We start from the raw sequence: 57,671 nt of genomic DNA, 5'->3' as shown, positions 1-57,671 counted from the left end.
AATCAGTACATCTACACCATTAATGGTTTCGTCGCCGTTAAAGAATGTTTCACTGGCAGCCAGCATACGATTAAGCTGCGGCACAAACCTGAGGGTATATTCTGTAACGTCTGTACTTTTTTTCTGATAGAACTCTACATCAATGAGATAGTCTGACGTTTCATAGCTTCCGCCCAGAATTAAATGTTTGGAGCGGGTAACCGGAAGTGTTGAAGAATTAGACAACACCCAGAAATTCCGGTTACCCTGTGAAATATCCTCGCGGTTAATCTGCTTCACAAACTGGTAATAAATACCGGCTGCTCCTTTAAGTTTTAGTTTTTGGGTTACGTTAAAATTAGCTGAGAGTCTGGGCTCAAAATAGTTTTTTTGCGTTACATCAAAATAGGTCATTCTAATACCCGGATTGATATGCAAGCGCGAACCAAAAATCTTTATCTGGTCTTGCACATAAACGGTGTAAGTACTGCCTGTATCGTTTCTGTCTAGCACCTTAATGGTGTCATTCTGGCTGTATGTATATTTAATGTTATTGCGGGTAGCCTGCCATCCAAAATCCAATTGGTTATTAGGAAGAAGTTTCCATTCAAAATCCATTTTGGCTGTTATGTCAGACAAATTGTTGTCTTCTATCTGGCCTATACGTACATCGCGGTCTACGCTGTCTCTGGTTATGGTCATCAGGCGGCTGTTATCGCGGTTACTGTAATAATTAGAATAACTTATTAAAGCATTGCTGTAAAACTTGTCACCCCATTGCCGCGACCATTTCAGGCTTCCACCCAGATTACCCCAGTTTGAAACATCATTGGTGGCTGTATTAAAGCCGCGGCCGCCGCCAAAGCCGCCACCCGGCCTGCCAAAACCTGTCAGGCTTGAACTGCTTGAGTTATCCATATTATCGGTTCCGTTATAAAGGCTCAGCGACACAATATCGTTTTTGGTTGGGCGGTAAGTAAGTTTAGAGTTTAAATCATAAAAATACGAACTGGCTACCTGTTGCTGACCAAAAGAACCGAAGGGGTTTCTGCCGCTTCCGCCAGGCAAACCGGTAGCTGGTTGATTCTGATTGCTGTTTTCTGAGGTAAAACGTTCAAAAAGCTTTTTATATAATGGGCCTTTCCACGACCGGCGGCCAGCAACCAAAAATGTAAACTTTTCTCCAAGCGGGGTTTCAATATAGGCGTTTGTACTCAACAGGCTTACGTCGACTCCGGCATTAAATTCCTTTTTGTTTCCTTCTTTCCCTGTAATTTCGGCCACTGCTGAGATGCGCCCACCGAAACGGGCATCGAAGCCACCTTTGTAAAGTTGAATGTCTTTTATGGCATTGTAGTTAAAAGCTGAGAAAAATCCAAAAAGATGGTCGACATGATATACAGTAAAGCCATCGTATAAAACCAGAGTCTGGTCGGGGGTGCCACCTCGTACATACAGGCCTGATGAAGACTCGTTTGAAGCACTTACACCTGGCATTAGCTGAAATGCCCTGAAAGGGTCTCTTTCGCCCACATTGGGTAGCCGGGCAATGTTACGGGGTGTCATTTTTATCATCCCTACAATTTCATTTGCTTTTAGTACCTCCGTTTTTTTCTCCATTACAGTAACCTCTTCAAGGGTGCCAATGGCAGGTTCAATTTCAATTTTTAAGTCCTCCAGATTCAATTTTGGGTTCAGATGAAATAATCTGGTAACAAAACCTACATAGCTTACCTCAAGCGTTACTGTGTCTGACGGCACCTTTAGCAATGTAAAGTGCCCGTCGACATTTGTCTGGCTGCCAGCCTTAGCGCCTTTAATAGCCACTGTGGCAAATGGCAGGTTTTCTCCACTGGTAGCATCAACAATTCTACCCGTGAGCGTAAAATCAGCCCTGGTGGGTTGCCCGTCAAATTTTCTGTCTACAATGGTTTCTATCTTTTTATTCTTACCTGCTATGTGTATAACTTCGTTTTCGTCCAGAAAAAACTTAAGCGGCACCTTCTTAAAAACTGCTTTGAGGCCATCAAGAAAGGTTTCGTTGGTAAACCAGTAGGTAATTGTGTAAGGTTTCAGTTCTTCTTTGTCATAGTCTATTTTTAACTGATACTTTTTTTCCATAACGGCAAGCACATTTACAAGCGGTATGTTATTGAAAAACTCGTCTTTTATAAGAGGGTTACCGGGCGTTGGTTTCATTGCCTTTTGGGCGTAGCCTTCCCCCATCAGGCCAATCAGAATAAAAAGAAAAAGAATGCGGAAATGTTTATTTGTCATACAGGCATAGGATTTGTTCACAGTCAATGACGAGCCTGCTGCTGGCGGGGATGCCGGCCTGTTTGCAAGTGTAGAGAATTAACAGTTATGTGTAGATGTATGAAATAAAGCAGAAAACAGCGTCTAAATTTCTTTATATTTTGACTTAAAAACTTCCAGAAATGTACGGCCGATAGGTATTTCCTGCCGGTTAATTAACACCTGGGTTTTCTGAAATGAAGTAATTTTATCTAATGCCACAATGAACGACTGATGCACACGGCAAAAGCGGTTGTCGGCCAGCTTACTTTCTATGGTTTTCAGATTCAAACGCGTTAAATATGGCTTAGGTGTATCTCTGACATATATTTTGACGTAATCCTTCAGACCTTCAATATAAAGCACGTCGTCATAAAAGAGTTTAATCTGTTTGTATTCTGAATGTATAAAGAAAAACTGTCGGTTTTCCGGCGGTAAAGAATCGGCACCTTTTGCTCTCAGCATAAAAAGTTCGAAAGCCCTGTTGGCTGCTTTCAGAAAACGCTCAAAAGGTATGGGCTTCAACAGATAATCTGTAATATTAAGGTCGTATCCTTCCAGTGCATATTGCTCATAGGCAGTAGTAAATATTACCAGGGGGGGCACGGCCAGTTTTCTTAAAAACTGTGTTCCTGTAAGCGTAGGCATCTGAATATCCAGAAAAATAAGGTCAATTGTATTTTCGTCCAGATATGCTGCTGCATCAAGCGCGTTGCTAAATACGGCCTTTAAATCGAGAAATGGAATCTTTCTGATGTCATCAGCTATAATTTCCAGTGCAAAAGGCTCATCATCAATGGCTATGCACCTGATTTTGTCGCGCGATGGGTAGGTACTCATGCCAGTAAATTAATGGTTAGTTCAACACTGAAAAAGCCTCCTATATTTCTGATGTTCAATTCATGTCGGTCAGGATAATGCAGCATCAGCCGCTTTTCAACATTCTGAATCCCGATTCCCGAATCCTCCGCCCTTTCCGGGAAGTTATTGGTAAATATTGGATTTTTCACGAAAAACCTCAGGCTATTGCTATCCGTTGAAAGATTAATTTCTATCCGGCTTTCATGCTGGCTGTGCAGCCCATACTTAAAGGCGTTCTCAACAAACGGAATAAAGAGTAACGGCTCAATGCTCCAGCGGCTGATATCGCCACTAAAATTAAAACTGACAGAATTTTGCTCAGAGAGCCGCATTTTTTGCAATTCAATGTAATTCTTCAGATGCTCGATTTCTTGCTCCAGAGGTACTTTATCTTGCTTGGCCTGATATATCATGTATCTAAGCAATTGAGAAAGTTTAACAACGGCATCTTCAGTTGAATCTGATTTCTGCCTGGCCAGCCATCGGATATTATTAAGTGTGTTGAACAAAAAATGCGGACTTATCTGCAACTTTAACACAGCCAGTTCGGCCGCTGTTTTTTCAAGTGCAATTTGCTGTTTTTCTTCTTTCTGAATACCCCTTTCTTTAATCAGCGCCAGCAATGAGCTGGCCAGAATAACCAACGAAAAAGAAGCCACGGTTCTGAACAACAAAGGAAAAGGTATAAAAGATGGAAACGGTGGCGGAAAATCTCTTCTGAACCTGGTAAAGTCTTTTGGATACATTCTGGCTAAATCAGGTCTTCTGAAAGTATCAAATGTAAATTTATTCAGGAGCAGCATCAGAATAAATATAGTGGCCAGCACAAAAACAAATGCCAGTATGTTTTTACGGATAATCAGATTGGGTGTTAAAAAGTGCAGATTCACATAGAATACGGCTATCAGCATACAATCGCTAACCAGCTGCGATAAAGCAAAAGACCTGAAATATGGTTGTTTCCAGAAACCGAAGTTACCGCTGGGCGCAGTTAGAAAAGGCATAATAATGAAGATAATCCAACCTATAATATGCAGCCAGACGGAGTAGCGTTTAAGAAAATTCATTGATTTTAATTGTGGGTATTGAAATTCAAACCAAAAACTACTCACAAAAGATTTAATTTAATGAGAACAGGGTTGACTTTGTATAAATTCTACCTGATTGTGTAGATAATTTAACCAGCAACTGATTGAACATACACTTAAAAATATTATCTTTTGGTAGAGAAACTTAATTAATACAGGTGGATGGTGGCTCCTAAACAACAGTATAAGACTAAAAGTTTATTTCTTTTATGATAGCTACAAGTGCAAAAAATTTAACAATATTTTAATACAGTCTACACATTTGCTTCACTTTTATACACAATGTCTCCAATTCTATGCACGCTGCGTCTATGACACTGAAAGACAAAGATTATTGAACCACCAATATGAAGAAGCAAACAACACGGTTGCTCATGGGCTTTTTGCTCTGGGCAACTGTTTCCTGCAAAACATCAGCCGATGACATTGATCCAAGTAAGGCCGGACTGCTTGACTGGACAGCCGAAACGCATGGTAACAAAGTAAGCCCAAACTATGAGGTAGTGTTTCCGGAAGACAAAATTAACTCTATTGAAATTACATTAACTGCCGAGAACTGGGCAGCCATACGCACAGACATGGTTGCTAAGGCAGGAAAAGACTTTGGTACAGGCGGCACCGGCCAACCAGGCGGAGGCCAGATGCCCGGCGGAGGCAATGCACCGCCAGGTGGTAATGGCGGAGGCGGGCTTGATATAATACCCGGTGACCCCATTTACGTTCCGGTTGCGCTGAAACATAACGGAAAAGAATGGTATAAGGTTGGGTTCAGGCTTAAAGGCAATAGCAGTTTGTCGCAGGCGTGGTCACAGGGTATATACAAATTACCGTTCAAATTGCAATTTGACGAGTTTGAGGACGACTACCCCGAAATAAAGAACCAGCGTTTTTATGGTTTCAAAGAGCTTTCAATGGCACCCGGGCATAACGACAGCTCATTAATGCGCGATAAATTGGTCTCAGACCTATTCAGGTCCGCTGGTATTCCGGCAGCCCGATCATCCTTTTGCAAGGTTTATATCAACTTTGGCGAAGGTCTGAAATATTGCGGAGTATATACCATGATTGAGGTAGTTGATGACACTATGGTTGCCAACCAGTTTGGCGAAGAAAATGGGAATATATATAAGCCGGAGTCTACATTTCAATCATTTACTGAGGGCAGTTTTGAAAAGAAAAATAACGAGGAAGCAGCCGATTATACAGACGTAAAAAATGTAATAAGCGCATTGAACAGCACTAATCGCACCACAAGCCCCGCCCAATGGAGGACTAATCTTGAAAAAAGTTTTAATGTAGACCATTTTCTTAAGTATCTGGCTATAAATAATACAATTGTGAACTGGGACGCCTACGGTGCAATGGCCCACAATTATTACCTGTATACACCTGGCAGTACAGGAAAAGTAACCTGGATTCCGTGGGACTTTAACTTATCTATGACCACCAGCGCCGGCAATCAGCAAGGTGGCGGCGCAAATGGTAGAGCGGTATCATTAGAAATGACAGAGGTAGCCAATAACTGGCCGCTTATCCGCTATCTGGCCGATGACCCCGTGTACCTGGCTAAATACAAAAGTTATGTAAAAGAATTTGCTTCTACCTACTTTACCAGCACGCAAATGAACACCATTATAGACAAGCATTATAACCTTATTGCACCTTATGTAATTGGCGCTGAGCCCGAGCAGACAAAATATACTTTTCTGGCAAATGCCTCGGCGTTTACTGCTGCCGTCAGCCAGTTAAAACAGCATGTAGCCAGCAGAACGGAGGCAGTTAATGCTTACATTAAATAACCCGGCCGCCAGGGTGTGTATGCCCGCAAGGGCATACCACCTTCTGAATAGCAATTTAAAGAACTTAAAACCATTCTGACTTCAATGCTACCCATACACAAACGCGAATCTATAAGCCGGGACTTCATCTTACAGAAAGTAGAACGCCTGACCAGTACCTTTGAGCCGATAACGCTTGTGGAAATGGATAACGTAAAACTGATGGACCGCGTAGATGTAAAGTACATAATACCCTTACAGGCTTTACCGAACATTTTAGCAGATGCTCAAAGTCATTACCGGATTCTGGAAGTGGAAAACAAGAGATTGTGCCATTATGAAACACTATATTATGATACGCCTGATTTGCAGTTGTATAATACGCATCTTAAAAACAGGGCAAACAGATACAAAATCAGGTCGCGAAATTATGTGGATTCAAACCTGAAATTTTTTGAAATAAAATTGCGTAACAACAAAGGCAGAACCATAAAGACACGTATCAGGCAAGAAACCATTGGTGCTGAAATTGACCAAACATCGGCAAACTTTCTTAAACATTCAACCCCGCTGATGGCCACAGCATTTAAGGGTATGGTGTGGGTTGATTATACCCGAATAACGCTGGTAAGCAGAAAATCGCAGGAGCGATTAACAATTGACCTGGATCTCAGTTTCCGGGCCGGTGACAGGCATAAAGCATTTGATAAAATTGCCATTGCCGAGGTAAAACAAAACAAGGCCACGGGTTCAGCGTTTATAGACATTATGAAAAAATATCAAATAAGGCAGGGATCTATCAGTAAGTACTGCCTGGCCGTTATCAGCACTTTTGACAACATACCGTGCAATCAATTTAAACCTCATCTTTTAAGAATCCATAAATTAAATAACCAATATGACATTGCTTCAGGAATTAATCAATACGCTCAGGCTTGAATGGCCGGATAATGCCACACTCACACTATTGGCAAGGCTGTGCATAAATTTGTTTGTTGTTTTTATTCTCATAAAATTCATTTATTTACCCAATTACAAAAAAACAGACCTGCTTCTTACTTTTTTTGCTTTTAATCTTATTATCTTTCTCATTACTTATCTGCTCAACAAAGTAGAGATGTCTATGGGCGCAGCATTTGGTTTATTTGCAGTTTTTTCTATGCTAAGATACCGAACAGAGGGTATTTCGGCCAAAGACATGACCTACCTGTTTCTGGTAATATCCATTGGCCTTATAGCTGCTATCAGCCAGAACAACTCGCCTTTGCTGCTTATTTTTGCCGCTCTTATATTATTGGTAACCTTTCTGCTTGAAAACGGGTGGCTGATAAAAAAAGAGTACTCTAAACAGGTAAGCTATGAGAATATCCGGTTGGTTACACCCGACCATAAGCATGAACTGCTTGAAGACTTAAAAAACCGTACAGGATTGGATGTCCACCGGGTTGAGATTATTGAATTTGACTTTCTAAAAGATTCAGCCAGTATAACCATTTATTATTATTGATTGCCAATATGAAAACCACCTTATGAAAAAAATAATCTTTTTGGCAGCTTTAATGTTGCCCGTTTTAGGTCTGGCTCAGGACAAAACCACCAACCTATGGACAGGACTAAGCCTGAGTAAGTCAATAACAAAAAGGATATCGCTTGAGGCTGATGCCCAATGGCGGCTAACCAATAACCTTAGAACAGCCGGCGCATACATTGGCGAACTGGGCATTACTTATAAGTTTAATAAGCACCTGGAGGTAAGCGGATATTACAGATTTATAAACCGGCGAAAATATGATAAAGGAGACCAGGAGTGGGTTTACAAGCCTTACCATAGGTTTTATGCCAACCTGAACTATGACCGAAAGATTGGTTTTCTGAAATTTGACTACCGATTAAGATACCAAAATCAGTTTAAAGACGATAATGGCAACTTTGAAAACGACAAAAGCTATCTAAGAAATAAGCTGGAAGTTGCCTACCCCAATAAAACAAAATTTACTCCGGCTATATCGGCCGATTTATTTTACCGCATGGGTGAGAAATTTGATGAACTGCGTTACAAGGCAGAAGTTAATTACAAAATAAACAAAAAGAATGCGCTCGGTGCCGGTGGATTTATTTCGCACGAATTCGATAAAGCTACTACTAACAACCTAACTCTTTTACTGACATACAAAGTAAAGTTCTGATTAATAATATACTGTAAAAAATGGCTATTCAGGTTTGCTTGAATAGCCATTTTAGTTAAAACAGAGATTTTAATACAATATTTTACTTCCTGGCTCGCTATTATTTAAAGAAGTGCCCGTTTTATATACAATTAGTGCGTAAATATACCGGTTGTTTAAGCAATATATGCGTACTGGCTGGGCCTAAATACCTGGATGATAACTTTCGTTTAGTGCAAAAATCTAATGCTGAAAACCGCAGTTCAGCCATTACGTTTAATCAATTTTCAACAAAAAGTTTGTGAGTGTCAGTTGAAAAGTTTAAATTCGCAAATTATTGATTATCAGCAACTTATCAATAATACCAAAAAACATTTTAAAAACCAAAGAAATGGATTTTCGTACTGAAATAGAAGTTAACCCGTCCAGCTTCCGTATCGGCACAGACTCCAGAATAATGACTGTTGGCTCATGCTTTTCTGATGTCATTGGAAGTCAGCTCTCGGAAAATAAAATTCAATGCCTGTGCAATCCTTACGGCACTGTTTTCAACCCTTTGTCTATCTTTAAATTAATCAGCAATAGCCTTCAAAGCAAACCAATTTTTAAGCATTTAATGGTTGAAAACGCCGGTATCTGGCAGCATTATGATTACCATTCCAGATTTTTTGGTTCATCAAGAGAAGAACTAGAAGAGCTTTTATATGAAACAAACAGCAAATCGCAACAATTTCTAAAAAAGGCTAATCTGCTTATTATTACTTTTGGTACAGCCATTGTACATCAGTTAAAAGAAAACGGCGCAATAGTTGCCAATTGCCACAAAGCACCTGCCGCAAACTTTAAAAAAGAAATGCTGAATATGAAAGATATTATTCTGCGTTTCAGGGCCATGTACGAAACCCTGAAAATGTATAATAATAAAATTAAAATTCTGCTTACGGTAAGTCCGGTCAGGCACACCCGTGAAACACTTCAGCTAAATTCGGTAAGCAAAAGTATTCTTAGAACCGCCTGCTATGATATTGAAGAAGAGTTTAATGATGTTCATTATTTTCCGAGTTATGAAATCATGATGGATGACCTGCGCGACTACAGGTTTTATAAAGCAGATATGATTCACCCGAATGAACAGGCTGAAAAATATATATTCGAGAAGTTTTCTGAGACTTATTTTACAGATGACCTCAACAATTTTTTGCAGGAATGGCATAAGTTGAAAATGTCTCTTAATCACAGGCCGATTCAGACTGACACTCCGGCGCACCAGAAGTTTCTGGCTGATTTATTAAAAAAAATAGATGGCTTTAGTGATAAATTTGATGTATCAAGTGAAAGAGAAAAAGTTTTGTCTCAACTAGTAGCTGCCTGATAAGTAATCTCTGTTTGAAACATCCACACTATTAATGTTCTGCACGAATCATTCTGCTTTTGAATGCTGATTACCCCGGTTATAATTCCTGCTCTATCTACAGGTTTGAAAGTATTTGTCCGGGCGGTTGAAAAAGAAAGTAAGCAGCAATTAAAGAATTATCATTATAATTAAGAAGCGTTGCCCGACTGTTTGTAATATCTTTTCTGACAGTTGATTTGCAGCGCTTTTTTTGTGAACTTTGCAGCGTTGAAATTGAGAATTTCAACCTTAAAAGCGGTTTTACCTGCTTTTAAAATGGCTCAATAAATGGCCAAGCAGTAAACTAAAAAGTAGTTATACTTGTTGCATTTACAAGTACGACAAGAGTATTTACGAACTATATACCATTGCATGGGAGAATTTACTATCACTAAAGAAAAAATACTTCAAGCCCTGAGTACAGTTGAGGAGCCGGATTTAAAGAAAGACCTGGTAACCCTTAACATGATACGAGATATAACCGTAGGTGTTAATCAGGTAACTTTTACAGTTGTTTTAACTACACCTGCCTGCCCGCTTAAAGAGTTAATCAAAAAAAACTGTACAGATGCCATTCATAGTCATTTTGGCAATGGCATAGAAGTAAATATTAACATGACGGCGGATGTTACCTCAATCAGGAACAATGCCCCACTACTTGATGGTGTAAAAAACATAATAGCCATATCGTCGGGTAAAGGCGGTGTGGGTAAATCAACGGTTACGGTTAATCTGGCAATGGCGCTGAAAAAATCCGGAGCCAGGGTTGGTATTATTGATGCTGATATTTCAGGGCCATCTATTCCGCTGATGTTTGGCGCTGAAAACATGCAGCCGTTGATTTCGCAGAAAAACGGCAAAAATATGATTTCGCCCATTATGCAGTACGGCATAAAGATGATATCTATCGGTTTTCTGACACCCCCAGATAGTGCCGTTGTGTGGCGTGGACCAATGGCCAGCCAGGCTTTGCGTCAGTTTTTTGGTGATGTAGACTGGGGTGAACTGGATTATATTCTTATTGACCTGCCGCCTGGAACAGGTGATATTCACTTAACACTGGTGCAAACAGTGCCTTTAACCGGAGCTGTGGTGGTTACTACACCGCAAAAAGTAGCACTGGCCGATGTAAACAAGGGTATATCCATGTTTCGTCAGCCTCAGATAAATGTTCCGATTCTGGGTATTGTAGAGAATATGGCCTATTTTACACCCTCCGAGCTACCAGACAATAAATATTATCTATTTGGAAAAGATGGTGGAAAAACCATAGCCGAGAAATATAATGTACCCTTACTTGGCCAGATTCCGATAGTGCAGAGTATCAGAGAAGGCGGCGATGAAGGAAGACCAATTATGATGGATGACGAACCCATTACCAATGAAGCGTTCAAATCTGCTGCTGAGGCACTTGCTCAACAGGTTGCTATCAGAAATGCCTCAGGGCAAAAAACAGCAAGAGTAGAAATCAGATAAAAAGCAAAGGGCCTTTAGTGAATACAGAAGGCCCTTTATTTTTTACTCTTCTTCTTTTTTTTCAATTGACTGGTCGTTTTCATCTACAATTACAAAAACGGTTTCGTCTGTTTTTTTCATCAGGTATTTTTCGCGGGCAAATTTCTCCATTGCATCAGCGTTACCCATTACTTCTTTTTCTTCTTCCTTCACTTTTTTTAGGGCTTCTACATAATATTCCTTTTGATTTTCAAGTTCGTGGTATTTTTGCCAGAGCCTGAATTGAGATATCAGATTACTGCCATCAAAAAAAGCAACCCATATAAGTAATCCCGTTGCGGTAAGTACATAAAAACGGTATTTATGAAGAAAAGCCGGCACATAAATTTTCATTGGCTATATAAAATTTTATAAGAAAGCAGCCCGAAGCTGAGCCATTTCAATCAATCAGGAATATTAATTGCACGTTTATCTATCAAAAATAGAAATAATGACATAAAAAACAAAAAGGCACTGCAACAATTTTATGCGCAGCGCCTTTTAAAGATTTAATATTCTTTATCAGAATTTCAAGCCCGGGAAGTAAGCCAACTCGCCCAATTCTTCTTCAATACGAAGCAACTGGTTGTATTTAGCCATACGGTCTGAACGTGAAGCCGAACCGGTTTTTATCTGGCCTGTGTTCAATGCAACTGCAAGGTCTGCAATAGTTGCATCTTCAGTTTCGCCAGAGCGGTGCGACATGATGCTCTTATACTTGTTTCTATGCGCCAGGTTAACGGCATTGATAGTTTCTGTCAAAGAGCCAATCTGATTCACTTTCACAAGAATAGCATTGGCAATACCTTTGTCTATACCTTCCTGCAAGCGGTTTACGTTAGTAACAAAAAGGTCGTCTCCTACCAACTGGCATTTACCGCCGATAAGTCTGGTTTGTTCTGCCCAACCAGCCCAGTCGTCTTCGGCCATACCATCTTCAATGGAAACAATCGGGTATTTGTCAACCCATGTTTGCCAGTAAGCAGCCATTTCATCAGAATTAAGCTGTTTGCCATCAGATTTTTTGAAAGTATAAAGACCGGTTTCTGCATTGTAGAACTCAGATGCGGCTGCGTCCATAGCAATGAAAACATCTTCACCCGGTTTGAAGCCGGCTTTTTCAATGGATTGCAATACGATTTCGATAGCCTCTTCATTCGATTTGATGTTTGGTGCAAAACCACCTTCATCGCCCACGTTTGTAGAGTATCCTTTCGATTTCAATACTTTTTTAAGATTATGGAAAATTTCGGTTCCCATTCTCAACGCTTGCGAGAACGAGTCAGCCTTGGCTGGCATAACCATAAACTCCTGAAAATCAATCGAGTTATCGGCATGTGAACCACCGTTCAGGATGTTCATCATTGGCACTGGCAATGTATTAGCATTAACACCACCCAGGTAGCGGAACAAAGACAAGCCTGCTTCATAAGCAGCTGCTTTTGCAACCGCCAAAGAAACACCAAGAATAGCGTTAGCTCCCAGATTTCCTTTGTTTGGTGTGCCGTCAAGCTCAATCATGATTTTGTCAATCAAACCCTGCTCAAAAACATTGGCGCCCAAAATTTCAGGTGCTATTGTATTATTTACGTTGGCAACAGCCTTTAAAACACCTTTACCCACGTAAGTTTTAGGATCATCATCTCTTAGTTCAACTGCTTCATGTACACCTGTAGAGGCGCCTGAAGGTACAGCGGCACGGCCCAAATAACCGTTATCGGTTAGGATATCTACTTCTACGGTAGGGTTTCCTCTTGAATCAAGAATTTGTCTGGCGTGTACTCTAACAATTTGGCTCATAATTCAAAAATAAAAATTTAGAGTTATTGGTAATAAAATAAAGTCTTTAGTAGATTGTTTTGAAACATTCTGTGCAAAAATACGGATAATCTTACACAATATTCATGGTTTGTTCTTTTATCTTTTCCAGTTCGTCTTTCATTTGCACTACCAGCCGTTGAATAACCGAGTCGTTAGCTTTTGAACCAATGGTGTTTACCTCACGGCCAATCTCCTGTGCAATAAAATTAAGACGCTTACCGTTCGAAGCCGTTTTCAGCTCTTTAATAAAGTATTCAAGGTGATTTTTCAAACGTACTTTTTCTTCTGAAATATCAAACTTTTCAACGTAATAAATCAACTCCTGCTCAAACCTGTTTTTGTCAAAATTTTCATTTTGAGACCACTCCGAAACAGCTTTTTCTATCCGTTCTCTAACCAATGGTATGCGTTTGGGAGCCTGCTCTTCAATCTGTACAAGTAATGCTCCTATGTTATCAATATACTCCCTGAATTTCAGTTCAGTATTTTTACCTTCCTGAATCCTAAAATCCTTGCATTTACCGATGGCCAGTGTAATAACACTTTTAATAAGATCCCACTCCTGTGCAGCATCAGACTCACTCAGTGCATCTGTGTTAAAAGCATTAGGCATCATGGTGGCCATTCTCAGAAGTTCAGTAGGGCTTGGCTCAAAACCAAGTTCGAGCGAAGTTTCGCGAAGGTCTTTAAAGTAGGCTTTCACCAGAGCCCTGTTAACTGCTGTTGAAACGGTTGATTCATCTTTCTGGGTAATAGCCATCATAAACTCAACCTTACCACGTTCCAGTTCCTGGGTAAGAGTATTTCTGATTTCTACCTCACGTTCTGAATAACCTCTGGGAATCCGGCAATAGATATCAAAAAATTTTGAGTTGAGAGATTTAATTTCGACAGTTACAGATATTTTGGTGTTTTCGAGAGTGGCAGCACCAAAACCAGTCATTGATTGTAGCATACAAAAAGTATTACGGGTATAGTGTTGCAAAGAAATACAAAAAACGCGATTAATTGATGGTTTGAAAACAAAATTCTTATAAAATACTAATAGGTATAGCAATAAGACAGCCTTATAGGTCTTTTTTTATAATAATCAGTGTTTGCCCTATCCAATCAGAATCATTATTTAATTCAATATCGGGCTTTATACCAATATTTTCGTAAGGCAGTAATCCTTTACCCACTCCTCTCATATCAGTAAGGTATGCCGCAAATTGCTTACCGGGTAGTATTTCCCAGCGTCCGTAATTTGAGCCATAGGTAATCATACCTTTAGTTGTCTGCCCTAAAATTCTTACATTTTTCAATGATTTTAATTGCAATGTAAATATCTCGCCCTGACTAACCGTTGCATTATTTACCAAAACATAAACTTTATTAGCAGCTGCATATTTTTTTAACAATCTCCTAAATTTACTTGATACTTTAGCAGCACCGCCCTCGTTGTTTCGTAAGTCTAGAATCAATGATGGTGTATTTAACTTATGCTGAATGCTATCACAAAAAGCATTTGATTTTTTCACTTTTGCCTGATTTGCCGAGAAATTTCTGATGAGTAAGTATTGCACCGAATCACTTAAACTCTTTAACTGAAACATGGGTGATTCTTTGGGTAATGCGTAATAATTAATGAATGGCTGTACCTTGCGATAAACTGTTTCGGAGAATGATTGATAAAAATGAGAGTTAATCAGACTATGATTTGCGTATCTCTCATTGTTATACAGCATAAAATTTTTATAAACAGGATGCGCATAAACAGCTTTAAAATAATTGGTTTTATACTCATATAAATGCATTGCTATCTGCCCTGTTTTCCAATGATTTACCTCTTTTTTAGTCTCAATAACAATCCCAATGTATTCTGTTTGAGAAACCCTTAACACCCCTACCGAATAGTAATTATCATAATAGTAAATACCCTCTACTGAATCATCTGTTTTTTTTAATAATGCAGTTTTAAGCGAGTCAATATTTACGGAGTATTGAGGAAATTTTTCGAATTTCTGCCAATTCGAATGGCTTTGAAATGCGGCAGAATCATTATTATTTTTAATTTCAGGTAATTGAACCAACCCTAAATGACTATCCTGTATGGGAATCATTAATTTAGCTAGATTATTGAAATACTTATAAGGTGATAAATTTAATGTATCATCCATTAAGTTTTCATACATTGTATTGTACTCCTCTAGCCTGACACCCCTGATCTGGTCTTTATAAGATGGCGTTTTCTTTAATAATAATCGTAGCTTCGATATGTCCGTCTGGTATTGACTTATCGTCTGGGTATATCCCAAGTTTAGTGTGCCGCAGGTTAAATATATAATGAACAAAAATTGTTTCATGAATTTAGGAATATACAAGATGATGAACTGGGTTTGCAACTATATTTAAAGGCTAAACTCTTAAAAGCCCATTAAGCTAATATTAAGAGTCTAGCCTTATTGTTTTCAGTTATTTAAGAGGAGCATCTATTATATTGGTTACTTTCACACCTTTCTCGCGGAATATCTTTGTCATAATGGCTGCGTGGTTGGCACCAACCACAATCATTACCTTTTTGAAACCATTTACTTTGGCTCGTTCAATGGTGTTGTTGCACATATCGTTGTTTCTATGCCACCACCAGTGGAATTTCCAGGCATATAAGTCTGCAGGAAAAATAGACAATTGGCGGTATTCATCTGAATACAGATTTATCCTGAAAAGCCATTCTGTCATTTGCGGACCGTTTAATCCTTCCGTTATATGGTTCATACTAAATGTCTTAATAGCATCATTTCTAAGATAATCCATTCTGTTTCTTATGTATTTATCAATCTCTATGGCTTTTTTTCCTTCGTTAGACAAAGAATCTTTTTTCAATAGCTTTAAACGTGCATAAAAAACCGAATCTGCTTTGCCCCAGGCTTCGCTCCACTCATTATCCCAACGTTGCGAGTCCATCGGATAAATCTTTTTCAGGCCAAACTCTACCATCATCGGATGCGCCACGTAATCATACTCATCATCAATATAGGGGTTGATGGCTTCATGCAGAGAATCAACCGCTGCACTAAAGTACTTCAGACGGGCATAATTAAACACAGCGGTATCTTTGGGGTTTTTCTGCAAATGCTTTGCCACATTCCACATCTGAAAATATCCGTTACCGGCATCATGGTTTAAATAGTAAGCCACTGCCAGATCAATACGGTTTTTCATGTTATCAGGGTTTTTCTCTAACACATTTTCATACTTTATTAACAAGCCGGTTAAATCCTTATCGTCAATATTATTCTTTTGTTTTAGCCTGTCAATTCTGCTCAGCACATTTTTCTTGTTCCAGTAATCTTTAATAGCTTTTTCATCTTCGGGCGACAGCCATTCTCCAAACACTGCGTCGGGCTTAAATACCCTGATTTTTGTATGGATACCTGTCAGATTTTGTTTTGGCTGTGGGTTATATTGATGAGAAGCCCCAATCATTAATACCTCCAGATTCTGTGTCGGTGTCTGGGCAAATACAACTGTTTGTAAAAAAGAAAGGATAAAAATAACAAATAGCTTTTTCATAAATTATTTTCGGTTTTGATTATGATTCAAAAGTAGAGAGAGCATTACAGACTAACCGCCTATAATCGTCTTCAACGGTTTTTTCACCGTCCAACACGCTCCCAGCCCGACAAGACCACTTTCAATCAATAATCCTGTTCGACGGTGTTTTAAGAGCGTTTGTCGGTAAATGTTTGAGATATTAAACTTACCCGCTACCTTCAAGCCAAATTTTAATGAGCAAAACATGAGCAGACGTCAGCGGATAATATTTCATGTACTTTTCTGGCTTTTTTTCTATTTTAATGGAGATATTCTAAGCCTGATTGGTAAAAAAAACTACCAGTTTGCCTGGGAGCGATTCCAGAACTTATTTGTCTGGACCTCGATTATTTTTACCATTCTGTTTACTTATCTGTTACTTTATGTGCTGAACAGGTATTTTTCTACCAAGCAATACCTGAAGCTGAGCATTGGTCTGGTGGCAGTCAGCGCTGCATACATTTTTACACGCTACATGGTTGAAGAGGTATTAATCTGGCATTGGCTGGGGACACATAATTATTCTGAGGAGTCAAGGCGTTTGCTTTTTTATATTACTGATAATATGTATAATGTAATCGGGTATCTGTTCAATGCTGTTTTTCTAAAAATGATTGAAGATTTTTTTGTAAATGAAAAAGAGAAAAACACACTTCTTGGCGAAAAACTAAATGCTGAAAACGCTTTCCTGAAGAATCAGCTAAACCCGCACTTTTTGTTCAATACGCTCAATAATATTTACTCCCTCACGCTCAACCAGTCTCCAAAGGCTCCGGAGGCGGTTATGAAATTATCTGAGCTGATGCGTTATATGCTATATGAGTCTAATCAGAATAAAGTGAGCCTTGAAACCGAACTGGCATACCTGAAAAATTTTATTGAATTGCAAAAACTCAGATATTCTGGCCAAACTTTTGTTGATTTCAGGGTTAGCGGCAATGTACAAACACAATTGATTGCTCCGCTTATGCTGATTCCGTTTGTTGAAAACGCCTTTAAGCACGGTAATGTGCAAGACCCCGCACACCCGTTGCTGATTCATTTATCGGTCAATCAGAATCAACTGAGCTTTACAGTGCAAAACCAGCAAGCCAATCAGAATAAAGACCCGTACGGCGGTGTTGGATTAGAGAACATCAAAAAAAGACTGATGCTGATTTACCCCGGTAATCATAATCTTGATATACAAATCAATTCAAATAGCTATTTATCTGAACTAAATCTGATACTTTAACATGGAAAAGATTCGCTGCCTGGTGGTTGATGACGAGCCTCTGGCGTTAGATATTCTAGCCAATTACATTAACCAGACGCCTTCGCTTACTCTGGTGGGCACCTCTACCGATGCGCTGGAGGCACTAAGCCTTATACAGCAGGGAAAAATTGATTTGGTTTTTCTGGATATTCAGATGCCGGCACTCACCGGCTTACAATTTTTACGGGTAGTAAATGGCAAATGCAAGGCTATTCTTACCACTGCTTATTCAGAATACGCTATGGAAGGTTATGAACTGGATGTGATAGATTATTTATTAAAACCAATATCGTTCGAAAGATTTCTGAAAGCAGTTCAGAAAGCAGTGAACAGGTTACAGGTAAATGGCACTTCTGCTGGTGCAAATACTGAAGTTAATAGTGTGTCTGAGGTACAATTGTTACAACATGAGCCTCAACCCAATTTTCTTTTTGTAAAAACAGAATACAAAATAATCAAGCTCGATTTGGCCGATATCCTATACATAGAGGGTTTAAAAGACTATGTTTCCATTTACACCGGCGAAGAAAGGATTCTGACACTTCAAACCATGAAAAAAATGGAAGAACTGTTGCCGTCTGGCAGGTTTGCGAGAGTACATAAATCGTACATTGTATCGCTGGAAAAAATCAGCTCTATAGAACGGCAACGAATTTTTGTCGGCCGCGCCACTATACCAATCGGAGAAAGCTATTATAAAGACTTTATAAAACAAATAGGCACCGGATAATACTAGGGTGACTCTGCCAGTGCTTCTTCAATTTGGTCTGTAAGTGTTTTTCCGTTATTATCGCTCGGATACGCCACTTTAGTGAATGCAAAGTTACCTTTTTTGTCTATCAGAAAATAAGCAGGAACGCCAGAAATGCCATAATCCTTTAAGATAGAATTGTTTTCGGCTGTTCTCACATTTATTCCACCTATTTTATACATAGTAAGCGCTTCTTTCCAGGCATATTCCCCATCCAGCGAAATCTGGATAAAAACAACATCTTTGTTTTCAAAATGGGTTCTTATTCTGCTGGAAAACTGCATATCACGCACACAAGGCCCACACCAGCTTGTCCAGAAATCAAGCAATACCACTTTACCTTTAAAGTCTTGCAGATTAATGACTTTACCAGAACTATCAGCCAGCGAAAAAAGTTTGGCAGGTGCCCCCTTTACAAGCGTTTGTTGCAAAAAAACCAATTGATTAATGGTATTTTTGAATCCGGTGTGGTTGGTAAACTTCAAATATTCAATAGCGTTTTGTTTTATTTGTGCAGTAAGACCATTGGCATTGATACTATTTTTTAGTTTCGACCCCAGAAGACGCTCAGCCATTTCCTTTGAAATAAGTTTATTAACCCGCATCGTTTTAATGTACTGGTATTCCTGATTTTCTGAAAGCATTTTCTTTCTTCTTTGTCCTTCTCTGGCAATAAACAAATCAGCAAGATTTAAAAATGCATTACCGTATTCAAGCGATGCAGCCTGTGCCATTGGCGGAATAACATCGGTCTGCATATTTTTCCGAATGTTTTCACTGGTCCAAAGAGGCATTTTTAATTCAGACAATGCCTCAATTTTATAGTTCTGAATTGCCCCGATAATATCTGCTTTACGGGTATCACGAAATGCCGCTGAAACATTGCCATATTTGCTCAGAAACCCCAGTTGAATTTCCTGCTCTTGCTGTAGTTTTTTAAAATAAACACCGGCGGGTTGTTTTTTCCATTTTTCAGCTTGTTGCTGCCAATCGCGTGTTTCCTCAAATTTCTTCCTGAAATCTACATAATATTGAAATTTTTCAGCCCCGTTGCCTGAAACCTGCAAGGTTTGCCAGAAATCTGCGGCATCAAAGTTTAGTTTTATGTTGTCGTCAAGTTCTGCAATCCAGAAATGAAAGCTCTGGTTACCATAAAAGAAATCTATATAAGCAATGTCTTTTAAAGCAGTGGTAAAACTAAATTGGTTGTTGTCGTTTAAAACCAGGTCATATTCTTCTTCGTCGCTTACCCAATCGCGATACAAAACAAGCGTGGCTTTACGCTCAACAGGATTTTGAACTTCAGCAGTTAATCTGAAATTTGCCTGAGCCCAGGCCCACGGTGAGACAAGAAGTAAAAAGCATAGAATCCGTATCATTGGTATTAAGGATTAAATTCTGACCTGAAGTAGTGTTTCCGGAAAACTAAAACGGCGGTAGTGGTATTTACTAAAGCCATTAAAAATAGCGGAACCCTGAACATAATCAACACTAAATATAGAACGCCTGCAAAAAATACGCGTTGCATGAAGGCATCATAGCTGATTCCGTTTATGTATTGCACATGATGATTGAGGCAAACGATAGACCATAAAAAAATAATGAGAATCAAAGAAAACCCATAATTCACCTCATTGGGTAGATTACGCAACACTACCACAAACTCAGGGATTAACAAAATAAAATAGGAGAGGCCGAACTGAAACAACCGTTGCCAGTTGCTTAAGGGCAGGTTTCTGGTTATATTCATAAATCTGTTTTCAAATTCAAGATATTGCTGGCAAATAACTGTATGCCCGGCGGCCGCAAAAAGGCCTCCCAAAGCCAGCAATCGCTCGTCATAATCATCTGTCGGATACAAATTACAGACACCCATCAGAACCAGACAAGCAAATAGCTTGGTAAGTAGTAATAATACCGGCTGTTTTGCAAAAAGATATCTGATAAAAAACAGATATGGCGGGGTTGTGTAGCCGGCAAAAAAACTCCAGACTGCCCTATTCCGTACTTGTGCGGCATTGGGCCTTTGTATGCGATACTCATAGATAACTGCCCCTGCAACCACCAAAAAAACATTAAAAAGTATAATATAAACTACTGCCTGCCAGTTTTGTTCTTCTATTCCGAATTTTAGCATAGCCAGTGCATACAAAAATGTTAACTGAATAAGGCTTAACTGCAAACCACAAAATGCAACAAATCTTTGAATGGCCGGGTATAAGCGGGCATGGTATAGAAATTCGTTTTGGCGAGACTCAAGCAACCTGAGTGTAAATAATGTTACTTTCAGGGCATGCAAAGCCCAAACGGCAAATGCCAATGCCAGTAAAGATGGGTGTCGGAGGGTATTTTTTATAATCGTGATATGTTCTGTGGCTCTTAAAAAACCAAAAGCAAACATAAGCACTGCAAATACAAAAACTGCATTTTGCCTGTAATACTCCTTTACGATGGTCTGGTTAAAAATTCTGAAAAGGCTTTTCATAACAGGCTAACAGCCTGGTTTTGTACCAGGTAAACATTTTTAATAGGAAGTTTCTCGAAACGAAAGTCCTGATGAGAGGACAATAAAAAACTAACTCCTTTGTTTTCATAAGTGTCTTTCACCAGCTCATATATAATTTCAACGCTTCTGTCGTCTATGGTAATGAGGGGTTCGTCAAGCATAATTAACCGGGGACTACCGAGAAAGGCCGATACCAATGAAATTTTCTTTAGCATACCACTTGAATAGGTGCTAACGGGGGTTTTCCAATACTGGTTTACACCCAGGCTCTCAGCCAGTGTGTTCAGATTCCCCGGTTTATCTTGCTTGGCGTCGGCCATAAATTGCAGGAGGTCATGTCCTGACAGATAATCGGGGTACATGGGCTCGGCTTCACTAAGATTTACAATCATCCGGTAGGCAACCGTATCCCTTTTGCAACTTAAATTCCTGAAGCTGATTTCCCCGTCAAAAGGCACCATACCTGCAATTGATCTGAACAGTGTTGACTTGCCCGAACCATTAATACCCTTTACCCAATGTACACCCTCCGGGATATCCAGATGCTGTATTTCTAAAATTTTATGATTGTTATAGCTTTTTAGGAAATTTCTGATTGTTAGCATGATTTTCTATTACTCAATTTTTACACGAAAGAAATAAATTTTTATGAATTATTCCTGATTAAATATTTATTTACTGAGAGGCACTACAAACCATCTTTTTTTTGGCTGAATTGCCCTCTTGTATTATTCTTAGCTACGTTTTCATCATTTCAACATCTATAAAATTCGGGGCAAAAATTAGTCTACTTTTTTTGTAGGATTTTTTAAACTTTCTCTTGCAATTTTCCTCAATTCGTTGTACTATTCAAATATTGGGATATATTATTAAAACAATTTTTAAAATTTTTTAAATTACTAATTGACTTGTATTCAATAAGTTACGTAAATTTGCATCAACAAAGGTTTTCCACGGAGACAATAACAGGTATAACTTTTTTGAGTTTATTCTTTTAATTAATTACTCCAACAGAAAACAAAAACAAAGAAAATTATGAAAGCACTAGTTGTAGCAATCGCAATCATCGCGTCATCAGCAAGCATCAGCTTAGCACAAAGCACTTCAAATGGTAAAGTAAGTGCAACAGAGAAAGTAGCAAACCTTAGCGTTCAAAACCTGGGTGGTCTGCGTTTCAAATTGTCATTCGAGAATCCGACTAAACAAAAAGCGCAGATAATTTTAGTAGACAACAACCGTACAGTATATTTCAATGAATACGCCTCAGGTGATGCACAATATTCAAAAGCATTTAACCTTAATAACCTGGTAGACGGAGAATATACTTTTATCGTTGAAACTCCAACTGAGAAAGTTTCGAAGAATTTTGTAATCCGCACAGAAATTAATCGTGGCGCAATTTTAGCAAGTAATCGTTAATCTCTGTGAAATGCTGTCTAATACACAGAAACTAGCAGTCCCCACAAAAACCTTTGTCATAAGCAGCGTCATTTCAAAATTGAGATGATGCTGTTTTTTTTGCTTCTTTCATAAGGTTTTCCACCTGAAACACTACCAATAATAGCTCTCCTGCCGGCTGTAAGTACCCCCTTTTACATTTAAAAGATTAAGAAATATAATTATTTATTTGGAATTAGTCTAAATAAAGATTTAACTTTGTGCATTATTTTTATTCAGTCTAAATAAAAATTAAAATGCGATATTGTTACCTAACACTGTTTCTGATACTAATTCTTAATAAAACACTTGCGCAACAAACCAACGGAAAAATTACTGGCCGGGTTACCGGTAATGGTGCGGCGCTGGCAGGGGCGTCAGTGCTAATAAAAAACATGGGCATTGGCACACTAACACAAGCCGACGGAAGTTTCAGCATAATAGCTCCGGAGGGTAATCAGGTTTTACTGATACAGTTTATTGGCTATGAAACTGCCGAGCAGCGGGTGAAGGTACAGCCCAAAGCCACATTAAATACCGGAGACCTTCATCTGGTTGAAAAAACCAACATACTTCAGGATGTGGTTATTACGGGTCAATTCGGGCCGCAATCCGTAAGAAATTCTGTTTATCAGGTCAGAACAATTACTAATGAACAAATAAGATTAAGAGGAGCAACCAATATACAGACCGTTTTAAATACAGAACTGGGAATGCGTTTTTCAAACGACCTAACCCTGGGTACAACAGATGTACAGCTGATGGGGATGTCGGGCCAGAATGTAAAAGTATTGTTGGATGGCGTTCCGTTAGTTGACAGAGGCTCTACCCGCGAAAGCATCGGGCAAATAGATATTAACACTATTGACCGCATAGAAATAGTAGAAGGACCCATGTCTGTCAGTTACGGCACCGATGCACTGGCGGGTGTAATAAATATTATTACCAAAAAAGCAGAAACAGATGCTACCTGGACACTATCGGCTCGTGTACAGGAAGAATCAGCCGGCAAAGAGTATGAGGCTTTTCAGGGTAAAGGTACGCATAATGAGTTTCTGGGTGTGGCCTGGCAGAGAAAAGGCCTGCAAATAAACGGCAATTTTACCCGCAACTTTTTTGGAGGCTGGCAGGGTTTATCTACTACACGCAGCAAAGAATGGATGCCCAAAGAACAGTATCTTACTACTGCCGGCATTGCCTACCGCACACAAAAGTTTAATGGCTGGTATCGTTTCAACGGTACTAACGAAACCCTAAAAAGTTTGGGTAATACCTACACAAACAATCAGACAGGTAACCTTTCAGCCACCGACCAGTATTATATCACCAATCGCTGGTTTCATCAGGCGCAGGGTGAGTATCAGGTAAACGAAAAAAACAGCTTCACGGCTGCCTTATCTTACACTGATTACAGCCGTAAAACCGAAACTACCGATATTGACCTGATACGCAACCGCCGCACGTTGTCATTAACACAAGGCGGACAGGATAAAGCTGTTTTCCAGACCGCTTTTGCGAGGCTAACAGGCCAGCACAAGTTGTTACCAACGGTTTCGTTACAGCATGGGCTTGAAATCAACCTAAACTCAAGTTCAGGCGCGCGCATTCAGGGTACACCCGCCATTAGCGAGTATGCTTATTTTGCTTCGGCTGAATTAAAACTAAATCCGCACATAAACATACGCCCGGGGCTACGCTTCATTAAAAATTCGGTTTATGATGCGCCTCCGCTTATACCCTCGGTTAACACCAAATTTACACTGGCCAAAGGCCTTGACCTACGTATGGCCTATGCCAGGGGATTTCGCTCGCCCGCCCTGCGCGAATTATACTTTACTTTTTTTGACAGTAACCACTCTATCAAAGGGAATACGAATCTGAAAGCCGAATACAGCAATAGTTTCAATGCTTTTTTGTCTTATCAGGCCATTGAAAAACCAAAACTCAGGTTAAACTCAACAATCGGTGGTTTCTACAATGTATTTAATAACCTTATTTCGATTGGAATTGACCCGAATGACCCGCAGGTATCTACTTATATAAATGTAGACAAGTATAAAACCACAGGAACCACCTGGAACAACACCTTCTACTGGGAGAATTTCCAGGCTACCTTGGGATATTCATACATCGGGCGTTTTAACCGCTTCTCCACCTCCGAAAACCTGCCAGCGTTTGTGTGGTCAAGTGAAGTAAATTCAAACCTCAGGTACACATTCCCGAAAATCAATGCCAGTGTGAGCCTGTTCTACAAGTTTACGGGTAAGCAGCCGGCTTATCAGACTGTAAATACCGAAAACGGCCCGCAGGCCCGGTTGGCAGAAACTTCTGGTTTTCATACCTCTGACCTGACGTTTAATAAAATTGTGTTTAAGAATTTCTCGTTACTGGCCGGAGCTAAAAACCTATTCAACGTTACCCGGATTAATAACTCTGCCGTTGAAACCGGCGGTGCACATAGCGCAGGCGGTGGCGCAGTGCCTATGTCTTACGGGCGTTCTTATTTTGTGGGCTTAACAGCACAACTTACTCAGCACTAATAGTTTTTTATACATACAACAGTTTAACCAAAATAAAAATGAATCGAATTTTTAACAAATTTCTGATTGCATGCAGTATTGTAGTGATAAGCGCATGTGAAGAAAAAGTAGAATTACCAGATAACCTGGCCGGCTTTACAACTACACAACAAGGAATTGAAGGTGACGAAACCACCGTTCAGATAGCTTTAAGCCGTGCCACAGATGTATCAGTACCTATAACCATTCAGCTTACACCAGCACTGGTTACATACGATAAAGAATTTGTTACCGAACCTGCCGCCGTAAACAATGTGCTTACTTTAACAGTGCCAAGCGGGCAGTCTGGCGTATCGTTTAAGGTTAAGAAAAAGTCAAACGTTTTCCTGAACGGCGATGAAACTCTTGCACTAAAAATAACAGCTATTGGCAGCCCGGTTTTAACTAACCAAAACACCGAAATGAAATTGAGCTTTGCGGCTATTACGTCTGCCGGAAGCACATTAACGCTGGAAGGCAAAACGTCTGAATCCAACTATACCAACACGGTTTATGCCGATTTAAGCGCTAATGCCACTACTGCGGTGAATCGTAAGAGCTGGAATCTGGGCTTCTATCAGGGTGGGCAATACCGTGTAATTCTTAATCCGGGGTATCAATCTTCAGCAACTGCAACGGCTAAAACCGACATTACAGCCGTAACGCTGGCAGATGCCGATTTAGTGCCAGACCTCAACTTCACTGCCGGCGCCGAGGGTTCTGCTGCATTGGCCGATTCATGGGATGGAGACCTTACCAAAACTGTATTTGCGGAAGTATCGGCTACTGAAACCAACAATAAAGTATATCTGGTTAGCTTTGAAGGAAACAAAAGCAAAGAGCAATGGTATAAAGTAAAAGTAAACCGCAATGGCGAAGGATACAAAGTTCAATATGCCAGAATTGGTGAAACAAGTATCAAAACAATTGATGTTCCTAAAAATGCTGATGTAAATTTCAGCTTCCTTTCATTAGAAAGCGGAAATCTGGTGTCAGTAGAGCCTCGCAAAATTAACTGGGACATTGCCTGGGGATACAGCACTTCAAATGCCGGAACGGTACCACCTACGCCCTATTGGTTTCAGGATTTCATTATGCTGAACTATGCAGCCGGAGCCGAGGCCGCCGAAGTTCTTACCAGCGCTGTAAGCTATGATGCATACGCCGAAGCAAATATTGCTACCACAACATTTGTTAAAACCAGAGATGCCATAGGTAGCAAATGGCGTGCTACCACTGGCACTGTAGGTATAAAACGCGACCGTTTTTATGTGATAAAAGACCCGCTGGGCAATGTATATAAACTAAAGTTTGTAAGCATGGGCCTTGGAGCTGATGGCGGTGAGCGGGGCAAACCTGTAATTGAGTACAAGCTGGTGAAGAAAAAATAAGTACTGAGTTAGAATTGGTTCAGAAAAAGGTCACGGGCATCTGTGGCCTTTTTCTTTTTATACCCTTTATCAGTAATTATCTTGGTTTGGTCTAGCAATAGTTTGTGTAAGTCTACATTCTGTCATTCATTGCCCTTTAAGACCTTGAATACCCCCGGGTACTGTTTATATTTGACTACTTGTTTTGTAAGTATCTACTGAAATCTATCAATATATTTAGAAATTTTCTTAAACTTGGTAGAATTTAAACCCATCAGAACCAACCCCGACAATTACTAATGAATAACTTTAACATTAACAGACGCCAATTTATTACCGGAGCGTCAGCCACGCTTGCATTGTCTACATTCGGCGCAAGAGGCATGGACATCATCAATCCGCCAAGTGCATATAAAGTAGCTTTAATTGGTACCGGCTGGTACGGTAAAAGCGACTTGTTCCGCCTGATTCAGGTAGCGCCCTTAGAAGTAGTAGCGCTATGCGACGTTGACAAAAATATGCTTAATGAAGCCGGAAAACTGGTTAGCCAAAGGCAGAAGTCTGGCAAAGTACCCAAATTATATACTGATTACCGCAAATTACTGGCCGATAACCAGCTGGATATTGTACTGGTTGGAACACCCGATCACTGGCATACGCTGCAAATGATAGATGCAGTAAAAGCAGGGGCCAACGTTTATGTACAGAAACCCATTAGTGTAGATGTTATTGAAGGAGAGGCCATGGTGGCTGCTGCCCGTAAATATAACAAAGTGGTGCAGGTAGGTACGCAACGCAAAAGCACCCCGCACCTGATAGACGCCAAGAAGAATATTGTTGATGCCGGATTACTCGGTAAGATATCGCACGTTGAAATGTGCTGCTATTACCACATGCGTAATAATGGTAACCCTCCGATACAGGCAGTGCCAGAGTATTTTGATTATGAAATGTGGACTGGCCCTGCCCCAATGAGGCCTTATGATGGCCTGCCGCATATCAGATGGTGGCGTACGTTTGAAGAATATGGCAACGGCATTATGGGTGATATGTGCATACATATGTTTGACACTGTACGCTGGATGCTGAAACTGGGCTGGCCCAACAAAATATCTTCTACCGGTGGTATTTATGTACAAAAAGATGGCAAATCTAACATTCCGGATACCCAATCGGCGATTTTTGAATATGATGAGCTGAATTGTGTATGGCAGCACCGAAGCTGGGGAACGCCCAATAACCCTGACTACCCCTGGTCTTTTACACTGTATGGAGAAAAGGGCACACTCTGGGCAAGCACTATGTCTTATGACTTTATTCCGCAGGGTAAGGGCGAAAAAATACACAAAGATGTGGTTTTTGAAAAAGAGAAATACCCTGAAGATTTAAAAGAAGAACGAATAGAACTGAACGCAGCCCCTGCAACGCGCCTGCACATGCTCGACTTCCTGTCGGCTATTGAAAATAAAAGCAGACCTGTGGCAGATATTCAGGAAGGCCACATTTCAACAGCCAGCTGCATATTGGCCAATATATCAATGAAAGTAGGCAGACCCGTAAAATATGACCCTGTAAAACGTGAAGTTGTTGGCGACCGCGAAGCCACTGCACTTCTGGCGCGTCAATATCGCCAACCCTGGAAACACCCTGACCCAACCCGCGTTTAGTTATTAAATAAAAAATGGGAGAGGCTGGCTGATGCTTACCTCTCCCATTTTTTTATTGCTCATATATCATTTCCATTTGATATTGCAACCCATGCTCGGATATTGTACTTCTGATACCGGCTGGTTTGCAAGAATAGCATCTAATGCATTCCTTAAATCTCTACCAGTAACCGGCTTTGGGTTTTCTTCTCGCGGGCGAGATTCGTCCAGTCTACCTCTGTATCTTAAAAGCAAATCGTTATCAAATACATAAAAATCAGGTGTGCAGGCGGCATCATAAGCTTTGGCTACCTCTTGTGTTTCATCAAACAAATAAGGGAAGGTAAAGCCGTTTTCTTCTGCAAAGACCCTCATTCTATCCGGACCGTCCTGCGGATAACTGGCCACGTCATTAGAACTGATTGCAACAAATGCTACTCCTTGTGGTTGGTAATCTTTAGCCAATCTGACAAGCTCTTCTTTTACATACAACACATAAGGGCAATGATTACATATAAACATAATAACGGTAGCCTTGGCAGACGGCAAATTTCTCAAAGACAGATTTGCGCCTGAAACAGTATCAGGCAAAATAAATTCAGGCGCTTTTGTTCCTAGCGGAAGCATATTTGATTCTGTGCGGGCCATTTCTATCTTAATTACTAAACCCTGGTAAATTGTTCAGCTGACAATTAAGCCGATAGGGGAAAACTCCGTTTCGGTTGTCATAAGAGCAATTGGTTTAAACTATTTTTCGTTTTAAGTATCAAAGAGCAAAAATCACATAAACTTATGAAAAAACACTCGAAAATTCGCACATTAACCCTCCTGGGCGTTTTTGTATTATTAACAACGATACTTTCAAGTTGCGTTTACACTGGTCGTCCGGTTCGTTATTATGACAGACCACCATACGCACACAGGCATTATGTGAGGGTACAGCCAAGGGTTGTGGTACTGCCAAGATATGAGAAGCACAGACACCATCATTATAAACATTACCGGGGCAATGGCCACCATCGGGGCCATCGTTAATCAACTGCCAGATTCTTAAACCATGCAATAGACTGTGGGTTTCTCATTGCGTCCAACGAAACCGCTTTTTCCACAGGAGTACCCATCAGGATTTTCTTGATGGGCATTTCCATTTTTTTTCCACTGATGGTGTAGGGTATCTCCGGCACATGAAAGATAGTATCAGGCACATGCCTTGGGCTGTACTGTTTACGTATTTGCGCTTTAACTTTATTTTTCAGGGTATCATCCAATACCTGCCCTTCATTCAAAACCACAAAAAGCGGCATAAAAAAGCTACCGTCTGCCTTTTCAACACAAATAATCAGGCTGTCTTTTATTTCAGATAAGGCCTCTACTGCATTGTAAACTTCTGCTGTACCAATTCTTACGCCATCCCGGTTCAAAGTAGCATCAGACCTGCCATAAATTATAATTCCATCATTTTCAGTAATCTTTATCCAATCTCCATGGCACCAAATACCCTGATATTTTTCGAAATAACTACTTCTGTATTTTTCATTATTTATATCGTTCCAGAAATACAAGGGCATAGAAGGCATAGGTTGTTGAATTACCAGTTCCCCTACTTCATTAAACACAGGCATACCTTCATCGTTCCAGGCCTCTATGGCAGCACCCAGCATGCGGCATTGTATCTCTCCTGAATAAACCGGAAGATACGGGCAGCCACCCATAAACGCGCTGCAAACATCGGTGCCACCACTCAACGAAATCAGTTGTACGGTTTTAGAAACATGTTCATATATCCATTCGAAAGCCTGCGGAGGCAATGGAGAGCCAGTAGAACCTAAAGTTTTGATTTTTACAGGATTTTCGGCCAGAAAGTTGGCACCCTGCTTCATATAATTAATATAAAACGCAGCTCCGCCACCAAAGTGGTCAACCTTTGCATCATGTGCAAATTGCCATAATACATGGGCATCCGGGTAGGCAGGCGAGCCATCGTAGAGGCAAAGCGTAGCACCACATGCCAAAGAAGAGAGTGCAAAATTCCACATCATCCATCCAGTTGTGGAATACCAGAAATACCGTTCACCCGGCTGTACGTCCTGATGTAGCGCCAATGCTTTCAGGTGTTCAATCAGGTTTCCACCCGTGCTATGCGTTATGGCTTTGGGTTTTCCGGTGGTGCCAGACGAATACAGTATCCAGATAGGGTCATTAAACTCAACTGGTGTAAAAAAGATGGTGTTTTCAGTTGTACTGTTAACAATATTAAGCCACTGGGTACTATCTACCACAATGGTGGTTTTAAGAGAACTTAGTTGTTCTGACAACGCCAAGGTAATATCAGACTTGTCGAAATATTTTCCGCCATAATGGTAACCGTTGCATGCAAACAAGGCCTTGGGTTCAATCTGCTGAAATCTGTCTACGAGGCTTTCAAGACCGAAATCCGGCGAGCAGCAAGCCCACACCGCGCCTAATGCATTTACTGCCAGAAAAATAGCAATGGTATCGGGGGTATTAGGCAGGTACCCCACAACCCTGTCGCCTTTTCCAATTCCGCTTTTTTGCAGGTATTTCTGTATCGCTGCAACTTTGATTTCAAGCTCTTGCCAGGTTATTTCGGTTAATTTACAGGTCTCAGATTGAAAAACAATGGCTGGTCTGGCATAGGTTTTGTGCCTGAAGATATGCTCCGCATAGTTTAAAGTTGCCCCTTCAAACCAGCGGGTTCCAATCATTTCTTTATTGGGCCAGCGTAGCACAGACTGGTATTCTGTGTGCGATTTTATATCGAAAAAATGAAATAACGTTTCCCAGAACTTCTCAATATCAGAAACCGACCATTTCCACAGGGCTTCATAATCCTTAAAAGTCAGATTCTCTCTATTTAAGAGCCACGACTCATATTTTTTCAGGTTAGATTGCTCAATATAGCTGGCTGGTGGAGTCCACAAAGGTAAATTCATGACTGTCTTTTTTTAGACAATATTAATAAGATATTTTATTAAATAATTGCCGGAACAATTATTTTAACGCCACTCAAAAGTATGTCTGATATTCTTGTAGTCTTTAATTTCCATGCTTGCACTACCAATTGCAAACTCAATTTCTATTCTGATAGGCACATGGTTTTTATCATCCGACACCCAGATTCTTATTCCTTCTTCTCCTTTAAACATATCATTTTGAGGTAGAACAGGATTCAGCTTGATAACGTCAATCTTCCCGAATCTTGTTTTTACTACGCCCCTGCCTGTATATTTAACCTTCATTTTATAAATTTCGTCATCAAAAAACATCGGCGCTTCCACCACATCGCCTACCTTCATTTTTGAGAAGTCAAGTGTACGCAAAAAATAATATCCCGACACCACATCCTGAATATTATTGGGCAGGTTAAAAGATTTTTTATCGTTGTTTTGCTCGCGAAGAGCCGAGTTGCCGGAATGATCAAATAAAATTACCTGGTCTTTTTTATAACTATTTTCCTGCAAACTCATCAAAAATTTCTGAGGAAGCATTGCCGCTGTATCTAAATAACTTCGGTAGGTATTTCTGACATGAAAAATATCAGTAATGCCGGTGGTACGCCCAAAAACATTAACCCTGTAACAGGCACGGCTATTCACTGAGTATATCTGGGGGCTTACTTCAACAGTTGCTTCGCCAACCGGCAGAATGCCGAATTTTACTTTATACTCAAAGTACTCACCGGCTTTAAAGCTTGAGTTCGGCACAAACCGATAGGAGTCGCCCACAATGAAAGATGACCCTAACACCACAAAACCGGCAGTTAGTATTTTAAAAAGGTTTTTCATCATAATTCTTTAAGCAAAAAAAATCGTGCCGGCTTTTAAAAAACCAGGCTTCCGGAATATTTCTCTTTCAGATATTTCAAATACAATTTAAAGTTTTTGTTGTACTTGACTCTGAACTCTTCTTCAAACTGGTTTTGTTTACTCTGGTATGTCATAAAACCCACAAAATAGGCATTATTGATTTGGGCATTGGGCTTTGCTTTCCTTCTTAATGGTTTCAAAGTGCCGTGCATTAAGGTATCGGCTGATGAAATTATTCTTTGTATTAAACCCGACTTAAGACTTGTTTTTTGTTCTTTAGAAAGGTTTTTACTAAAACCGTTATACAAACTGTCTAATTTTTTTGCGCCATTAAGAAGATGCCTGCTGTAGGCATCATTATATTTCTTTGAAAACTCATAATCCTTTAACTCCTGAGCGTCTTTACCATACTTGTAAGTCAAAAACCGTATTGCTCCGTAATCACCTATAAAATCGGCCAGGTTTTCGTTAAACTCCAGATTATCCTTAACAAAAAGTGTTCCATGCGTCAGCTCATGAATAATCAAAGCCGCAAGCCGGCCATCAGAATAATAAAGCATTGAACTTAATATGGGGTCTTTCAGATACCCGAGTGTGCTCCATGCCGATACCTCATTCAATTGCGTATCAAAACCTTCTTTTTTTAGTTCAGTAATCTCGGTATCAGCCAGCTGTTTTTCAAAATATCCTTTATAACTAAATGTGCCTACAATCGGGAAATGCCATTTTTTTGCTTTCAGTGCAAAAGGTTCGCTGGCTGTTATTACCCATAAAATAGGTTTACCATGCTGGTTATAAAAAGTGGTATAATTCTTAGACTGATTTAAGCCCAAAGAGTCAATTGCAAATTGCTTAATTTCCTGAATTAATTCGATTCGTTTTTTGAGTGAATCAGGAAAACTTCTGTCAGCCATTACTTCAGCAACAGGCCTGGTATTGAAAATAACTTTCATCTGACCTTTGGCCTGCCTGAAACCATACAAAGCTGCATCAAAGTTAAGCATAATGAATGCTGCAACCAGAATGGCAACCACAAGAAAAAAGTATTTTAACAACCTTTTGATTTTCAACCACATATATTTAGGTCTGTTCAGCAAAACTCCCTCAAAATATCACCTTTTATTTGTTTTGTAACAAAAATAAAAGCCACTCTGTTCAGAATGGCTTTATCATTAACAATTATTAAATATTATCTGCTTAGGTACAGGTTTCTTTCTGCATAAACTTTCAGGAAGAAATCATCTGTTAAATCCTTAATGAAATAAATTCCTTCTCCGGTTGATTTCATTTCAGGTCCAAGCTCTTTGTTCACATTCGGGAATTTATTGAACGAGAACACAGGTATCTTGATTGCGTACCCTTTTTTATAAGGCTTAAATTTAAAGTCTTTCACTTTCTTGGCACCCAACATTACCTTGGTGGCATAGTTTACGTAAGGTTCACGGTATGCCTTACAGATGAACGGCACAGTACGGCTGGCACGCGGATTGGCCTCTATTACGTACACCTTCTCATCTTTAATAGCAAACTGAATATTAATTAAACCTACTGTATTGAGTCCTACCGCAATTTTTTTGGTGTATTCTTCAATTTGTGCAATTACGCCTTCACTTAGGTCGAAAGGTGGTAATAAAGCGTAAGAATCACCTGAGTGTATACCCGCAGGCTCTATGTGCTCCATAATACCAATAATGTACACATCTTTACCATCGCAAATGGCGTCAGCTTCTGCTTCTATGGCATTTTCAAGAAAATGGTCAATCAGAATATTGTTATCCGGAATATCGTTCAGGATTTTCACCACGTGTTGTTCCAGTTCCTGCTCGTTAATTACAATTTTCATGCTTTGCCCACCCAATACATAACTCGGACGAACCAGCAAAGGAAAGCCTAATTCACGCGATACTTCAACTGCTCTGTCGGCAGACCGAACAGTATCAAACAACGGATAAGGAACGTTCAATTCTCTCAAACGCTCAGAGAATCTTCCTCTGTCTTCAGCCAGGTCAAGGGCATCATAAGATGTACCTATTATTTTTATGCCGTATTTGGTTAGTTTCTCTGCCATTTTAAGGGCTGTTTGGCCACCAAGCTGTACAATTACTCCTTCTGGTTTCTCATGCAGAATCAGGTCATATACGTGTTCCCAGAAAACAGGCTCAAAATATAGCTTATCCGATATATCAGGGTCAGTAGATACCGTTTCAGGATTACAGTTAAGCATAATGGTTTCATAACCGCATTCTTTGGCAGCCAATACGCCATGCACACAAGAGTAGTCAAACTCAATACCCTGACCTATGCGGTTTGGCCCTGAGCCCAAAACAAGAATTTTCTTTCTGTCTGAACTAACAGACTCATTTTCAGGATTTTCCTGATTGGCATTGAATGTTGAGTAATAGTAAGGTGTTTTGGCCTCAAATTCAGCCGAACAGGTGTCAACGCATTTATAAACACGCTTGATACCCATTTCATTTCTCTTATTGAAAACCTGACTTTCTTTGCAATTCAAAAGGTGAGCAATCTGGCGGTCAACATAACCTTTTTGCTTGGCTGTCAGCAATAATTCTCTTGGTATCTCGTCAACGGTAAATTTCTCAATTTCTTTTTCAAGAAGAATTAATTCTTCAATCTGACGTAAGAACCATTTATCAATTTTGGTAAGATTCTGAATGGTTTTGAACGATAGACCCGCCTTGAACGCATCATAAATATGGAAAAGACGGTTCCATGATGGATTGGCCAGCGATTTTTTCAACGCTTCCTGATCTCTTAACTCTTTACCGTCAGCACCCAGACCATTTCTGCGGATTTCAAGCGACTGGCAGGCCTTCTGAAGCGCTTCCTGAAAGTTGCGCCCTATACCCATGGTTTCACCAACCGATTTCATTTGCAAGCCCAACGAGCGGTCTGAACCCGGGAATTTATCAAAATTCCATCTTGGCACTTTTACAATTACGTAGTCAATGGCCGGCTCAAAGAAAGCAGATGTACTGCCGGTTATTGGGTTAATCAGTTCGTCCAGATTGTACCCGATAGCCATTTTGGCTGCAATTTTTGCAATCGGGTAGCCCGTTGCTTTAGAAGCAAGTGCAGATGAACGGCTTACACGAGGGTTTATTTCAATGGCGATGATTTCGTCGGTATCAGGATTAAGCGAGAACTGCACATTACATCCCCCTGCAAACTGACCAATACCGTTCATCATCTTAATGGCCATGTCACGCATACGCTGATAAATCGTATCAGGAAGTGTCATGGCTGGCGCCACTGTTATGGAGTCACCGGTATGAATACCCATCGGGTCAAAGTTTTCGATGGTACAAATAATTACAATATTGCCTATGTTGTCTCTCAAAAGCTCCAACTCATATTCTTTCCAGCCAAGAATTGATTGTTCAACCAATACCTCATGCACCGGCGAGGCGTGTAGCCCGTGGTTAAGCGCCTTGTCGAAATCTTCAGGATTATGTACAAACCCGCCACCTGTACCACCAAGCGTAAATGAAGGGCGTATAACCAGCGGAAAGCCGATTTCCTGGGCAATTTCTTTTCCTTCCAGAAAAGAACGTGCAGTGCGGCCCTTACATACACCTACGCCTAATTCCAACATTTTCAGGCGGAACTTCTCACGGTCTTCGGTAGTTTCAATGGCTTTGATATCTACACCAATTATCTGCACATTGTATTTTTTCCAGACACCACCTTTGTCGCAATCAATAGCCAGGTTAAGGGCTGTCTGACCACCCATTGTTGGTAGAACCGCGTCAATGGGCTTACCCATTGCCTTGTGTTTTTCCAGAATTTCAATAATTGATTTTTTCTCGAGTGGTTTTAAATAAACATGGTCGGCGTTAATGGGGTCGGTCATGATAGTAGCCGGGTTTGAATTTATCAAACTTACCTCAATACCTTCTTCCTTTAATGACCTCGCTGCTTGTGAACCTGAGTAATCGAATTCGCACGCCTGACCTATGATAATTGGCCCAGAGCCTATGATAAGAACTGACTTAAGATTGGGATTTTTTGGCATTTTTTTTTGTGAAGGGGTTTCGATTCGTTAATCGAAGAACAAAGGTAGTACAGAAATTTTATTCTAACGACGAATGAAGCAAAATAACTTAAAAAAATACAACTGAAAAGCAAAATTATCTTATTAAATCTATTTTAATCCAGGTTTCTGAAAACCAGCAATTACAGTGAGCCCTACCATTGTGCGGCGGTGTCATTGAAGATATTCAGCACAAGCTGGTCAAGTATTTTTGGCACCAGCGCCGACTCTACCTGGGTGAGGGTTTGCTCTTGCGAGAAGTCCTGATAGAAGGAAAATTCTTTTTCAAAACTTTCATCTTCATTTTTGGTATTGACAAACCTAACCTCTACCCTAATTGTAAGTCGGTTCTGGGCCGCCTTGTCGCTGGCGGTTGCACCTACCGGGGTTAATTCATAACCTACAATAGAGCCTTCCAGATAAAGATCGCCGTCTACCGGCTTCAGTTTCAGATTAGAGTTACGCTGGTAGTATTCCTTTAGCTTTTCAGTAAAGGTAAGCGTAAGGTTAGCAGGTCCACCTGCGGTATTCATCACAAAATTCTGGATGGTAATGGTTTTCAGGTCATCAGACAGTTTAGCACTGCTGAACGAATAAATTTTACAAGAACCTGCCAGCAAAGCCAAACCCACGATGCAAAGCATCATATTCAGCTTTTTAAAAAACGTAATCTCCCTGATTTTTATCTCAAAAGGCCTATTCATCTTCAATATCGTATTGCTTTATTTTCCGGTAAAGTGTTCGTTCAGAAATACCAAGGTCTGAAGCGGCATATTTGCGTTTAAAGCCGTTTTTCTTCAAAGCCTTAATAATCATCTCTTTTTCCTGTTTTTCTAAAGAGAACGAATCTTCCTGGGTTTCGTGAGATATGTCTTCAATATTATTTCTGTCGTCCTGTATTTCATCAATTTTGATAAACCCGTCTTTATCAACCGGCTGATATGGCTGATACGGAGCAGCTGGCATCGGGCTGTATAATGTCTGTGGCACCAGCGATACGTTTTCGTCTGAATGGATGCCATTAAACAGTTCGCTGTGCTGCTTCATCATTTCGGGGTTAACCTGCCCACCCTGCATTAACGACAAAACCAGCTTCTTGAGGTCGGTCATGTCTTTCCGCATATCAAAAAGAACTTTATAAAGCAGGTCTCTTTCAGAAATACCAGAATCGTTGCCGCCATTCATGCCTCGCAGAAGCGCAGGTAAACCACTCGCCTGTTCGCGTGGAAGATACTTAGCCAGAATCTCAGCCGATACCAGCCTTTCTGTTTCAAGAATGGTAATCTGTTCAGCTATGTTTTTAAGCTGACGTATATTACCGGGAAAACGGAAATTCATGAGTAACTGTGTGGCACTTTCAGTAAGCTCAATGGGCTGGATATGGTTTTTATCCGCAAAATCGGCAGAGAATTTCCTGAAAAGCAAGTCTATATCGTATCCTCGTTCTCTCAGCGGCGGCACATAAATGGGCACCGTATTTAAACGGTAATACAAATCTTCTCTGAACTTGCCTCTCTCTACCGCGTCAATCAGATTAACGTTGGTGGCAGCCACTACGCGCACATCTGTTTTCTTGACTTTAGACGACCCCACCGGTATAAACTCGCCGTTCTCCAATACACGAAGCAGGCGCGCCTGCGTGCCAATTGGTAGCTCGGCAATTTCATCCAGAAAGATGGTACCCGAATTGGTGGTTTCAAAATACCCTTTGCGGTCGTCAATAGCGCCTGTAAATGAACCCTTTACGTGTCCGAACAATTCAGAGTCTATGGTTCCTTCAGGAATAGCGCCACAGTTTATGGCAATGAATGGCCCGTGTTTACGGGTACTGAGCGCATGAATAATTTTAGAGAAAGATTCCTTCCCGCTTCCGCTCTCTCCGGTTATTAGTACAGTCAAATCAGTAGGAGCTACCTGTATAGCAATGCTCAGGGCATAGTTCAAGGCAGGGGCATTGCCAATAATACCAAAGCGATTTTTAACTGATTGTATTTCTGAGTTGTTGGTCATTTGTAATTCTAAGCTAAAACGTCTTCCACTGCCTTTCCTATCAAGGTAGCTGCGGTGCACTCAGTTACCAGCACATTAACGTAGTCACCTTTTTTAAAGTTTTCTTTCGGGAAAACAATCATCTTATTCTGGTCATTTCTACCACATAAATGCTCAGCCGAACGTTTCGAGAAGCCTTCTACCAAAACGCGGTGCACCTTACCTATGGCCATCTGGTTACGTTCGAGCGAATGTTGCTGCTGTTTGTTTATCACTTCTGTCAGGCGACGATTCTTAACCTCAGCCGGTATATCGTCAACCAGTTTTTTGGCCGCTGGTGTGTTGGGTCTTTCAGAGTAGGCAAACATATAGCCGTAGTCATATTTCACGTAGTCCATCAAAGAGAGAGTTTCCAGATGGTCTTCTTCGGTTTCAGTGCAGAAACCGGTAATCATGTCCTGAGAGATACCACACTCAACACCCAGTATTTCACGAATTCTGTCAATTTTGCCCATGTACCATTCACGGTCGTATGTACGGTTCATCAGCTCAAGAATCCGGCTGCTACCGCTTTGTGCAGGCAGGTGAATGTACTTACAGATGTTGCCATAGTTTTTCATGGTGTAAAGTACCTCATCTGTAATGTCTTTAGGGTGCGATGTCGAGAAACGCACACGCAAATCAGGATGAACCAGCGCTACCATTTCCAACAGGTTAGCAAAGGTGGTAGTGTTTTCAGTCTGATTTTCGTCTGTTCCTTTCCATTTGTAAGAGTCAACATTCTGGCCCAGTAGCGTTACTTCCCTGTAACCCTGTTCAAACAATTCTCTGGCTTCTTTCACAATAGAGAACGGGTCACGGCTGCGCTCACGGCCACGGGTAAATGGCACTACACAAAAGCTACACATGTTGTCGCAGCCACGCATAATGCTGATAAAGGCAGTAACGCCGTTTGAATCAAGCCTGATAGGGGTAATATCAGCATAGGTTTCTTCTCTTGAAAGAAACACATTAACAGCCTTGTGGCCGTCTTCAACTTCGTTTATCAGATTCGGCAAATCCCGGTAGGCATCAGGGCCTACCACCATATCCACAATTTTTTCTTCTTCCAGAAACTTGGTTTTCAATCGTTCAGCCATACAACCCAGCACACCAATTTTTACATTGTTTTGCTTTTTCTTCATAGGCACCAGATGCTGCAAACGATTACGCACCTTTTGTTCGGCGTTTTCTCTGATAGCGCAGGTGTTCAGCAGAATCAGTTCTGCCTCTTCAATTTTAGAAGTAGTGGCAAATCCGTTTTCTCTTAAAATAGACGCCACAATTTCGCTGTCTGCAAAATTCATCTGGCATCCGTAGCTTTCTATATACAGCTTGCGCTTGTTTTCGCCATTTTCATCTACGCTGATGCGGGCTATATCCAAATCTTTCTTATCTTCTTCTTTCAGAATCTCTAATCTGCCTGTTACTAATTCCATGATTGATTGCTACCTTGATTTAAAAAAACAACCCTGCTGATAAAAATAAAGTTCTACTGCTTATCAGCAATGCCGCTCAATTCAGACACAAAATTAAGATAATACTGACAGATTGTCAGCAATAAAAGAAATAATTTATGTTAAAAGGCCAGATACCGGTTTAAACCCTATCAGTTTTGAATAATCCTTTGTATTTTGCTTCACTTTCAACCTTAAAACTATTGCTTTATGCCGTTGCTCATTACTGTTATTGGGCTTATAGTGCTGATTCTGCTCATATCCTACTTTAAACTGCATACTTTTCTTTCTTTTCTGGTTGTTTCGTTAGGCGTAGGCCTGGCCCTGCAAATGGCACCTTCACAAATTTTACAGGCAATACAACATGGCATGGGCAGCACATTGGGCTCAATCGTATCTATTATTGCACTAGGTGCTATGCTGGGCAAGCTGGTAGCACAAAGCGGCGCAGCCCAAAGAATATCAGTAAAAATGATGAACATCATCGGTACAGGATATGTACGCTGGGCGTTTATGATAACAGGCTTTATAGTAGGCCTGCCGCTTTTTTATTCGGTAGGCTTCATGTTGCTGGCGCCGCTGGTTATTACGGTGTCATATCGTTACAAGCTACCTGCGGTTTATATTGCTTTACCCATGCTGGCTTCGCTTTCTGTTACGCAGGGTTATCTGCCGCCCCACCCTGCCCCATTGGCTTTGGTAAAACAGTTTAATGTTGACATGGGCCTCACACTTTTCTATGGTATTATTGTAGCCATACCTGCCATTCTGATTTCCGGAGCGCTATTTGGCGCAACAGTAAAAAAGTACATTACCCTGCCCAATAAAGCATTTATTGCCCCTGATCTGGCAGAAAAAGAGATGCCATCCACTTTTATCAGTTTTGCTTCCGTTTTGTTACCAATATTGTTAATCGGCATTTCAACCTTGCTAATTCCTTATTTTCCGGAAAATTCTTTTAGCTCTCATGCCATCACTTTTGTTGGCGACCCTATTGTAAGTATGTTTATTTCTGTTCTGTTTGCGGCATACTTTCTGGGCATAAAACAACATAAGAAAATGGCAGAAGTAACGGTTCTGCTGGGTGATTCGGTAAAGGAAGTGGCCATGCTGTTTCTTATCTTTGGTGGGGCAGGTGCCTTAAAGCAGGTTTTGACAGAAGGCGGTGTAAGCCAGTCAATAGCGGGTATGATGCAGGCATCTTCTATGCACCCCCTTGTGCTTGCCTGGGGCATGGCGGCAATTATCAGGGTGGCCGTTGGTTCATCAACGGTTTCGGGCATTACTACTGCTGGCTTTGTGGCGCCATTGCTGGCTGCCACCCACACTGAACCCCATTTAATGGTGTTAAGTATTGGCGCAGGCAGTATGATGTTCTCTCATGTGAATGATGCCGGCTTCTGGCTTTTCAGAGAGTATTTTCAGCTGTCAATGGCAGATACCCTTAAAACCTGGTCGGTTATGGAAACATTGGTTTCAGTTTCGGGGTTGGCCGGGGTAATGGCTTTAAATGCTTTTATTGGCTGATTAAAACGGATAACCAATAGCAAAGTGAAATACCGGATAATACTCATTGCTACGGCCGAGGCGTGTTTTGTCGAGTACAAACCTGTCGCCTTCTTTTCTTGATGGATCAATTACTTTTACTCCCCAGTCAAATCGTGCAATGAAATAGTCAAGGTCCAGGCGGATACCCGCACCGGTGCCAACAGCGAATTCCTTATAGAAACGCCCCCAGTTAAAATTAGCTTCATTGAATTTAGAGTTAATCTGGTACCATTTCCAGACGTTTCCGGCATCAATAAAGAATCCGGCGTTCCAGTTGCCAATAAACCTGAACATAAATTTACGATACTCTAAACTGCCTTCCATCAGAATATCACCAGGCTGCTGAAAGAAACGGTTACCTACCGTTACACCCTGTGCCGACCCCGGCCCTAAAGCTCTGGGTCGCCACGCTCTGATACTGTTGGGACCACCGATAAAGAAGTTCTTTTCGAAAGGCAAAGCCTGATTATCGCCATAAGGATGGGCTACTCCTACATTAATGCGGTAAGCCCATGAATCACGTGAGTTAATAGGGATATACCGTCTGAAATCTATGTTGATTTTCACAAATCTGAAATAAGCCCGCTGGTTGGTATCAATAGGAAACAACCGGTCTATGAATCTGATTTTATTTTTATCCGGGAAAAAGTTGATGGCCGTACCACCGGATTCAACAAAAATTCTCAGAAATTTAGCTCTGATATTTTTGCCTTGTACCTGATTGTTGTATATATAACTACCGCTGATGCTGGATACAAACTGGGGGTCAAACAATACTTTCAGGTTGTTGCCCCGCAAGGCCTCTGAGGTAAGGATAGAGTCAAATGCTCTGCTTTTATAGGGCGTATTGATAAGGTTGATATCAAATGGAGATATCTGAATGGTTTCATATTTTGATTTCAGCCATGAGTAGTTACCTGTTAACCTGAAAACCTGCCGGCGATATAACTGCTGCGAAGAGTTATTATAGCTCAATGCCACCTGCGTGCGTGGGCTTTTCAGGCTTAGTAAATTGGCAACTTTGTTCAGAAAAATAATTTTCGGAAAATTAAAAGCAAGGTTGGCCCCTAGCTCACGGCTGCGCTGCACGGTGGTATCAAGCCCCGGCTGGCCTTCAAGGTTAGCACGCAGGCCCAACTCTGTGGTTTCAAGCGCGCTTAGTAAATTTCTGGCTCTTAAAGACACATTGGCCCCGCCACCTAAAATTCCGTTTATATTGTTTACATCAAAATTATAGGATGCCGTGTACTTTGGGTTAGTTGGTGCAATTATTTCTGTTCTTAGCTTGTTATCGGGCAATTGAGTAAACCTGATATTGGCAAAAGCAAACTGGTCAAGCCCATATAATTGCCTGTTTGTTTCGTTTACTTTTGAAATCCTGAAAAGCTGGCCTGGCCGTATCAGAATCTTTTTATCAAGCAGCCTGGACGGAAAGCGCTTCCCTATAAATGAATAATCAATGTTGTTGTAGCTTACGTGGGTGGTATCGCCTTTACTGATGGCTTCGCCTGATGGATCTGCTGAAACAAAATAAACTGATTCAATTCTGAACTGCTCATGCTGGTTTCTGAAAGGTGGGCTATTAACCAACATTTTAATATTTACCCTGTAATTACGCTTGATGTAGTCTGTGGTGTCAATTTCGGCAGCAATTGAGTTTTTAGCTATAAAGTTGTAATAACCTTCGTCTTTCAGAGTCAGCTCAATTCTGGCTTTTTCAAGGGTTATGTTGTTCATATCTAGCCTTTGGCCACTTTTTATTAATCTAGCGTTCGTATTAAGGCGCAGAATACTATCAATACGAGGATCCTCAATGGCATAATTGACGGTGTCAATGTAGTAGGCATTCTTTTCTTCTACGTGGTAAGTTAGTTTTATACCCCTTTTGCTGGCAGCAGAGTCAATGTCATATACAACGGTGTTGTCAAAAAAGCCTTTGTTATAAATATATTTCTGTATGTTTTCTGAGGTATGTTTAATGGCCGCCTCGGTAATTTTTGCCGGGGGCTCGCCAACGTTTTTCATCCACCAGTTTTCACCAGTATCGAGCCTGTCCTGATAAACAGATACTTTTTTTTGGTATCGCTTTCTTTTTTTCTCAATTTCTGCATCAAAATTAACCGGGCTTGGTAACGCCTTCAGTTTGCTGTCCCAGCGGTCGCGTCGTGTCTTGATTTTCTGTTGGCTATAAAAATTTTTACCAAAGTTATACAGCCCCACATAAGGAGTAACCGGTAAATTGAATGGTCGTCGGTTCGGCTTTTGTGCAGGAGGAATGAGATACTCTAATTCTTCAGTTGGAATTTGTTTATTACCTTTGATGGCCAGACTATGCAAACGATATTCGTCTGGCGCTAACTGAACCTTTCTTGAACAAGCAGTAAAAATCAGAAAAAGTAAAGGCAGAAATTTTATTTTATCAGACAAGACAATCCCTGGCTTTTTTTTATCTGGTGTATGTCCTGACGAAAAATAATTAAAACGCATAAATATTAAGGGTATGTTTTCAAAGCAGCAACAAAAATACGTTCAATCCTTACAAATCAAAAAATATCGGCAAGAACACCAGTCTTTTTTAGTAGAAGGCGCTAAAAGTGTTTTAGAGTTGATAAACTCTGATTTTGAAATTGAGCTGCTGCTATGCACAACTAAGTTTTTTGATGAAAACGAAAAAAAACTAAAAAAAATATCGGTTGAGCAAATTTCACAGACCGAACTGGAGAAAACAAGTACGCTTCAAAGTAATGATGCCGCCGTTGCTGTGGCACAAATGAAACCCAATGAATCATTAAATGCTGCTGAAAATGAATTTGTTCTGGTTCTGGATGATATCCGTGACCCTGGTAATCTGGGTACCATTATCCGCATTGCAGACTGGTATGGTATAAAAAAATTGATATGCTCTGAAACCACCGTTGATTTGTACAACCCAAAAGTAATTGCCGCTTCAATGGGTTCTTTTACTCGCATAAAAGCCTTTTATACAAACCTAACAGAATATTTTAAAGAAAACCAGCATCATAATAAAGCTGCCGTTATCGGCACTTTTCTGAACAGTGCCAGCCTACATCAATTTGCATTTCCTGCATCAGGCTATATTGTTTTAGGTAACGAATCAAACGGTATTGGCGCAGGGGTTGAGCAATTTGTAACTCACAAAGTTACTATACCGCGGTTTGGCCTTGCAGAGTCTTTAAATGTGGGTATTGCCACTGCCATTGTTTTAGATAATTTAAAGCGAAACCAATAACTGATTTTATGAGTATCAGCTACTTTGAAGGCAAAACCTTCGAAAAAATCGATTTTAGATTCAACCCTTTACCAAAAGGCGAATATGAAGACTGTATTTTCAGTAACTGCAATTTTGCTGAATTGCACCTCTCAACCTGTATCTTCTCTGATTGCGTTTTTAAAGATTGTAACCTGAGTATGGCTCATACAAGGGGAACATCGCTAAAAAACGTTAAATTTTTAGACTGCAAACTTTTAGGTGTGCACTTTGACCAGTGCAATACTTTTCTTTTTGAGGTAGGATTTCAGAATTGCCAGCTTAATCTTTCAACGTTTCTGGGCTTAAACCTTAAGAAAACCAGTTTTAAAGATACTACGCTACACGAGGTTGACTTCTCGGACGCTGATTTAAGCACGGCTATTTTTGATAATTGCGATTTAACCCGTGCTGTTTTCAGCAATACTAACCTGGAAAAAACAGACTTTAGGTCTTCCTATAACTACTCCATAGACCCTGAACGCAACAAATTAAAAAAGGCTAGATTTTCGCTGCAAGGCTTAGGTGGGTTGTTAGATAAGTATGGTATTGTTATCAGTTAAAGTTCCTTAATGCTGATTTCGAATAAACCCAGTGTAACACCCCAATAGTGTTTTGGCAGATTACCTGAGGCCTCAATCAGTTTCATACCTGCATAATGAAAGCCCGCATGCAGGTACAACTGATGCAGGCGGGCGTTGTCTTGCCAGGTATCAAGTCTTACAAAGCCTAAATTCTTATTTTTGGCCGTTTTAATTGCCCAGTCAGTAATAATTTTAACGAACCCTTTACCTCTGAAATCCGGACTGGTACAAATACGATGGATGTAAATGGCAGCATCTTTGTCTTTTTCGTCCCAGATGTCGGGGTCATTAAAGGCTGTCATAAACACACAGGCTACCTGGCCATCTATCATTATTTTCCATTGTCGGCCTTCTTCAATTTCTTTTACTACTACCGGCTTGTCAAAGCCTTTCCAAACCAGATTACTAACGGCTTTCTGATGTGCAATGGCATTATCATAAAAATTCATTAAGGTATCCAAATCGTTTATTCCGGCATTTACTATCTGCATGTGAATCTATTTTTTTGTAAAAGTTTGCAAAGAAAAATTATTATCCAAATATTTGCGTAACTAATTACGTAACTACTTACATAAAATGGATTTAATATCTGATTTGGGTGCGTTGGCACTAGGAAGCCGGTTAAAAAGATTAAGCGACCGCATGATGAAGTCGGTTTCAGAAATCTATAAAAGTTCAGGGGTTGATTTTGAGTCGAAATGGTTTCCGATTTTCTACGTTTTAAGTAAAGAAGGAGAAAAAGGCATAATGGAAATTGCTGAAACATTAAATATAACCCACCCGGGTGTAATACAGATAGCCAGAGAGATGGAAAAGGCTGGCTGGATAACATCAGTAAAATCAGGAACAGACGGCCGCAAAAGGCACTTGAAACTCACAGAGAAAGCCTACCAGAATTTGCCTCAACTGGAAGAAATGTGGGTAAGCTTTAAGGAAAACAATGAAAAAATCATTCGCGCCTCTCAACATAATATTCTTAAGGCTATGCAGCAGATAGAAGATTTTCTGGACAAGAATGACTTTAAACGCCAGTATTATGAAACTTTTGAAGAACTGAAACAGTCGAAGATTGACATTCAACTGTTTGATGAAAAATATCAGACACAGGTTGAAGATATGGTACTGGGTATCCAGAACGGCGAATTTAACCTGGGCTTAACAGCCCAGCGCCAACCGGATTTACATAATTTGAAAGCGTTTTATAACGACAGGGGAAATTTTCTCTGGGTGGCAACTAACAACAAAGATGAAGTAGTTGGCACCATAGGCCTAGAAAGGCTTAACAACGAACAAGCGGTTTTAAGAAAGATGTTTATTAAGCAGGAATACCGAGGCAAAGCACTGGGGCTTGCGCAAAGACTTTTTGAAATTTTGGTACTAGAAGCCCGTAAGCAACATTTTAAAGAAATTTTGCTGGATACCCCACTGGTTACGCACGCCGCCCATCGCTTTTATGAGCGCAATGGCTTTGATCTGATCAGCAATGATGCCGTGCCGGAAAATTATATACTTCCGAAGGGAATAGAATTAAAAATATACCGACTAAAATTGTAGGGCCGGCCAGCCATGAGAATAAAAAAAATTGCCGCTGAAAAAATCGACGGCAATTGCTCTTAATCATTTAGCTATTATTCAATCTCAAATTCACTGTTTCCAACGTTTTCAAACACTATTTCGCCATCATGCCCCAATTCCATCATAATTACAGAATCTTTGTGAACCTTCCCTGATAGAATACCTTTAGATAATTCGTTCAGAATCTTGCGCTGCAATACACGTTTCAAAGGTCTGGCGCCAAAGCTTGGGTCATACCCTTCTTCACCTAGTTTGGCCAATACTTCATCGGTGGCTTCTAATGTTATTCCTTGCTCTGCCACTCGGCTCTGAATCTGTTTGAACTGAATACCGATAATTTTTTGCAGATTCAGTTTACTTAATGGCTCAAACAACACAATTTCATCAATACGGTTCAAAAACTCAGGTCTCACATAGGCTTTCAGTTGGTCAAGCACAGCATTTTTGGCCTCTTCCAGAATCAGATGATAATTCCAGCCTTCGTTTTCGGCAAACTTCTCCTGAATAATGTTACTACCCATGTTCGATGTCATGATGATAATCGTATTCTTGAAGTTAGCCACACGGCCTTTGTTGTCGGTCAGGCGGCCTTCATCCAATACCTGCAGCAGAATATTCCAAACATCGGGGTGCGCCTTTTCAATTTCGTCAAGAAGAACCACACTGTAAGGTTTTCTACGTATTGCCTCAGTTAACTGCCCGCCCTCATCGTATCCGACGTATCCAGGAGGAGCCCCTACCAGCCTGCTTACCGCATGGCGTTCCTGATACTCACTCATATCTATTCTTACCAGTGCGTTATCGTCATTGAAAAGATATTGCGCAAGCGCTTTTGCCAATTCTGTTTTACCTACACCCGTTGGCCCTAAGAACAAGAAACTGCCTATAGGCCGTTTGGGGTCTTGCAAACCGGCTCGAGAGCGACGTACAGCATCGGCCACCACTTTTATGGCTTCGTCCTGCCCTGCAACCCTGTTATGCAACTCTGTTTCCAGATGCAGTAATTTGTCACGTTCGCTCTGCAACATTTTAGCCACCGGTATGCCCGTCCACTTAGCCACTACTTCTGCAATGTTTTCTGCCGATACTTCTTCGTTTAATAAAGTGGCCTGCCCGTTGTTGGCATCTTTCTGAATCTGGTTAAGTCTGTTGTTTGCCTCTACCAGTTTACCATAACGAATCTCCGCTACCTTACCGTAATCGCCGGCACGTTCGGCCTGCTCAGCTTCCAGTTTCAGCTGCTCAATCTGTTCTTTTAATGAACGTAATTCATTAATAGACCCTTTCTCATTCTCCCATTTGGCTTTTAGTTCGTTGCGTCTTTCGCTCAAATCGGCTATTTCTTTATTCAGAATACTTTCTTTATCCTTATTGCTCTCTCTCCTAATGGCCTCTCTTTCAATTTCAAGCTGCATAATCTTTCTGTTCAGCTCATCCAGTTCTTCTGGCATGGAGTCCATTTCAAGGCGCAATTTAGAAGCAGCCTCGTCCATCAAGTCAATGGCCTTGTCGGGCAGAAACCGGTCTGATATATATCTGTCCGATAACTCTACTGCGGCAATAACGGCATCATCCTGAATGCGCACGCCGTGGTGCAATTCATATTTTTCTTTAATACCCCGTAGAATAGAAATGGCATCAGGCACATTCGGTTCATCAACCATTACCGACTGAAAACGACGTTCAAGGGCTTTATCTTTTTCTATATATTTCTGGTACTCGGCCAGTGTAGTTGCACCAATGGTGTGTAATTCGCCGCGAGACAAGGCAGGTTTCAATAAATTGGCGGCATCCATTGCGCTTTCTCCACCGGCGCCAGCTCCAATAAGCGTGTGAATCTCATCAATGAAAAGCACCATCTCTCCTTCCGAATCCGTTACCTCTTTAATCACTGCTTTCAGGCGTTCTTCAAACTCGCCTTTATATTTGGCACCGGCTATCAGTAAACCCATATCAAGCGATACTATGGTTTTTGATTTCAGGTTTTCCGGCACGTCGCCAGACACTATTCTTTGCGCCAGGCCTTCAACAATGGCGGTTTTACCAACTCCGGGCTCACCTAAAAGTATAGGATTATTTTTGGTACGGCGCGATAAAATCTGAAGCACACGCCTGATTTCATCGTCACGGCCAATTACGGGGTCAATTTTGCCTTGTCGAGCCAAATCATTCAGATTTTTGCTGTAACGAGCAAGGGCTTGATAAGTGTTTTCTGCGTTCTGGTCTTTCACTGGATTATTTTTTCCTCTCAATTCCTGTATGGTGGATTTTAGTTCTTTTTCTTTAAAGCCTGCTTCTTTCATCAGGGCAGCAACCGGGTCTTTACCCGATAACAAGCCCAGATAAAGCAATTCTACGCTCACAAACTGGTCGTTAAATTCTTTCAGATAGTTCTGAGACTTAGCCAATGCGGCAGAAAGTTCATTACCCAGATAGGCCTGTGCCCCACTTACTTTCGGATAACCATTTACTATGGCCTCTAAACGACTGACAAGCAATTGCTGATTTACGTTCAGTTTATTGAGCATAAAAGATGAAGTGCCGGCATCTTCTTCTAAAATTGCCTTCAACAAGTGCCCGGTTTCCACAGCCTGCTGCATATTTCCCTGGGCTATCTGCACCGCTTTCTGGATAACCTCCTGTGCCTTTATGGTATATTGATTGAAATTCATTTGCTTTCAAATTTTGTATAATTCTTAATACACAAAAAATATGCAGACCCTGCATTTCCGGAAAAATTGACAGAAAACAACCGATACTCAATGCAAACAAAGACAAAACGACCGCTTTTTTATTTATGTTTAAGATTTTTAGCATTTTTGAGGTCTCATTCTGACAGTATGCTTTTCGAAGACACTTATACAACCATTGCTAAACCAACCGAGGGGCTTTATAAAGACCGCGGAAGTAAATTTCTGGCTTTTGCGTATCCTATAACCAGCGAGCAGGATATAAAAAAACATCTGGACACACTCCGTAGCCATCACCCAAAGGCTAATCATCATTGCTATGCTTATAGAATGGGTACCGACCGCAATCAGTTCAGAGTTAATGATGATGGCGAACCTTCCGGCTCGGCCGGAAGACCCATACTGAATGTTTTGCTCTCTAAAGACCTTACCAATTTACTGGTAGTGGTGGTGCGGTATTTTGGTGGCACTTTGCTGGGTGTACCAGGCCTGATAAATGCCTATAAGTCGGCCACGGCAGAAGCCCTGGACAATGCCGAAACCATTGAAAAAACCGTGAATGATATTTATGAAGTGAGTTTTGACTTCGAGTATATGAACGATGTAATGAAGGTAGTGAAAGAATTTTCGCTTAAAATCAGTAATCAGGTTTATGATAACCGTTGCACACTTACTGTTGAAGTGAGAAAGGCCATGCTGAATCAGGTTCTGAACAAAATAGAGAAGATTAACAGTGTAACCGCTGTTTACAAAAACACCGTATAAAAAAAGCAAGGCACAGGGCCTTGCTTAATTTTACTTATTTGATTTATAGTTTGTTAGAAGATCCTTGAGAATGCAACTGCAACAAATACAAAAATAGATGCCCACATAGGTACACGACGCGCTTTGTAAACTGCTACTTTAAAAACTTTCAGGTACTCCAGCCTTAACCATACCACAACCGCCAGCAACAAAAACATAACCGCACTTGAGAACTTAAATGCCATGGCATGCGCCTGATTCTGCGAGAAAAACAGGAAGACATTTACCAATAAAAGTAGGATTCCAAGAAGAGTAAATACTTTGATTGTCCAGGTGTAAGTTTCTTTGTCTATGTTATTTCTCATGATTTTGTTGTTTAAGTACACAAATGTAAAATAATTATTAAGTCTGTGTCAAGTATTTTTAAATAAATTTTGCATTTCTTGATAATCACAAAATATAATTCTGACAGCAAACTAAATTATGTATCTTTTAATATTAGAATAATACAATAATTATTTTCACAAATCAGCAAATACACGTTTCAAAACAGATAAACTTCACACAAAAAATTCAAAAAACTCAAAAATAAGGTTAAATCGAATCAGAGAACAGCAGCACAAGAAATATAACTTTACTAATATTATTTGAAGAAACTCAGTTCTATTGCCATATAACTAAACCAAACAAGCAATAAATAAACTCGATAAAACTGCTTAAGTTGTAAAGCAGTAAATTAAACGGAAAGAAAAAAAACTGAATGAGCCTAAAGCGGGATGTAGAAGTCAGGAGCTAAAAATGCAGAGTTTGAAAATCAGGATGAAGGTTATCCTAAAAACAAAAAAACAATAACATAACATGAAAAACATGAATGCTATTGTTTTATAGTTAGGGCCGTAAGAAGGAAACAATATTATTTTTCTTCAGTTGCAGCCTTTTCGATATTTTCTTTTACTTCGCGAGAAGCATCTTTGAATTCACGGATACCTTTTCCTAAACCACGAGCCAACTCAGGAAGTTTTTTCGCTCCGAAGAAGAATAGGACAACGACTAAAATCAAAACCATCTCAGTTGTTCCAAGACCAAACATGATGTAATAAGTTTAAAGTTTTCTACAATAATTTAATACAAATATAAACGAAATTTGAACAATTAAAAAATTAAATTGCACTTAAAATGCATTACACAGATAGTGGCACTTTCTTTTTCCACTGCTCAAATTTCTCGATTTCATCACTGATGCTTTTGATTATAAACATCAGCAAAGCAACGTCGTCGGTTAACCCGACAAAAGGCAGAAAATCGGGCAGAATATCTATTGGCGAAACAAAATAGATAAACCCCGCTATCACTTTCAAGAGATTCTGAATCTCGATGTTCCTGTATTCTCCTGTGGCATACGACTTTATCAATCCACCCAGCAACACAACCTTGTCGCGCAATATATCAACGGTAGTGCCAACACCCAGGCTTTGTACTTTGACAAGCGCATTCTTTAATAGTTTAAGCAGACTATGCGCATTTTTTGCAAGTCTTGGTGCTCTTCTTAGTGCAGTTTTATAAAATACCGATTCCAGTACTTTAGAAATCAATTGGTTGGTCTCTGATGCCATGCAGGTTTTAAATAGCTATTATACGGTTAATAAACGCAATAAATACCAAAAAAGGTAAGGCGTTGAGAAAAAATACAAAAAAAACACTTAAAAACGTTGTATTATATTAGTTTTGTCCAATAAATTTGAGCAAAATTTCCTGTTTACCTTTTTTTGATTGTACATGCAGGGCAGATAACCCCAAAATATATGTATTTACACTCAATCGGGGTTTTACGGGTTACCATTTACATTCATTTTTTTACATATTTTATGAAACTTCATGTTGCTAAATTTTACCCCTGGGCATGATATGTTTCTAACAAACAAGCTTTTATACAGAGCATTTTAGGGGTATAATTACCGAAATGAAAGTAACCGTAGTTGGAGCAGGCGCTGTTGGTGCAACCACAGCCGATAACATCGCTCGTAAGCAGATTGTCGATGAAGTAGTATTGTTAGATATTAAACAAGGAGTAGCCGAAGGAAAAGCTATGGACTTAATGCAAACCGCTTCTCTGGAAGGATTTGACACTAAAATCATAGGCTCAACTAATGACTACGCCAAAACTGCCAAGTCTGACGTGGTGGTGATTACCTCCGGCTTACCACGTAAACCGGGTATGACCCGCGAAGAACTGATAGGCATTAATGCCGGTATTGTGAAAGGTGTAGTAACGCAGATTCTTACTTACTCGCCTAAAGCCATTTTATTGATTGTTTCAAACCCGATGGATACTATGACCTACCTTGCTTTGCAGGTGGCTCAGTCTTTAGGGGTAAATAAAAAACGTGTAATAGGTATGGGCGGTGCGTTAGACTCATCTCGCTTCCGTTATTACCTTTCGCAGGCAATGGGTGTTTCTCAGGGCGACCTGCACGCTAATGTAATTGGTGGCCACGGTGATACTACCATGATTCCGCTGACACGTCTGGCTACCTGGAATGGTATTCCTGTAAGCCGCTCTTTGTCAAAAGAAGCGTTGGCTAAAGTGGCAGCCGATACAATGGTGGGTGGAGCTACCCTGACAGGCCTGCTTGGCACCTCAGCCTGGTATGCTCCGGGTATAGCTGCCTGCTCAATGGTTGAGGCCATCATCCGTGACGAAAAACGCGTAGTGCCAGCCTCAGTTTCATTAAATGGCGAGTATGGCCAGAAAGACATCTGTCTGGGTGTACCAGTAGTTTTAGGTAGAAATGGTTGGGAGAAAATAATTAACTACCGCCTGAACAAAGAAGAACAAGCTGCATTTGCCAAATCAGCTGATGCCGTTAGAAACATGAATAATGTACTTAGCACGCTAAGCATCTAATTGCTTAAAGTTGTAAGGCTTTCGCATACATTCAGAAATCTCGCAGTTATAGCGCTGCGAGATTTTCTTTTCTATGGTCGGATTATAAAACACAATAAAAAACAATTGCTGTTTTATGTTTATATTTGATTAACAAACCGGATTACACCGGCTCAATTTTACTACCTGATTGTTTATAACTAACGGTGCATTCCTATGCTTGATAAAAATAACTTTATAGACCTACTTAATAACCCGCAATCACTTAGCCTTAACGATACTATGTTTCTGGAAAATGCCACCAAAAAGTATCCTTATTTTCAGTTGGGGTATACCATGATTGCCAAGGGTATCTACCTGAAAGCCCCTGAAATTGCACATGATGCCATCCGTAAGGCTGCTATTTATGCATTAAGCAGAAACGCGCTCAGAAAAGTAATTGAAAACGATATGGACTGGAACATTACTTCTTCCATGCGTTTCAATGAAAGCCCGGCAGAGGCCAGATTCTCTCAGGATTCAATAGAAGAAGAGCTGAATCGTGAAAAACTGGAAGAAGAGCTGATAGAATCAATCGCCAAGCCTGCCTTAAGAAACATACAGGAAGAACAACTGGCTATTATTGAGCAATTTATAAAAAAAGAGCCGCGTATTCAGCCCATCAGAACAGTGGCAGCCGGCGAAGAAGTTGAAGACCTGAGCGAAGTGAGTACAACCCTTCAGGGCCCGCTTCTGACAGAAAGCTACGCCAAAATATTAGCCCGGCAGGGGCGTTTTGAACAAGCCATAGAAGTTTATAAAAAACTTATTGCTAAAAATCCCGGAAAAAATACTTACTTTGCAGAAAAAATTACGGAATTAGAAAAAAAGAGACTCTGACACCAGAGCCTGACCTATAAAAATCATTGTTAATAGATAATTATAATTGAAAAAATGTACACTACAATCTTAGTTTTGATGGTTATTGTTGCCATTCTGTTAGTTTTAATTATTTTAATTCAAAATCCAAAAGGTGGTGGCATATCAAGCGAGTTTAGTGGTGCCGGTTCACAAATGTTTGGCGTACAACGTACGGGAGACCTTTTGGAACAACTGACGTGGGGCTTTTTTGTTTTTATAATTGTAGGTGCCCTTGTTTCGGGTATATTTGTAGACAAAACCGGTGCTGATGCACAAGACAACGGCCTTAATGTAGAGAAAGCCCAGTCTCGTCCGGCTACTGCTCCGGCACCTGCCCCAACGCAGACACCTGCTAACACAACACCAGCCAATACAACACCTGCTCAACCGCAGAAATAATCATATTAATGTACTGAAAAAGCCTGATAAGCATTTGCTTGTCAGGCTTTTCTATTTTCGTTTTTTATTCCTTATTCAGCTCTTTTTTTGCTTTCTCTTCGTTTTCCTGTTTTAAAAGCGCTATTTCCTGTGCTAACCTGGTTACGTTTTTTTGCAGTTTAGAGTTAACTATCGACAAATGCAACAGATAAATCAGAATAAGAAATATAAAACCCGTAAAAACAAGATTAGGCGCTTCGTAAACCCCAAACAAGCGGGCCATTACTTCCAGCCCGTCTCTCCAAATGGCAAATATGCCCAGAAGAACCGTACAAACTAACCACACAATGGCATATTCTTCACGTAGCTTACCCTTTAAAATCAACCAGCCAATAGATAGAAGAAATGCAAAATTAATAACAATAGTAATAATCTGAATACGAGCCATAGCGTATGCCGTTTACGTATAAAAAAAAACTTAGCTGCTGTTACAGCAACTAAGTAAAAATAACAAATTTTGCTTTTATAGTTGAAACACGAGAGGTTTACCTTCACATAAATTCTTAAAAACGGATATGGAAATGATAGCAGACAATGGTTGTTATTCGTATCTCAATGATTCAATCGGATCTAGTTTTGAAGCCTTGTAAGCCGGATAAATGCCCGAAATAATACCTACAATTACGCATACAATAATACCCATGATCATCCAGCCCCAGGGCACAATAAAGCTGCTCTTATCGCTGATTACCCTGGCAATTACATTACCAACCGAAATACCCAGCACAATACCGCCAAGCCCACCTAAAATACAGATAGTAATGGCTTCCATTAAAAACTGCAATCTGATTTTGAAAGGCGTGGCACCAATGGCTTTTCTGATGCCAATCTCTCTTGTACGCTCAGTAACCGAAACCATCATGATGTTCATAAGCGCAATAGATGCACCAAGAAGTGTAATAATGCCGATACCAAACCCACCTACCCGCAAATACCCGGTTACCTCTTCAAAGTCTTTGGCCAGTGCATCAGAGCGCTCCATCTCAAAAGATTTCGGCTTGCTTACAGGGTCTCTTCTTACGCGTCGCATCACTGCCTCGGCTTCCCCCATTATGTAGTCCATATCCGAAACGTTAGGCACAGAGGTTGTAATATCAAAAGTAAGGGTTCTGTTTCCGGCAATCTGCCGGCCTGTTTCCAGCGGCACAAGTGCCACGCGGTCGTCTCCGCCCCCGTTTATACTTCCTTTTTTCTCCAGTACACCTATTACCTTAAATCTTAATCCCATCAGGGTTATGTCTTTATCAATAGGGTTCTCTTTCGGAAACAATAAGGTAGACAATTCATTGCCAAGAATCACAACGTTATTGGTAAAATCAATATCATTTTTATTAATATCTCTTCCTGCCTGCAGTTTATAACCTTTTATTGTCAAGAAATCTTCGTCGATACCTCTTATCTGGGTATTGGGGTTTGTTTTAATAGATTTATATTTCAATTGGGCTGCCCCAGCCACATTTGTATAAATACTGATAGTTGCCGAGGTTTTACCCTGAAAAAGTTCTTTATACAATTTAGCCTGCCGGTAGTCAATAGGTGGTACGTCCTTCTCCTCTACCCCGCCGCTTCGGCGTCGCCAGGGCCTTGGGCCAATGATATCGAAAGAGTTTGCCCCAAGCCCGGCAAAACTATTGTCTACTGAGCTCTGCATGCCATCTATGGCAGTAAGAATACCCACTAATGAGGTAATACCAATTGCAATAATTAACGCTGTAAGCACTGTGCGAAGCATATTGCCTTGTATAGACCGGAGTCCTTCACGAACATTTTCTTGTAAATTCATTTAATCAAAGCTTGATTTGCAGAGAGAAGTATAAGATATTTCTATCAAAATTTATAATGACAAAGTTCATTAAGAGTTTTGAAACCAGCAAACCAATGGAATAACTGAATCAGCCGTTTATCATTATTTTTAAACGAATCGTCTCTTTTTTATCCAAATGAGGTTGCGGTCTTTTACTTTTAAATCAAATTTAAGGTACATCAGCTGTTATTTGTCTAATTTAGACCTTTCAATTAACCTCAGCAAACAAAATCTCGTTTATGAAAAAAACTACCTTTCTTGTTGTTGCCGCATTTAGCTTATCTCTCGGCCTGGGTTTTGCGCAAACCAAAGATACCCCAAAAGACCCCGTAATTGCAGGTATCATTAAAGAAGCCAACGACAACTCTCAACTTGAAAAATTAGCAACCGAATTAATGGACGGTATCGGCCCGCGTCTCGTAGGCTCACCTCAAATGAAACAAGCGCACGATTGGGCCATTGAAAAATACAAACAATGGGGCATTAGTGCCAGAAATGAAAAATGGGGCGAATGGCGCGGATGGGAAAGAGGAGTATCGCATATAGATATGGTGTATCCGCGTGTTAAATCTTTAGAAGGTATGCAGCTAGCCTGGAGCCCCAGCACCAAAGGGCAATCAGTAGTAGGCGAAACCATTATCATTCCTGATGTGGCCGATTCAGTAGAATTCAAAAAATGGCTGCCCAACGTAAAAGGCAAATTTGTGTTGATAAACATGAACCAACCAACCGGACGCCCGGATTACAACTGGGAAGAATTTGGAACAAAAGAATCTATTGAAAAAATGAAAGCTGCCCGAACCGCTCAGACAGAAGCCTGGGCCAGGCGAATCAGCAAAACGGGTCTTGCCGGAAGTGCAAAGGCGCTTCCGCTCGCATTAGAAAAAGCCGGAGCAGCGGGCATTGTAATGAGCTATTGGTCAAGAGGTTTTGGAGCAAACAAGATTTTTGGCGCCAATACAAAAACTATCCCGACTGTTGATATTTCGTTGGAAGATTATGGCCTTCTTTATCGTTTGACGGAATCGGGCATTAAGCCCAAAATCAGTGTCCGTGCCGACTCAAAAGAGCTGGGAGTTGTGCCTACCTTCAATACCATTGCCGAAATTAAAGGCACAGAAAAACCTAACGAATATGTTATGCTATCTGCCCACTTCGACTCTTGGGATGGTGGCACAGGTGCAACCGACAACGGCACAGGCACCATTGTAATGATGGAAGCCATGCGCCTATTGAAGAAGTTTTACCCGAACCCGAAAAGAACTATTCTGGTTGGCCATTGGGGAAGCGAAGAGCAGGGACTGAACGGCTCAAGAGCGTTTGTTGAAGACCATCCTGAAATTGTATCAAATCTGCAGGCGCTGTTTAATCAGGATAACGGTACAGGCCGGGTAATTAATATCTCTGGCCAGGGCTACCTGCATGCTTATGATTACATTGGCAGATGGCTAGCCAAAGTACCTGCCGAGTATAAAAAAGGACTGGAAACCCGTTTTCCGGGTGCTCCGGGAGCAGGCGGTTCAGACTTTGCCTCTTTTGTTGCCGCTGGTGCGCCTGGCTTTTCGCTTAGCTCATTAAACTGGTCTTATGGCACCTATACCTGGCACACCAACCGCGATACTTACGACAAAATAGTGTTTGATGATGTACGTAACAATGCTATTCTGGCTGCTATTCTTGCATATCAGGCTAGTGAAGACCCGACCAGAACATCAACCGAAAAAAGTGTTCTGCCATTGAACGAAAAAGGTGAACCTTCTGCCTGGCCGGCTAAACGAAGCCCGAACAGAAAAGGTGGTTTAGATTAAGAGCCTGTTTAAATTTTATTCAATAAATGTTTTATAGCAGAAACTTTAACTATTTCTTCTGCCGTTTCCATAAGCAATTCATAATTTCTGCA

Annotated in this window: 49 protein-coding genes (1 of these 49 running past the window's edge); 22 read left to right on the top strand and 27 right to left on the bottom strand. The window is 40.5% G+C overall.

Translation table 11 applies throughout. The features are described from left to right. The 3 genes from C0V77_RS21675 to C0V77_RS21665 form a co-directional block, all read right to left on the bottom strand. A protein-coding gene (locus C0V77_RS21675; RefSeq protein ID WP_101728491.1) for a TonB-dependent receptor domain-containing protein crosses the window boundary here: on the bottom strand, positions 1-2,256 show its 5' portion. 498 nt of this gene lie to the left of the window's left edge; the window shows 2,256 of its 2,754 coding nt (coding positions 1-2,256); it begins with the start codon at positions 2,254-2,256; its stop codon lies beyond the left edge, outside the window. A gap of 123 nt (positions 2,257-2,379) precedes the next feature. Beyond that, positions 2,380-3,114 (bottom strand): LytTR family DNA-binding domain-containing protein, encoded by a 735-nt coding sequence (locus tag C0V77_RS21670; protein ID WP_101728490.1) that lies wholly within the window; start codon positions 3,112-3,114, stop codon positions 2,380-2,382. Then, positions 3,111-4,202 carry a sensor histidine kinase gene (locus C0V77_RS21665; RefSeq protein WP_101728489.1) on the bottom strand — a complete coding sequence of 364 codons (1,092 nt, stop codon included), beginning with the start codon at positions 4,200-4,202 and terminating at the stop codon, positions 3,111-3,113. The genes C0V77_RS21670 and C0V77_RS21665 overlap by 4 nt, the downstream gene beginning before the upstream one ends. 368 nt (positions 4,203-4,570) lie before the next feature. Here C0V77_RS21665 and C0V77_RS21660 point away from each other — a divergent pair, with 368 nt between their 5' ends. The 6 genes from C0V77_RS21660 (at position 4,571) to C0V77_RS21635 (ending at position 11,035) form a co-directional block, all read left to right on the top strand. Next, a complete protein-coding gene (locus C0V77_RS21660; protein ID WP_101728488.1) occupies positions 4,571-6,022 on the top strand; it encodes a CotH kinase family protein in 1,452 nt (483 codons plus the stop codon). 84 nt (positions 6,023-6,106) lie between these two features. Beyond that, complete coding sequence (locus C0V77_RS21655) at positions 6,107-6,940, top strand: polyphosphate polymerase domain-containing protein (RefSeq protein WP_101728487.1); 834 nt, start codon at positions 6,107-6,109, stop codon at positions 6,938-6,940. Further along, a complete protein-coding gene (locus tag C0V77_RS21650; protein WP_101728486.1) occupies positions 6,900-7,508 on the top strand; it encodes a DUF4956 domain-containing protein in 609 nt (202 codons plus the stop codon). Before C0V77_RS21655 ends, C0V77_RS21650 begins: the two co-directional genes overlap by 41 nt. Positions 7,509-7,530: 22 nt before the next feature. Further along, positions 7,531-8,187, top strand: a complete 657-nt coding sequence (locus C0V77_RS21645; RefSeq protein ID WP_101728485.1) for a DUF2490 domain-containing protein — start codon at positions 7,531-7,533, stop codon at positions 8,185-8,187. A gap of 370 nt (positions 8,188-8,557) precedes the next feature. Further along, positions 8,558-9,538 (top strand): GSCFA domain-containing protein, encoded by a 981-nt coding sequence (locus tag C0V77_RS21640; RefSeq protein ID WP_143706156.1) that lies wholly within the window; start codon positions 8,558-8,560, stop codon positions 9,536-9,538. A 393-nt stretch (positions 9,539-9,931) separates the two neighbouring features. Next, positions 9,932-11,035, top strand: a complete 1,104-nt coding sequence (locus C0V77_RS21635; RefSeq protein ID WP_101728483.1) for an Mrp/NBP35 family ATP-binding protein — start codon at positions 9,932-9,934, stop codon at positions 11,033-11,035. A 42-nt stretch (positions 11,036-11,077) separates the two neighbouring features. Here the strand turns inward: C0V77_RS21635 and C0V77_RS21630 are convergent, their stop codons facing one another. The 5 genes from C0V77_RS21630 to C0V77_RS21610 form a co-directional block, all read right to left on the bottom strand. Continuing rightward, the gene (locus C0V77_RS21630) at positions 11,078-11,407 is read right to left on the bottom strand and encodes a septum formation initiator (protein WP_101728482.1); all 330 of its coding nucleotides are present in this window, start codon (positions 11,405-11,407) and stop codon (positions 11,078-11,080) included. A gap of 168 nt (positions 11,408-11,575) precedes the next feature. After that, positions 11,576-12,853 (bottom strand): phosphopyruvate hydratase, encoded by a 1,278-nt coding sequence (eno, locus tag C0V77_RS21625; protein WP_101728481.1) that lies wholly within the window; start codon positions 12,851-12,853, stop codon positions 11,576-11,578. 91 nt (positions 12,854-12,944) lie between these two features. Beyond that, a complete protein-coding gene (locus C0V77_RS21620) occupies positions 12,945-13,829 on the bottom strand; it encodes a YicC/YloC family endoribonuclease (protein WP_101728480.1) in 885 nt (294 codons plus the stop codon). A gap of 112 nt (positions 13,830-13,941) precedes the next feature. Continuing rightward, the gene (locus C0V77_RS21615; protein WP_158237987.1) at positions 13,942-15,033 is read right to left on the bottom strand and encodes a S41 family peptidase; all 1,092 of its coding nucleotides are present in this window, start codon (positions 15,031-15,033) and stop codon (positions 13,942-13,944) included. 295 nt (positions 15,034-15,328) lie between these two features. After that, the gene (locus tag C0V77_RS21610) at positions 15,329-16,429 is read right to left on the bottom strand and encodes a DUF5694 domain-containing protein (RefSeq protein ID WP_101728478.1); all 1,101 of its coding nucleotides are present in this window, start codon (positions 16,427-16,429) and stop codon (positions 15,329-15,331) included. 226 nt (positions 16,430-16,655) lie between these two features. On the opposite strand from C0V77_RS21610, the gene C0V77_RS21605 reads away from it, so the two are divergent. Both C0V77_RS21605 and C0V77_RS21600 read left to right on the top strand, forming a co-directional pair. After that, the gene (locus tag C0V77_RS21605) at positions 16,656-17,684 is read left to right on the top strand and encodes a sensor histidine kinase (RefSeq protein ID WP_158237986.1); all 1,029 of its coding nucleotides are present in this window, start codon (positions 16,656-16,658) and stop codon (positions 17,682-17,684) included. Between the two features lies 1 nt (position 17,685). Further along, positions 17,686-18,435 carry a LytTR family DNA-binding domain-containing protein gene (locus C0V77_RS21600; RefSeq protein ID WP_101728476.1) on the top strand — a complete coding sequence of 250 codons (750 nt, stop codon included), beginning with the start codon at positions 17,686-17,688 and terminating at the stop codon, positions 18,433-18,435. 2 nt (positions 18,436-18,437) lie between these two features. On the opposite strand, the gene C0V77_RS21595 is transcribed toward C0V77_RS21600, so the two are convergent. Genes C0V77_RS21595 through C0V77_RS21585 form a run of 3 tightly spaced genes read right to left on the bottom strand, consistent with a single transcriptional unit; the run spans position 18,438 to position 21,567 of the window. Then, on the bottom strand, positions 18,438-19,835 hold the full coding sequence (locus C0V77_RS21595; RefSeq protein ID WP_101728475.1) for a TlpA disulfide reductase family protein: 1,398 nt from the start codon (positions 19,833-19,835) through the stop codon (positions 18,438-18,440). Between the two features lie 5 nt (positions 19,836-19,840). Further along, positions 19,841-20,941, bottom strand: a complete 1,101-nt coding sequence (locus C0V77_RS21590; RefSeq protein ID WP_101728474.1) for a hypothetical protein — start codon at positions 20,939-20,941, stop codon at positions 19,841-19,843. Next, the gene (locus C0V77_RS21585) at positions 20,938-21,567 is read right to left on the bottom strand and encodes an ATP-binding cassette domain-containing protein (protein WP_101728473.1); all 630 of its coding nucleotides are present in this window, start codon (positions 21,565-21,567) and stop codon (positions 20,938-20,940) included. Before C0V77_RS21585 ends, C0V77_RS21590 begins: the two co-directional genes overlap by 4 nt. Positions 21,568-21,997: 430 nt before the next feature. On the opposite strand from C0V77_RS21585, the gene C0V77_RS21580 reads away from it, so the two are divergent. The 4 genes from C0V77_RS21580 (at position 21,998) to C0V77_RS21565 (ending at position 27,994) form a co-directional block, all read left to right on the top strand. Continuing rightward, positions 21,998-22,381, top strand: a complete 384-nt coding sequence (locus C0V77_RS21580) for a hypothetical protein (RefSeq protein WP_101728472.1) — start codon at positions 21,998-22,000, stop codon at positions 22,379-22,381. Positions 22,382-22,656: 275 nt separating this feature from the next. Then, the gene (locus tag C0V77_RS21575; protein ID WP_101728471.1) at positions 22,657-24,939 is read left to right on the top strand and encodes a TonB-dependent receptor; all 2,283 of its coding nucleotides are present in this window, start codon (positions 22,657-22,659) and stop codon (positions 24,937-24,939) included. 38 nt (positions 24,940-24,977) lie between these two features. Further along, complete coding sequence (locus tag C0V77_RS21570; RefSeq protein ID WP_101728470.1) at positions 24,978-26,348, top strand: HmuY family protein; 1,371 nt, start codon at positions 24,978-24,980, stop codon at positions 26,346-26,348. Between the two features lie 278 nt (positions 26,349-26,626). Continuing rightward, a complete protein-coding gene (locus C0V77_RS21565; RefSeq protein WP_101728469.1) occupies positions 26,627-27,994 on the top strand; it encodes a Gfo/Idh/MocA family protein in 1,368 nt (455 codons plus the stop codon). Between the two features lie 66 nt (positions 27,995-28,060). Here the strand turns inward: C0V77_RS21565 and C0V77_RS21560 are convergent, their stop codons facing one another. Further along, a complete protein-coding gene (locus C0V77_RS21560) occupies positions 28,061-28,600 on the bottom strand; it encodes a thioredoxin family protein (RefSeq protein WP_229236347.1) in 540 nt (179 codons plus the stop codon). Positions 28,601-28,765: 165 nt separating this feature from the next. Here C0V77_RS21560 and C0V77_RS22980 point away from each other — a divergent pair, with 165 nt between their 5' ends. After that, a complete protein-coding gene (locus C0V77_RS22980; RefSeq protein WP_143706155.1) occupies positions 28,766-29,008 on the top strand; it encodes a hypothetical protein in 243 nt (80 codons plus the stop codon). Here the strand turns inward: C0V77_RS22980 and C0V77_RS21555 are convergent. The 7 genes from C0V77_RS21555 to miaB all read right to left on the bottom strand — a co-directional run bounded on the left by C0V77_RS21555 (position 29,005) and on the right by miaB (position 39,318). Then, complete coding sequence (locus tag C0V77_RS21555; RefSeq protein WP_101728467.1) at positions 29,005-30,927, bottom strand: acetoacetate--CoA ligase; 1,923 nt, start codon at positions 30,925-30,927, stop codon at positions 29,005-29,007. The genes C0V77_RS22980 and C0V77_RS21555 overlap by 4 nt on opposite strands. Positions 30,928-30,990: 63 nt before the next feature. Further along, the gene (locus tag C0V77_RS21550; protein ID WP_101728466.1) at positions 30,991-31,782 is read right to left on the bottom strand and encodes a DUF3108 domain-containing protein; all 792 of its coding nucleotides are present in this window, start codon (positions 31,780-31,782) and stop codon (positions 30,991-30,993) included. A 32-nt stretch (positions 31,783-31,814) separates the two neighbouring features. Beyond that, positions 31,815-32,876: an aminopeptidase gene (locus C0V77_RS21545; RefSeq protein WP_101728465.1), complete on the bottom strand. Its 1,062-nt coding sequence runs from the start codon at positions 32,874-32,876 to the stop codon at positions 31,815-31,817. A 113-nt stretch (positions 32,877-32,989) separates the two neighbouring features. Beyond that, positions 32,990-35,833: a carbamoyl-phosphate synthase large subunit gene (gene carB, locus C0V77_RS21540; protein WP_101728464.1), complete on the bottom strand. Its 2,844-nt coding sequence runs from the start codon at positions 35,831-35,833 to the stop codon at positions 32,990-32,992. Between the two features lie 173 nt (positions 35,834-36,006). Continuing rightward, positions 36,007-36,498, bottom strand: a complete 492-nt coding sequence (locus C0V77_RS21535) for an LptE family protein (RefSeq protein ID WP_229236346.1) — start codon at positions 36,496-36,498, stop codon at positions 36,007-36,009. A 49-nt stretch (positions 36,499-36,547) separates the two neighbouring features. Continuing rightward, the gene (locus C0V77_RS21530; protein ID WP_101728462.1) at positions 36,548-37,861 is read right to left on the bottom strand and encodes a sigma-54-dependent Fis family transcriptional regulator; all 1,314 of its coding nucleotides are present in this window, start codon (positions 37,859-37,861) and stop codon (positions 36,548-36,550) included. 8 nt (positions 37,862-37,869) lie between these two features. Beyond that, on the bottom strand, positions 37,870-39,318 hold the full coding sequence (miaB, locus tag C0V77_RS21525) for a tRNA (N6-isopentenyl adenosine(37)-C2)-methylthiotransferase MiaB (RefSeq protein ID WP_101728461.1): 1,449 nt from the start codon (positions 39,316-39,318) through the stop codon (positions 37,870-37,872). Positions 39,319-39,546: 228 nt separating this feature from the next. On the opposite strand from miaB, the gene C0V77_RS21520 reads away from it, so the two are divergent. Continuing rightward, positions 39,547-40,863, top strand: a complete 1,317-nt coding sequence (locus tag C0V77_RS21520) for a gluconate:H+ symporter (protein ID WP_101728460.1) — start codon at positions 39,547-39,549, stop codon at positions 40,861-40,863. Here the strand turns inward: C0V77_RS21520 and C0V77_RS21515 are convergent, their stop codons facing one another. Beyond that, positions 40,864-43,371, bottom strand: a complete 2,508-nt coding sequence (locus C0V77_RS21515) for a BamA/TamA family outer membrane protein (RefSeq protein WP_101728459.1) — start codon at positions 43,369-43,371, stop codon at positions 40,864-40,866. Between the two features lie 13 nt (positions 43,372-43,384). On the opposite strand from C0V77_RS21515, the gene C0V77_RS21510 reads away from it, so the two are divergent. Together C0V77_RS21510 and C0V77_RS21505 are read left to right on the top strand one after the other, a co-directional pair. Beyond that, positions 43,385-44,134, top strand: a complete 750-nt coding sequence (locus C0V77_RS21510) for an RNA methyltransferase (RefSeq protein ID WP_101728458.1) — start codon at positions 43,385-43,387, stop codon at positions 44,132-44,134. Positions 44,135-44,142: 8 nt separating this feature from the next. Further along, a complete protein-coding gene (locus tag C0V77_RS21505; protein WP_101728457.1) occupies positions 44,143-44,715 on the top strand; it encodes a pentapeptide repeat-containing protein in 573 nt (190 codons plus the stop codon). Here the strand turns inward: C0V77_RS21505 and C0V77_RS21500 are convergent. Continuing rightward, positions 44,712-45,227 carry an N-acetyltransferase gene (locus C0V77_RS21500; RefSeq protein ID WP_101728456.1) on the bottom strand — a complete coding sequence of 172 codons (516 nt, stop codon included), beginning with the start codon at positions 45,225-45,227 and terminating at the stop codon, positions 44,712-44,714. The two genes, C0V77_RS21505 and C0V77_RS21500, sit on opposite strands and share 4 nt — an antisense overlap. Before the next feature lie 85 nt (positions 45,228-45,312). Between C0V77_RS21500 and C0V77_RS21495 the strand changes: the two genes are divergently transcribed. Then, on the top strand, positions 45,313-46,290 hold the full coding sequence (locus C0V77_RS21495) for a bifunctional helix-turn-helix transcriptional regulator/GNAT family N-acetyltransferase (RefSeq protein ID WP_101728455.1): 978 nt from the start codon (positions 45,313-45,315) through the stop codon (positions 46,288-46,290). A gap of 74 nt (positions 46,291-46,364) precedes the next feature. Here the strand turns inward: C0V77_RS21495 and clpB are convergent, their stop codons facing one another. Further along, entirely contained in the window at positions 46,365-48,983 is a 2,619-nt protein-coding gene (gene clpB / locus C0V77_RS21490; RefSeq protein ID WP_101728454.1) for an ATP-dependent chaperone ClpB, read from the bottom strand. Between the two features lie 168 nt (positions 48,984-49,151). Here clpB and C0V77_RS21485 point away from each other — a divergent pair, with 168 nt between their 5' ends. Further along, positions 49,152-49,766 carry a YigZ family protein gene (locus C0V77_RS21485; protein ID WP_101728453.1) on the top strand — a complete coding sequence of 205 codons (615 nt, stop codon included), beginning with the start codon at positions 49,152-49,154 and terminating at the stop codon, positions 49,764-49,766. Between the two features lie 53 nt (positions 49,767-49,819). On the opposite strand, the gene C0V77_RS21480 is transcribed toward C0V77_RS21485, so the two are convergent. The 3 genes from C0V77_RS21480 to C0V77_RS21470 form a co-directional block, all read right to left on the bottom strand. Beyond that, positions 49,820-50,110 carry a hypothetical protein gene (locus C0V77_RS21480; protein WP_101728452.1) on the bottom strand — a complete coding sequence of 97 codons (291 nt, stop codon included), beginning with the start codon at positions 50,108-50,110 and terminating at the stop codon, positions 49,820-49,822. Positions 50,111-50,658: 548 nt separating this feature from the next. Next, positions 50,659-50,835: a twin-arginine translocase TatA/TatE family subunit gene (locus C0V77_RS21475; protein WP_101728451.1), complete on the bottom strand. Its 177-nt coding sequence runs from the start codon at positions 50,833-50,835 to the stop codon at positions 50,659-50,661. Between the two features lie 91 nt (positions 50,836-50,926). Further along, positions 50,927-51,358: a YkvA family protein gene (locus C0V77_RS21470; protein ID WP_101728450.1), complete on the bottom strand. Its 432-nt coding sequence runs from the start codon at positions 51,356-51,358 to the stop codon at positions 50,927-50,929. Positions 51,359-51,705: 347 nt separating this feature from the next. Here C0V77_RS21470 and C0V77_RS21465 point away from each other — a divergent pair, with 347 nt between their 5' ends. The 3 genes from C0V77_RS21465 (at position 51,706) to secG (ending at position 53,928) form a co-directional block, all read left to right on the top strand. Beyond that, a complete protein-coding gene (locus C0V77_RS21465; protein ID WP_101728449.1) occupies positions 51,706-52,650 on the top strand; it encodes a malate dehydrogenase in 945 nt (314 codons plus the stop codon). 195 nt (positions 52,651-52,845) lie between these two features. Continuing rightward, positions 52,846-53,508 (top strand): hypothetical protein, encoded by a 663-nt coding sequence (locus C0V77_RS21460; protein WP_101728448.1) that lies wholly within the window; start codon positions 52,846-52,848, stop codon positions 53,506-53,508. Between the two features lie 54 nt (positions 53,509-53,562). After that, on the top strand, positions 53,563-53,928 hold the full coding sequence (secG, locus tag C0V77_RS21455; protein WP_101728447.1) for a preprotein translocase subunit SecG: 366 nt from the start codon (positions 53,563-53,565) through the stop codon (positions 53,926-53,928). Positions 53,929-53,992: 64 nt separating this feature from the next. Here secG and C0V77_RS21450 read toward each other — a convergent pair whose 3' ends face one another. Both C0V77_RS21450 and C0V77_RS21445 read right to left on the bottom strand, forming a co-directional pair. Next, complete coding sequence (locus tag C0V77_RS21450; RefSeq protein ID WP_101728446.1) at positions 53,993-54,355, bottom strand: DUF2304 domain-containing protein; 363 nt, start codon at positions 54,353-54,355, stop codon at positions 53,993-53,995. A 153-nt stretch (positions 54,356-54,508) separates the two neighbouring features. After that, positions 54,509-55,750 (bottom strand): ABC transporter permease, encoded by a 1,242-nt coding sequence (locus C0V77_RS21445; protein WP_101728445.1) that lies wholly within the window; start codon positions 55,748-55,750, stop codon positions 54,509-54,511. Positions 55,751-56,010: 260 nt separating this feature from the next. On the opposite strand from C0V77_RS21445, the gene C0V77_RS21440 reads away from it, so the two are divergent. Beyond that, positions 56,011-57,579, top strand: coding sequence for a M20/M25/M40 family metallo-hydrolase (locus C0V77_RS21440; RefSeq protein WP_101728444.1), 1,569 nt, complete (start codon positions 56,011-56,013; stop codon positions 57,577-57,579). The last annotated feature ends 92 nt before the right edge of the window (positions 57,580-57,671 follow it).

Source organism: Emticicia sp. TH156 (assembly GCF_002855535.1).
Taxonomy (GTDB): Bacteria; Bacteroidota; Bacteroidia; order Cytophagales; family Spirosomataceae; genus Emticicia; species Emticicia fluvialis.
Note: the sequence above shows the minus strand (reverse complement) of the source record. Positions and strands in the feature narration are given on the sequence as shown.

What these genes read in the sequence shown, in the direction of transcription:
- C0V77_RS21670 (WP_101728490.1), bottom strand. Translation starts at nt 3,114, where the DNA reads ATGAGTACCTACCCATCGCGCGACAAAATCAGGTGCATAGCCATTGAT.
- C0V77_RS21665 (WP_101728489.1), bottom strand. Translation starts at nt 4,202, where the DNA reads ATGAATTTTCTTAAACGCTACTCCGTCTGGCTGCATATTATAGGTTGG.
- C0V77_RS21660 (WP_101728488.1), top strand. Translation starts at nt 4,571, where the DNA reads ATGAAGAAGCAAACAACACGGTTGCTCATGGGCTTTTTGCTCTGGGCA.
- C0V77_RS21655 (WP_101728487.1), top strand. Translation starts at nt 6,107, where the DNA reads ATGCTACCCATACACAAACGCGAATCTATAAGCCGGGACTTCATCTTA.
- C0V77_RS21650 (WP_101728486.1), top strand. Translation starts at nt 6,900, where the DNA reads ATGACATTGCTTCAGGAATTAATCAATACGCTCAGGCTTGAATGGCCG.
- C0V77_RS21645 (WP_101728485.1), top strand. Translation starts at nt 7,531, where the DNA reads ATGAAAAAAATAATCTTTTTGGCAGCTTTAATGTTGCCCGTTTTAGGT.
- C0V77_RS21640 (WP_143706156.1), top strand. Translation starts at nt 8,558, where the DNA reads ATGGATTTTCGTACTGAAATAGAAGTTAACCCGTCCAGCTTCCGTATC.
- C0V77_RS21635 (WP_101728483.1), top strand. Translation starts at nt 9,932, where the DNA reads ATGGGAGAATTTACTATCACTAAAGAAAAAATACTTCAAGCCCTGAGT.
- C0V77_RS21630 (WP_101728482.1), bottom strand. Translation starts at nt 11,407, where the DNA reads ATGAAAATTTATGTGCCGGCTTTTCTTCATAAATACCGTTTTTATGTA.
- eno (WP_101728481.1), bottom strand. Translation starts at nt 12,853, where the DNA reads ATGAGCCAAATTGTTAGAGTACACGCCAGACAAATTCTTGATTCAAGA.
- C0V77_RS21620 (WP_101728480.1), bottom strand. Translation starts at nt 13,829, where the DNA reads ATGCTACAATCAATGACTGGTTTTGGTGCTGCCACTCTCGAAAACACC.
- C0V77_RS21615 (WP_158237987.1), bottom strand. Translation starts at nt 15,033, where the DNA reads ATGGATGATACATTAAATTTATCACCTTATAAGTATTTCAATAATCTA.
- C0V77_RS21610 (WP_101728478.1), bottom strand. Translation starts at nt 16,429, where the DNA reads ATGAAAAAGCTATTTGTTATTTTTATCCTTTCTTTTTTACAAACAGTT.
- C0V77_RS21605 (WP_158237986.1), top strand. Translation starts at nt 16,656, where the DNA reads ATGAGCAGACGTCAGCGGATAATATTTCATGTACTTTTCTGGCTTTTT.
- C0V77_RS21600 (WP_101728476.1), top strand. Translation starts at nt 17,686, where the DNA reads ATGGAAAAGATTCGCTGCCTGGTGGTTGATGACGAGCCTCTGGCGTTA.
- C0V77_RS21595 (WP_101728475.1), bottom strand. Translation starts at nt 19,835, where the DNA reads ATGATACGGATTCTATGCTTTTTACTTCTTGTCTCACCGTGGGCCTGG.
- C0V77_RS21590 (WP_101728474.1), bottom strand. Translation starts at nt 20,941, where the DNA reads ATGAAAAGCCTTTTCAGAATTTTTAACCAGACCATCGTAAAGGAGTAT.
- C0V77_RS21585 (WP_101728473.1), bottom strand. Translation starts at nt 21,567, where the DNA reads ATGCTAACAATCAGAAATTTCCTAAAAAGCTATAACAATCATAAAATT.
- C0V77_RS21580 (WP_101728472.1), top strand. Translation starts at nt 21,998, where the DNA reads ATGAAAGCACTAGTTGTAGCAATCGCAATCATCGCGTCATCAGCAAGC.
- C0V77_RS21575 (WP_101728471.1), top strand. Translation starts at nt 22,657, where the DNA reads ATGCGATATTGTTACCTAACACTGTTTCTGATACTAATTCTTAATAAA.
- C0V77_RS21570 (WP_101728470.1), top strand. Translation starts at nt 24,978, where the DNA reads ATGAATCGAATTTTTAACAAATTTCTGATTGCATGCAGTATTGTAGTG.
- C0V77_RS21565 (WP_101728469.1), top strand. Translation starts at nt 26,627, where the DNA reads ATGAATAACTTTAACATTAACAGACGCCAATTTATTACCGGAGCGTCA.
- C0V77_RS21560 (WP_229236347.1), bottom strand. Translation starts at nt 28,600, where the DNA reads ATGCTTCCGCTAGGAACAAAAGCGCCTGAATTTATTTTGCCTGATACT.
- C0V77_RS22980 (WP_143706155.1), top strand. Translation starts at nt 28,766, where the DNA reads ATGAAAAAACACTCGAAAATTCGCACATTAACCCTCCTGGGCGTTTTT.
- C0V77_RS21555 (WP_101728467.1), bottom strand. Translation starts at nt 30,927, where the DNA reads ATGAATTTACCTTTGTGGACTCCACCAGCCAGCTATATTGAGCAATCT.
- C0V77_RS21550 (WP_101728466.1), bottom strand. Translation starts at nt 31,782, where the DNA reads ATGATGAAAAACCTTTTTAAAATACTAACTGCCGGTTTTGTGGTGTTA.
- C0V77_RS21545 (WP_101728465.1), bottom strand. Translation starts at nt 32,876, where the DNA reads ATGTGGTTGAAAATCAAAAGGTTGTTAAAATACTTTTTTCTTGTGGTT.
- carB (WP_101728464.1), bottom strand. Translation starts at nt 35,833, where the DNA reads ATGCCAAAAAATCCCAATCTTAAGTCAGTTCTTATCATAGGCTCTGGG.
- C0V77_RS21535 (WP_229236346.1), bottom strand. Translation starts at nt 36,498, where the DNA reads ATGATGCTTTGCATCGTGGGTTTGGCTTTGCTGGCAGGTTCTTGTAAA.
- C0V77_RS21530 (WP_101728462.1), bottom strand. Translation starts at nt 37,861, where the DNA reads ATGACCAACAACTCAGAAATACAATCAGTTAAAAATCGCTTTGGTATT.
- miaB (WP_101728461.1), bottom strand. Translation starts at nt 39,318, where the DNA reads ATGGAATTAGTAACAGGCAGATTAGAGATTCTGAAAGAAGAAGATAAG.
- C0V77_RS21520 (WP_101728460.1), top strand. Translation starts at nt 39,547, where the DNA reads ATGCCGTTGCTCATTACTGTTATTGGGCTTATAGTGCTGATTCTGCTC.
- C0V77_RS21515 (WP_101728459.1), bottom strand. Translation starts at nt 43,371, where the DNA reads ATGCGTTTTAATTATTTTTCGTCAGGACATACACCAGATAAAAAAAAG.
- C0V77_RS21510 (WP_101728458.1), top strand. Translation starts at nt 43,385, where the DNA reads ATGTTTTCAAAGCAGCAACAAAAATACGTTCAATCCTTACAAATCAAA.
- C0V77_RS21505 (WP_101728457.1), top strand. Translation starts at nt 44,143, where the DNA reads ATGAGTATCAGCTACTTTGAAGGCAAAACCTTCGAAAAAATCGATTTT.
- C0V77_RS21500 (WP_101728456.1), bottom strand. Translation starts at nt 45,227, where the DNA reads ATGCAGATAGTAAATGCCGGAATAAACGATTTGGATACCTTAATGAAT.
- C0V77_RS21495 (WP_101728455.1), top strand. Translation starts at nt 45,313, where the DNA reads ATGGATTTAATATCTGATTTGGGTGCGTTGGCACTAGGAAGCCGGTTA.
- clpB (WP_101728454.1), bottom strand. Translation starts at nt 48,983, where the DNA reads ATGAATTTCAATCAATATACCATAAAGGCACAGGAGGTTATCCAGAAA.
- C0V77_RS21485 (WP_101728453.1), top strand. Translation starts at nt 49,152, where the DNA reads ATGCTTTTCGAAGACACTTATACAACCATTGCTAAACCAACCGAGGGG.
- C0V77_RS21480 (WP_101728452.1), bottom strand. Translation starts at nt 50,110, where the DNA reads ATGAGAAATAACATAGACAAAGAAACTTACACCTGGACAATCAAAGTA.
- C0V77_RS21475 (WP_101728451.1), bottom strand. Translation starts at nt 50,835, where the DNA reads ATGTTTGGTCTTGGAACAACTGAGATGGTTTTGATTTTAGTCGTTGTC.
- C0V77_RS21470 (WP_101728450.1), bottom strand. Translation starts at nt 51,358, where the DNA reads ATGGCATCAGAGACCAACCAATTGATTTCTAAAGTACTGGAATCGGTA.
- C0V77_RS21465 (WP_101728449.1), top strand. Translation starts at nt 51,706, where the DNA reads ATGAAAGTAACCGTAGTTGGAGCAGGCGCTGTTGGTGCAACCACAGCC.
- C0V77_RS21460 (WP_101728448.1), top strand. Translation starts at nt 52,846, where the DNA reads ATGCTTGATAAAAATAACTTTATAGACCTACTTAATAACCCGCAATCA.
- secG (WP_101728447.1), top strand. Translation starts at nt 53,563, where the DNA reads ATGTACACTACAATCTTAGTTTTGATGGTTATTGTTGCCATTCTGTTA.
- C0V77_RS21450 (WP_101728446.1), bottom strand. Translation starts at nt 54,355, where the DNA reads ATGGCTCGTATTCAGATTATTACTATTGTTATTAATTTTGCATTTCTT.
- C0V77_RS21445 (WP_101728445.1), bottom strand. Translation starts at nt 55,750, where the DNA reads ATGAATTTACAAGAAAATGTTCGTGAAGGACTCCGGTCTATACAAGGC.
- C0V77_RS21440 (WP_101728444.1), top strand. Translation starts at nt 56,011, where the DNA reads ATGAAAAAAACTACCTTTCTTGTTGTTGCCGCATTTAGCTTATCTCTC.